Source organism: Paraconexibacter sp. (assembly GCF_059438195.1).
Genome location: NZ_JBLKKY010000006.1, coordinates 1 through 55,698, shown reverse-complemented (window position 1 = coordinate 55,698; position 55,698 = coordinate 1). Strand labels below are relative to the sequence as shown.

Here is a 55,698-nt window from a genome sequence, read left to right as displayed (position 1 = left end):
AGCTTGGACACCGAGAGGAGGGACACCCCCGACTTCTCCGCACTTGTCCAGCCCGCTCCAGACACCTCCCAGAACTGTCGGCGACTTCTACGCCCGAGTTGAGACCGCGAAGCTCGAGCTGGACGAGCGTCTGTCGATCTTCGCCGACGAGTACCGCCGCCACCGCGCCTCGCTCGGCCGCCCCGTCCGCGTGCTCGACGTCGGCTGCGGCCGCCGTGCGCTCCTCGCGAAGGAGCTCGAGCCCGGGGACACCTACTGCGGGTGCGACATCGTCGAGCCGGACGCGATGGAGATCGACGACTTCGTGTCGATCGACCTCACGACCGAGAGCCTCGCCGAGAAGCTCGCCGGGAGGACCTTCGACGTCGTCTACTGCGGCGAGCTCATCGAGCACGTCTTCAGCCCCGACGCCGTCATCGAGGACATCCGGAGCGTGCTCAGCCCCGACGGCGTCCTCATCCTCTCGACGCCGAATCTCGCCTACTGGGTCAACCGCCTGCTGCTCCTCGCCGGCATCTCGCCGATGTTCGTCGAGAACTCGTCGCGGAAGAAGCTCGGACGCCGCCTGCGGGCGCTCGGGCAGGGCAACAAGACCGAGGGCCACATCCGCCTCTTCACCTACGGGGCGGTCCTCGACCTCCTCGACCTCCACGGCTTCCGGTTCGAGCGCGCCCGCGCGACGCAGGTCTGGCCGTTCGTCCTCGACCGCTGGGTCGCCCGGTTCGCGCCGCGACTCGCCCCCGACGTCATCTACATCGCCACCCGGGGCGCCGCGCCCGAGCACGGGGAGGCGTGATGGCCGGCGAGCCCGACCTCTCGCTCATCTGCCCGGTCTACAACGGCGCGGACAGGATCGAGGCGAACGTCCGCGTCATCGTCTCGGAGCTCGCGGAGTGGTCGGACAGCTTCGAGCTCATCGTCGTCTGCGACGGGTCGACCGACGGCAGCGCCGACGCCGCGCGGCGGGTCGACGATCCGCGGGTGCGGGTGCTCGGCTACGAGGAGAACGCCGGCAAGGGGCATGCGCTCCTCCACGGCATGCGGGCCGCCCGCGGCCGGCTCGTCGGCTGGCTCGACTCGGACCTCGACATCGCCCCATCGGTGATCGTCGACGCGGTGAGGACGATCGACGCGGGCGGGATCGACGCGGCGATCGGCTCGAAGCGCCACCCGGACTCGCAGGTGAGCTACCCGTTCATCCGCCGCGCCTACTCGTGGGGCTTCCAGCTCCTCGTGCGACTCCTCTTCCGCGTCGACGTGCCGGACACCCAGGTCGGCGCGAAGGTCTTCCGCCGCGAGATGATCGACACCGTCCGGCCGCTCCTGCTCGTGAAGCGCTACGCGTTCGACCTCGAGCTCATCGCGGTCGCCGCGGACTTCGGGTTCAACCGCATCGCGCAGGTGCCGATCCGGCTCGACCACCGCTTCTCGCGCACGACGATCGCCTGGCACGCCGTCGCGCAGATGCTCACCGACACGCTCGCGATCGCCTATCGCGTGCACCTGCGCCACCACTACGTCCGGCGCTTCGCGGCGGTCGAGCGGGCGAGGGCGTCGGCGGCGGGCCTCAGGCTCGTGCCCGTGGCGGCCGATGACACCTGACGGTGCGACTCCTCATGCTCTCCTGGCGGTACGTCGGGCACCCGCAGAGCGGGGGCGCCGAGGTGCTCACGCACGAGGTCCTGCGCCGCTGCGTCGAGCGCGGGTGGGAGGTGACCGCGTTCTCCGCGGCCTTTCCGGGCTGCGCGCCGCAGGAGGAGATCGACGGGGTCACCGTCATCCGCCGCGGCGAGCAGCACACCGTCCACCTGCAGGCCTGGCGCTGGCTGCGCTCGCGACGGCGCGACTTCGACCGCGTCGTGGACCAGATCAACACGATCCCCTTCCTCACGCCGCTCTACGTCCGCCGCGCGCAGCGCCGCATGTTCATCTGCCAGTTCGCCCGCGGCTACTGGTTCCGCGAGACGCGCGGGCTCTTCCGGCTCGCCGCGCCGCTCGGCTACCTCCTCGAGCCCTGGCAGACGCGCCTCTATCGCAGGACGCCGACGCTCACGATCTCGGCCTCGACGGAGAGCGAGCTGCAGCGCCTCGGCGTCCCCGTCGCCGGCGTCGTGCCGATGGCGACCCACACGGCGCCGCTCGACGACCTCGGCGCGAGCGGCGACGGCTGTCGCGTCGTCATCGTCGGCCGGCTCACGCCCGCGAAGTTCGTCGAGGAGGGGATCGCCGCGTTCGCCCACCTGCGGGAGCACGTCCCGTGCGCGCGGCTCGACGTCGTCGGCGAGGGCGATCTCGCCTACCGCAGGCGCCTCGAGGACCTCGTCGCCGAGCGGGGCATCGAGGGCGTCGTCTTCCACGGCCGGGTGAGCGAGGAGAGGAAGACCGAGCTCCTGGGCGCCGCCGACCTCCATCTCTTCACGTCGCACCGGGAGGGCTGGGGCCTCACGGTCACCGAGGCGGCGGCCATGGGGACGCCGACGATCGCCTACGACGTCCCCGGCGTCCGCGACTCCGTCGGCGATCCGCGGCTCCTCGTCCCGCGCGGGGACGCCGCCGCGCTCGGCGCGCGCGCCGTGTCGCTGCTGCAGGACCGCGACACCTACGAGGACGTGCGGCGGCAGGCGTGGGAGAGGACGAAGGGCCTCTCCTGGGACCGCACCGCCGAGAGCTTCATGGAGCTCGTCGCATGAGCTGCCCGCTCGTCTCGGTCGTCATCCCGACGCTCAACGCCGAGCGCTACCTCGACGAGTGCCTCACCGCGCTCCTCGAGCAGGACTGGCCGCGCGAGAGGCTGGAGATCGTCGTCGCCGACGCGGGGTCGACCGACGCGACGCTCGACATCGCCCGCCGCAGCGGCGTCGACGTCGTCGTCGAGAACCCGCTGAGGACCGGCGAGGCCGGCAAGGCCGTGGGCATCGCCGCCTCCCGAGGCGAGCTCATCTGCTCGGTGGACTCGGACAACGTCGTCATCGGTCGCGACTGGCTGAGGCGGATGACCGCGCCGTTCGAGGACCCCGACGTCATCGCCGCCGAGGTCGCGCGCTTCCACCACGGGCGCTCCGACCGCCTCATCGACCGGTGGCACGCGCTCTCGGGCGTCGCGGATCCCCTCACGCTCTCCACCGGCAACTACGCGCGCGACTCGCTCATCACCGGCACGTGGACCGGCCTGCCGCACACGACGGCGGCGCGGCCCGGGTGGGAGAAGGTCACGCTCGACCCGGAGTGCGTCCCGGTGCTCGGGGCGAACGGCTTCGTCGTCCGTCGCGAGGCGTTCGACCTCGTCCCGCAGGGCGGGGAGTACCACTTCGATCTCGACTTCGTCGACCAGCTCGTCCGGGCGGGGCACCGCACGGTCGCCCGCGTCGACGCGGAGGTCCATCACCACTTCTGCGACGGCGTGCGCCAGTACGTGCGCAAGACCCGCCGGCGCGCCGACGACTACTTCTTCTTCCGCTCGACCGGTGAGCGGACCTACCCGTGGCTGCGCAGGCGGCAGATGCGCGGGATCGCGCGCTTCGCGCTCTCGACGGTCACGGTCGTGCCCCTGCTCGTCGACATGGCCCGCGGCGCGCGGCGCCGCCCGGACCCGGCGTGGCTCTTCCACCTGCCGGCGTGCTGGATCACGCTCGTCGTCTACGCCGTCGCGACGGTCCGCGGGGCGCTCGCTCCGCGGATGCTCGACCGGGACGCATGGAGGCAGTGAGCCGCATCGCGCGGCGGCTGCCCCCGGCCGGGCGCTGGCTGCCGGGAGCTCTCGCGGTCGTCCTCCTCGTCGGCGTGCTCCTGCCGATCACGGCGAGCGGCATGCGCGGGGACGACTCGCACATCACGATCGACTTCGCGGACGCGCGCGAGCTCTCGGGCGTGCCGATCGGGGAGTTCATCGCCGACGAGATCGCCGCGACGCTCGACGCGGGACGACCCCACGTCCTCGGCGTCGCCGGAGGGACGCTCTACGCGCTCACCGTCCCCGAGCGGCTCCCGTACAAGGTGGGGCTCGCGCTCGCCTCGCTCGCCGCCTTCCTCGCGCTCCTCGCGTTCCTGCGTGCCTTCGGCCCGCCGCGCGGCACCCTGCTCGTCGCGATCGCCGCGATCGCCGTGTCGCTCCAGTTCCGCCACACCCACGACCCGACGCTCGGCTACTACGGCACCCAGCAGGTGAGCATCCTGCTCCTCGTCGGCGGCCTCGGCGCCTACCTGCGGTTCCTGCGGGGAGGGGCGATGCGGTGGTACGCGGCGACGCTCGCGCTCGTCGTCCTGCTCCTCCTCAACTACGAGGCCAACCCGCCGCTCGTCCTCGCGTTCGCGTGCCTGCACCTCGGCCACGACCCGCTGCGGACGCGCTCCTGGCGTCCCGCCGTGCCGATCGTCGCCGCGGGCGCGGCGATGACGGTGCTCTCCTTCGCCCTGCGTCTCGGCGCTCCGGCCGTCGAGGGCTACGAGGCGTCGGCGCAGCCGATCGACGTCGTCCTCACCGCCGTGCGGCAGGCGCTCTCCGGCCTCCCGAGTATCTACGCGCTCGCCGGGACCGACGACCTCCTCGTCGACGCGACGCGCCCGGAGCTGCTCGGAGCCGGGTGGCGCGCCCTCCTCGCGGCGCTCGTCGCATGGCTCGCCGTGCGGGCGGGCGGCGACGCCGCCGGACGGCTCGCGGCGCGCCGGGCCCAGCGCGCCGGCGCCGGCCCCTCCGCCGCGCCGCCCGGGCCGGCGACCCCGCACCCGGGCGGTCCCGCCGCGCGCCCGTGGGGTCCGGTCCCGCTCGCGGCGATCGGCGGCGTCCTCATGGGGCTGTCAGGCCTCTACATCTCGCTCGGGGCGCAGCACCAGCAGATCATCTCCCTCGGCGGCGGGCACCTCGCGACGTTCTCCGGGACCGTCGGGTTCGCGATGATCGCGGCGGCGGCGTGGATGCGCTGGGGCCCCGCGGCGCCGATGAGCCCGGCGCTCACCGGAGTGACCGTCCTCGCCGTCTTCCTCATGGCGTTCGCGACCCAGTACGCGAACCTCCGCGTCGTCGCGGTGGAGCGTCCCGGGATCGAGCAGCGCGAGCTCCTCGTGGACGGGCTCGACCGCGGCGTCCTCGACGGGGTCGCCGACGGGTCGACCCTCTACGTGAGCAACCGCGACCTCGACTGGTCGCTCGGGCGGCTCTACTCGCGCGCCGACACGCTCGACCACCTCGTCCACCTCCGCACCGGACGTCGCGTCGACGTGAAGCCCCACCAGCCGTCCGCGGCCGGCTGCGGGTCGCCGCGCGGCTTCCCCGTCCCCGACTGCGCCGACCCGAGCGACGACGTCGGCTGGCTCGCGGTCCGCTCTTCCCCCGGCGGGGGAGCCGTCATCGCCGCGAGCGGCATCCCGCGCGACCACGTCGCCGACCGCGCGCCGCGCCGGCTCACCGTGACGGCGCGCGACGGGTCGCGTGACGGCGCCGCCCCGCTGCTCGTCGGCGCGCGACCGGACGGCCGCCCGTGGTCGGCGAGGGATGCGCGGTGGGCCCGTCGCGACCTCGGCGAGGGCTGGACCCGCTACACGGCGACGCTCGCCGGCGACGGCCCGCTCGCGACGACGCTCACCGACCCGCGGTCGCCGGTCGACTTCTCGATGCCGCGGCCGCCGGGTGAGCTCGTGCGGCTGTTCGGGACGCGGCACCTGCTGCCCTGAGAACCGGGAGACGCGTTGCAAACGCCCTTTCACCGGCGTCGAAGGGAGGCGTCCTGTGCAATCTTCCTCCGGCGATGGCCATCGTCGAACGTCACCATGCCCGTCTCCAGGAGACGGCCGCGCCCCGCGACCGCGCCCCTGCGGTCATCGACTTCCGCGGAGTCTCGAAGACCTACGCCTCCGGCGACGTCGGTCTCGAGGACGCGACGTTCAGCATCGGCCGCGGCGAGTTCGTCTTCCTCGTCGGGCACACGGGCTCGGGCAAGTCGACGATCATGCGGCTGCTCTTCAAGGAGCACGAGCCGTCGAGCGGGACGATCCGGGTGGCCGGGCGCGACCTCGCGGACGTCGGCCGCAAGCAGGTCCCGTTCTACCGCCGCAACCTCGGGATCGTCTTCCAGGACTTCAAGCTCCTCCCGAACCGGACCGTGTACGACAACGTCGCCTACGCGCTCCAGGTGACGGGCGGCACCCGCAAGGAGATCCGCGAGAAGGTGCCGGACATCCTCCGGCTCACGGGCCTCTCGCTCAAGCTCCACTCGTTCCCCGAGCACCTCTCCGGCGGCGAGCAGCAGCGCGTGAGCGTCGCCCGGGCGTTCGTCAACCACCCGCCGCTCCTCCTCGCCGACGAGCCGACGGGCAACCTCGACCCCGAGACGTCGATCGGGATCATGCAGCTCCTCTACCGGATCAACCGCACGGGGACGACCGTCGTCGTCGCGACCCACGACCACGCGATGGTCGACCGCATGCGGCGCCGCGTCATCGAGCTCGAGCGCGGCCGCATCATCCGTGACGAGGTCTCCGGCGGCTACCGCCAGCGCGAGGAGACGACCGCCGAGTTCGGCGCCCTCATGCGCGGCGAGCCGGCCCCTGCGCCCCAGCGGCTGACCGCCCGCCAGCGCGAGGCGCTGGAGAAGGCGGCCGAGGCCGGCGGCGACGAGTTCGACTCCGCGTTCCGCGACTGACCCCCACACGCATCGCATGAAGCTCCCCTTCTTCTTCCGCGAGGCCATGCGCTCCGTCTCGCGCAACCCCGTTCCGAGCGCGGCGGCGATCGCCTCCGTCCTCGTCACCGTGCTCGTCCTCGGCGTCTTCATCCCGATGATGCAGGCGACGACGGGGGCGGCGAACGAGGTCCGCGGCCGCGTCCTCGTCGATGTCTACCTCAAGAAGGACGTCAAGGACAAGGACGTCGAGCGCGTCCGCCAGGTCCTCACGCAGGACACCGACCACGTCGGCAAGGTCGAGTTCGTCTCGAAGGCGGAGGCGCTCGCCCGGGAGAAGAAGCGCAACCCGGAGGCCTACGAGCTGCTCGGCAGCAACCCGCTGCCGGACGCGTTCCGCGTGACGCCGGACGAGCCGGGGAACGCGCCGAAGCTCCGTGACGCGCTGGCGCCCGTCACCGCGGGCGGGACGCGGACCTCGATCGATCCCGCGATCGAGGAGGTCCGTGACCGCAAGGAGGACACGGACAAGATCCTCACGATCACGAGCGCCGTGAAGTGGGCGATGGCGCTGCTGGCGGGCCTGCTCGTCCTCGCGAGCATCCTCCTCATCTCCAACACGATCCGCCTGTCGCTCTTCAGCCGCCGGCGCGAGGTCGAGGTGATGAAGCTCGTGGGGGCGACCGACTCGTTCATCCGCTGGCCGTTCGTCATCGAGGGGATCGTCCTCGGCGGGCTCGGCGGCGGGATGGCCGTCCTCTTCCTGCTCGTCGGCAAGATCGCGGTCGTCGATCCGCTCGCGTCGGACTTCGCGCTCATCGGCACGCCGGAGACGCTCGGGTTCGGTGTGCTCGCCGCGCTCCTCATCGGCGCGAGCGTCGGCGTGAGCGCGCTCGGGTCCGGTCTCTCGCTGCGCCGCTTCCTCCGCGTCTAGGGCGCCGTCCTCGCGGGCCGGCGGGCGCCCTCGCGTACCCTGTGGGGGTGGTCACACCGTCGTTCCTGCGCCGCGTCGGCGCGCTCCTCGCCGCGTTCCTCGTCGTCCTCGCCCTCGGCATCTGGATGGGCGGCCACCCCGAGTGGCTGCCCGGCGGCGTGCGCGACGCGCTCGTCGACGACGAGGACACCCGCGTGGTGCGTGAGGCGCTCGACCGGATCGAGGACCGCTACTACCGGTCCGTGCCGGCCGAGGAGCTCGCGAACGCGGCGATCGAGGGAGCGGTCGAGTCGCTCGACGACCGCTTCAGCGCGTACTTCGACCCGGAGGAGTACACCGAGGTCCTCCAGGCGCAGAACAGCCAGTTCACGGGCATCGGCGTCACCGTCACCGAGCATCCCGTCGGGCTGCGGATCGTCGGCGTGTACGAAGGGACGCCGGCGCAGCGCGCCGGGCTCGACACCGGGGACGTCATCGTCGCGGTGAACGGCACGTCGCTCGAGGGCGTCGATCAGCAGCGGTCGACGGACCGCATCAAGGGCCCGGCGGGCACGGACGTGACGCTCACCATCAGCCGGGACGCGAAGCGCCGCGACGTCGTCATCGAGCGCGCGAACGTCCAGGTGCCCGTCGTCGAGTCGGAGATGCGGACGGTCGACGGCGAGAAGCTCGGCGTCGTGTCGCTCGCGCAGTTCTCGAGCGGCGCCCACGCCGAGGTCTACGCCGCGCTGCGCGAGCTCGAGGAGAAGGGGGCGAAGGGCTTCGTCTTCGATCTCCGCGGCAACGGCGGCGGCCTCGTGAGCGAGGCGCGCCTCGTCGCGAGCGCGTTCCTGCGCGACGGCGTCGTCGTGACGACGCGCGGCCGGTCGGTGCCGACCCGGCGGATCACCGCGACGGGCAACCCGGTCCTGCCGGAGGAGGAGGTCGTCGTCCTCGTCAACGAGGACACGGCGTCGGCGTCGGAGATCGTCGCGGGCGCGCTCCAGGACCGCGACCGCGCGATCGTCGTCGGCGAGAGCACGTTCGGGAAGGGCGTCTTCCAGGAGGTCCTCGAGCTCTCCAACGGCGGGGCGCTCGACATCACGGCGGGCCAGTACTTCACGCCCGCGGGCCGCAACCTCGGGGGCCGCGGCACGGAGCAGGGGAAGGGCATCGAGCCCGACGTGAAGGCGAGCGACGATCCCGAGACCGAGGACGAGGACGAGGCGCTCGACGCCGCGCTGCAGGAGCTGCGCGAGCGGACCTGATGGCGGGACGAGGTCGTCACGGCCGCCCGCGGCGGACCCCGGCGCCGCGCGGCCGCGACGGCGGCGCGGGCCGGGGACGGGCCGGCCGCGACGACGACGGTCCGGCGCCGCGCACCCACGTCGTCGGCGTCGTCGAGCGCGCCGGCAGGCTGCTCCAGGTCGGGCCGCTCTTCGAGCCCGGGCCGCGGATGACGGTCGGCAAGCACCGGGACGCCCGTCCCGGCCGGATCGTCCTCGTGCGCACGCGCGCCGCCGCGCGCGGCGGGCATGCGCGCATCGAGCGCGTCCTCGGCGACCCGGCGAACGCCCGGGACGTCATCGAGGCCCTCATGCTCCACCGGGGGCTCGCGCGCCGGTTCCCGGCGGGCGTCGCGCGCGCGGCGGAGGAGGCGCGCGACGAGGTCCTCCAGGCGGGAGCCGACCCGGCGGGCGGGCACCGCGTCGACCTCACCGGCCTTCCGACGTTCACGATCGACCCGGTCACCGCCAAGGACTTCGACGACGCGGTCAGCGCCGAGCAGCTCGACGGCGGGCGCATCCGCGTATGGGTCCACATCGCGGACGTCACGGCGTTCATCCGCCCGGCGACCGCGCTCGACCGCGTCGCCTTCGAGCGGGGGACGAGCGTCTACGTCCCGGGGGCGGTCGAGCCGATGATCCCCCCGGCGCTCTCGAACGAGGCCTGCTCGCTCGTCCCCGGCGCCGACAGGCTCGCGGTGAGCGTGGAGATGGACTTCGACGGCCACGACGTCGTGCGCGCCGCGTTCCACCGCTCGCGCGTGCGCTCCGATGCGCGCCTCGACTACGACCGCGTCGACCGCATCCTCGAGGGCGCCGAGCGGGCCGAGGAGCCGTGGGCGACGCCCCTCGACCTCGCCCGCCGGGTCGCGGCGGCGCTCGACGAGCGCCGGCTGCGACGCGGCCGCGCGCTGACGGTGGAGAGCGAGGAGCCGGAGTTCACCTTCGAGTCCTCGGGCCACGTCGCGTCGGTGCGCCCGACGGAGGCGACCGAGGCGCACCGCCTCATCGAGCACCTCATGATCGCGGCGAACGAGCAGGTGGCGACGCTGCTCGTCGAGCGGCGCGTCCCGACGCTCTACCGCGTCCACGAGCCGCCCGAGCCGCCGTCGGTGCAGCGCCTGCTCGAGCAGCTCGACTCGCTCGACGTCCCGACGCCCCCGATGCCCCCGCGCATGACGGCCACGCAGGCGGCCGACGTCGTCGCCGACGCCTCGCGGCTCGTCGACGCGCACGTCCGGCGGACGGGTCACGGGCGCCGCGGCCTCACCTCGCTCGTGCTGCGTGCGCTGCAGCAGGCGCACTACTCGCCGGAGCCGCTCGGCCACGCGGGGCTCGGGTCGGAGCACTACTGCCACTTCACCTCGCCGATCCGCCGCGCGCCCGACATCGTGTGCCATCGCGCGCTCCTCGGCTCGCTCGGCGCGGGCGAGGAGCCGCCACGGCGGCACGCGCTCGACGAGCTCGGGGCCTGGACGTCGGCACGGGAGCGCGACGCCGCCTCGATCGAGAGGGCCGCCGACGACGTCGCGCGCGCGTTCCTCCTCGAGCGCCGCATCTTCGAGGACCGCGGGACGAGGGAGTTCGAGGGCGAGATCGTCGGCCTCATCGAGGCGGGGGCGTTCGTCTCCTTCGGCGACGACTTCGAGGGGATGCTCGCCGTCCGCCGGCTCCGCGACGACTGGTACGAGCTCAGCGAGGAGGGGACGGTCCTGCGGGGCAGGGAGGGCGCGCTCCGGCTCGGCGACCCCGTCCGCGTCTTCGTGAAGCGGATCGACACGGCGCGAGGGCGCGTCGACCTCGACCTCGCGTAGTCTGGCTGCGATGGCGAAGGCCCGTCACAAGGCGATGAAGACGTCCGGGGACATCGCGACGAACCGCCAGGCGCGGTTCCGCTTCGAGCTGCTCGACAAGCTCGAGTGCGGGATCGAGCTGGAGGGAACCGAGGTGAAGTCCCTGCGCACGGGCAACGCGCAGCTCAAGGACGGCTTCGTGCGGCTCGACGACGGGCAGCTGTGGCTCCACAACGTCCACATCCCGCCCTACGGTCCCGCCGCGCGGGAGAACCACGACCCGGAGCGCCCGCGGCGCCTCCTCGCGCACCGCCGCGAGATCGACCGCCTCGTCGGCCAGATCAACCAGAAGGGCCTGACGGTCGTCCCGACCCGCATCTACTTCAAGGGCCCGCGCGTGAAGGTCGAGATCGCGCTCGCCCGCGGCAAGGACCGCTTCGACAAGCGCGAGACGATCAAGGCCCGCGACCAGAAGCGCGACACCGAGCGCGCGATGCGCGACGCCGGCTTCGGCTGACCCCGCACCCGCCGAACCGGATTCCTGGGGTGCCATGGCACCCCAGGAATCCGGTTCGGCGTCCCCCGGGCGTCCCCGGGGCGTCAGACGTCGTCGAAGTCGCGCTCGAGGAACGTCGCGTCCATGCCGACCGCGAGGCCCACGAGCAGGACGAGGTAGACCGCGGCGACCCTCGCGCGGACCGCGCGCGGGACGCGGTAGTACTCGCGGCCGCCCTCGGCGTCGCGGGCCTTCCAGCGGCGATAGACGTCGAAGCCGCCGATGAGCGCGATGAGGATGAGCACCGGGCTCGGGAAGGCGAAGACCATGAGGACGACGAGCCCGAGGCCTGCGAACCACATCCACGGCGCGAGCGCCGCCATCGCCCGACCGCCGTCGAGCGGCGTCACCGGAGCGAGGTTGAAGAGGTTGAGGAAGAAGCCGACGAAGGCGAGCGCCTGCCAGTACTCGTCGCCCGTGAGCGCGAAGGGGACGAGGCAGGCGGCCGCGCCGACCGACCCGAGCACCGGGCCGGCGAGGCCGACGCGGGCCTCGACCGCGGCGTCGCGCGGCATGTCCTTCATCGCGATGACCGCCCCGAGGAACGGCAGGAAGACGATCGGCGAGGTGCGCAGCCCCTCGCGCCGGAGCTGGAGGGCGTGTCCCGTCTCGTGCACGAGGAGGAGCGCGACGAGCCCGACGGCGAACGTCCAGCCCCAGATGAGCGAGTAGGCGCCGATCGAGACGAGCATCGACGCCGACGTCGTGAGGAACTTCGCGCCCTTGAGCAGGACGACGAGGCCCTTCCCGAACTTGAGGAGGAACGCGGCGGCGACGAAGAGCGGGCCGAGGAGCCGGCGGGCGCGCTCGCGCCCCGACTCCTCGGAGCCGCCGAGCGGGGTCGGCGGGACGGCCGGCTCCGGCGTCTCGGTCGGGCTCGCGGAGCCGGCGACCGGCGGCAGCCAGCCGCCGGGCGGGGTGGGGGAGGGCGTCGTGCTCATCCGCGGGTGGCGAGGACCTCCTCGGCCGCCGCCTCCGCCTCCCCGAGACGCGCCTTCACGAGATCGAGGCCGGCGCCCCAGAAGCCGGGATCCTCGAGGTCGAGGCCGGCGATGCGGCCGAGGTCCTCGGGCGCGCGGGACCCGCCGGCCGCGAGCATGTCGATGTAGGACGGGACGAAGGACTCGCCCTCGTCGAGGTAGCGCTGGTAGACGGAGAGCGCGAGGAGCTGGCCGTAGGCGTAGGCGTAGACGTAGCCGGGGCTCCCGATGAAGTGCGGGATGTAGGACCACCACAGCGCGTAGTCGTCGGTGAGCTCGACGGCATCGCCGAGCAGCTCGTGCTGCGTGGCGATCCACAGCTCGCCGAAGCGGTCCGCCGACAGCTCGCCCTCCTCGCGCCGGGCGCTGTGCACCGCGTGCTCGAACTGGTTCATCGCGACCTGCCGGAAGACCGTCGCGATCGCGTCCTCGAGGTTGGAGGCGAGGAGCGAGAGGCGCGACTCCGCGGTGTCCGCCTCGCCGAGGAGGCGCCGGAAGACGAGCGTCTCGCCGAACACCGACGCCGTCTCGCAGACCGTGAGCGGGGTGTGCTGCTCGAAGATGCCGCGGTCGACGGCGAGCGCGGCGTGGAGCCCGTGGCCGAGCTCGTGTGCGAGCGTGAGGACGTCGCGACGCTGCGACGTGTAGTTGAGGAGGAGGTAGGGGTGCACCGACGGCGTCGTGTAGGCGCAGAACGCCCCGCCGCGCTTGCCCGGCCGGACCGGCGCGTCGATCCAGCTCTCGTCGAAGAACCGCCGCGCGGTGTCCCCGAGGACGGGCGAGAAGTCGTCGAAGGAGCCGAGGACGAGGTCGCGCGCGTCGGCCCAGCCGACCTCGGGCTCGTCGCCCGTCACCGCGGCGGCCCGGTCGTAGTCGGCGATGCGGTCGAGGCCCAGGAGGCGCGCCTTGAGGCGGTACCAGCGCCGCGGGATCTCGTAGGCGTCCTTCACCGCCGAGACGAGGGCCTCGACGCTCTCGTCGCTCGCCTCGTTGGCGAGGTTGCGCGAGCTGATCCACGTCGGGTAGCTGCGCAGACGGTCGTCGACCGCCTTGTCGTGCAGGAGCGTGTTGAAGAGGTAGGCGCGCGTCCGCAGCCCGGGGCGCAGCGACGAGGTGACCGCCTCGGCCGCCGTCCGCCGGACGTCGCGGTCCCCGGACTGCAGGCGGCTGAGGGCGACGTCGAGGGCGACGGGCTCGTCGACGTCCGGCAGATCGACCTCGATCGCGCTCGTGAGCTCGCTGAAGAGACGCACCCACGCGTCGCGGCCCGTGACCGCCTTCTCGGCGAGGAGCTTCTCCTCCGGCTCGCTGAGCAGGTGCGGGCGGTACCGGCGGGCGGTGCGGAGGTGGTGGCGGCAGGTGTCGAGCCCGTCGGCCTGCAGGAGCTCCTCGGCGCGCGCGTCGTCGAGAGCCGCCCACTCGAGGTCGAAGAAGAGGAGCGTCGTCTCGATGTGCGTCGCGCGCTCCTGGACCCGCTGCATGAGCGCGCCGTTCTCGGGCGACTGGGTGTCGGCGCTGAAGCGCAGGGAGGCGTAGGACCCGGCCCGGGACACCTTGTCGTGGATGTCGGCGAGCTCGGTCATCGCCGCGGCGAGTCCGGGGCCGTCGATCTCGGCCACCTTGCCGGCGTGGGCCGCGGCGAAGGCCGTCGCCTTCTCCGCGGCCTCGTCGAGGAGGCGGTCGACCCCGGCGGGGCCGTTCCCGTCCACGAGGTGCTCGAGGTCCCAGGCGACGTCGTCGGGTGAGGTCGTGCTCATGGCGTCAAGGCTACGTGACCCGCCTGGCGCACCGGTCGCGCGGCGGTGTCGCCGAACGACGGAGGGGCGGGCCTCTCGGCCCGCCCCTCGTGCGTCGGTGCTGCTGTGCTCCCTGTGCCTAGGAGGCGGGGAACATGTCGGGGAACTGCGCCGCGATGCCGCCCGCGAGGGTGTTGGCGAGCATCGGCATGTGGCCCGCGGCCTCCTGGAGGAGGTCGAAGGCGTTCTCCTCGCCGGCGACCACCGCGTCGATCGCGGCGAACGTGCCGTCGACGTGCGGCTTGAGCGCCTCGGCGACCGCGTCGGCCGGGAGGTTCGGGTTCGCGCCCTCGAGGAACGCGCCGAAGTCCGTCCGGTAGCCGTCGAGCTTCGTACGAGCCTCCTCGGCGGCCGCGTCGTCACCGGAGGCCTTCGCCTTCGTGTAGTCGACGAAGAAGCCGATGTGGTTGCGCCACAGCGGGAGGAACGCCTCGGCGGCCTCGTCGCCGTAGACCGAGCCGATCGACTCGCTCAGCGCGACCGAGTTCTCGTCGAGGGCAGCAGCGGCGCCCTCGAAGGCCTTCGAGTCGAGGCCGGCGTCGACGCCGGTCGCGACCGCGATGCCCGCGAGGTACTCGTGGTCCATGAGCTGCTTCGTGAGGAGCGCGCGGAGCTCGGAGGCGCCGGCGTCCGCCGAGCCGCTGAAGCGGTCCGGGAACTGCTGGACGATGCCGCCCGCGAGGACCGCGGCCGTCATCGGCATGTGACCCGCGGCCTCGAGGATGCGGGTGTACGTGTCGGGCGAGCCGACGGCGGCGGCGCGGATGACCGCGGCGACCGAATCGACGTGCGGCTTGAGCTCCTCGGCGACGGTCTCGGCCGGGAGGTTCGGGTTCGCGCCCTCGAGGAACGCGCCGAAGTCCGTGCGGTAGCCGTCGAGCTTCTCGAGGGCCTCCTTGGCGGCGGCGTCGTCCTCGCCGGCCTTGGCGGCGGCGTAGTCGACGAAGAAGCCGATGTGGTTGCGCCACAGCGGCAGGAAGGCCTCGCCCGCCTCGTCACCGTAGACGGAGCCGATCGCCTCGGAGAGAGCGACGGAGTTCTTGTCGAGGGTGCCGGCGGCGGCCTCGAACTGCGGCGAGTCGAGCCCGTTGCCGAGGCCCTGGCCGATCGCGATCGAGGCGAGGTAGACGTGCTCGGTGAGTCCGGCCGTCAGGGTCGCCCGGAGCTCGGCGGCGCCGGTCTCCGTGGGGCTGCCCTCGGCAGCGCCCGAGTCGTCTGCGGCGGGCGTGGCCTCGGCGGTGTCCGGCGAGTCGTCGTCGTCATCGCCGCAACCGGCGACGACGAGGCCCGTCGCGATGAAAAGACTCGCGAAGAGCATCAGGAACAGCTTGCGCATAACGCGTGCGTCCTCCATTGGTGTCAGTAGGTGGTCTCCCGCGTCCACCCGGTGGGCGACGCTTGTGGGGGCATTCGGGGCGGGGCTCGGGCGCGGATCATTCGCGGGACCGGGAAACCCCCTCAGAGCCGTGTTTCGGCGCCACCTTGGCGCGGTCCCGCTCCAAGCCGACCGCTTGGAGAGACCCGTGCCGAGCGCTACAATGTCGGAGCACGACATCCACGGGGACGACAGGCTTCGACGTGGTCGACTCCGTTCGGATGGTTGCGAGCCGAGGTTCCGGATGGCCTCGTAAAACCCCGGAACAACCAATACGTGCGGACTCTCACGAGTACGCCCTCGCCGCTTAGTCAATAGCTAAGCCGTGAGGTTCTGGCCCCCGCCAGCCGGCCGCGGGGATCGCCGGAATCAGATGCCGGCTCACCTGGGGAGGTTCGCTCCCGCCGAACCAGGGACATCTTCAGGGAGCTGGTCCCGGGAGACCCTGCCAGCGAGGCGACCCCGGGACGAGATCAGAACGCTGGCTACGCTCGTAGACGCCATCTGCACGCGATCGCGGACGTGGGTTCGATTCCCACCGTCTCCACTCCCGAGGGCCCCGCGCAAGCGGGGCTCTCGCCGTTCCGGGGCCGGAGCGGCGTCCCGCCCGGCGGCGCCGGCGCGAGCGCTGCCGCGCCGCATTGTCTGCGCACGCCAACGCACTTGTGTCCCGGCGATGGAACGGCGGAGGGGCGACGTTGGGACGCTCGCCCGAGTCGTGTCACCGCACGGAGAGAGCGAGAGAGGCCCCCAGGCCCCGCCGGCGCCGGACCCCGAGGTCGGCGAGATGCTCGACGCGCTCGCCGACGCGCTCCGCGCGGCCGCCGAGGACCGGTCCATGTCGCACCGGCTCGCGCGCGCGGGGACGGTGGCGACGCTCGAGGTGACCGACCTCGAGCGGACGATCACCGCCGTCTTCGACCGCGAGCCCGTCGAGGTGCTCGACGAGGACGTCGCCGACGCGGAGTCGCGCATCAGCGGCCCGTCCGCCGCCTGGCGGGAGGTCTTCGAGGGACGCGACCTCTACTCGGCCCTCGCGGCCGGGGACCTCCAGTTCGAGGGGCGGGTCCGCAAGTTCCTGCGCGTCGTCCCGGTCATCACGACGATCTACGACGACGCGACGTCTCCCGGCGACGGCGACCGGGCGGTGCCTCCGGAAGCCATGCCCGTCGAGCCGGAGCGGACGGCGCACGCGGGCGACGCCGAGCAGCGCGAGCTCCTCGAGCAGGCGTCGGAGTACGAGCACTTCTCCGGAGCCGTCGCCGTCGAGGAGCCCGAGCCCGGGGACTTCTGGTCCGTCGAGTGCATCGACGTCCACAAGGCCTTCGGCCGCAACCGCGTCCTCAACGGCCTCGACCTCGGCGTCCCCGAGGGGCTCATCACGGTCATCCTCGGTCCGTCCGGCACCGGCAAGAGCGTGCTCCTCAAGCACGTCACCGGGCTGATGTTCCCGGACGCCGGCGACGTCATCGTGCACGGCCGCTCGGTCCCGGGCCGCCGGCGGTCCGAGCTCTTCGAGATGCGGCGCGGCTTCGGCGTCCTCTTCCAGGACGGCGCCCTCTTCGGCTCCATGAACCTCTACGACAACGTCGCCTTCCCGCTGCGCGAGCAGACGAACCAGAGCGAGGAGGAGATCCGCGAGACGGTCATGCAGCGGCTCGAGGAGGTCGGCCTCGCGGCGGCCGTCGAGCGCATGCCGAGCGAGCTGTCGGGCGGGATGCGCAAGCGCGCCGGGTTCGCCCGCGCCCTCGTCCTCGATCCGGACATCGTCATGTTCGACGAGCCGGACTCCGGCCTCGACCCGGTGCGGACCGCCCTTCTCTGCGACGTCATCCGCAAGGTCCACAGCGAGCACGGCGGCACGTACATCGTCATCACGCACGACATCGCCTCCGCGCGGCGCCTCGGCGACTACATCGCCGTCCTGTGGAAGGGACGCATCGTCGAGTCGGGCGACGCGCGCAGCATGTTCGAGTCCGAGAACCCGTTCGTCCGCCAGTTCCTCGGCGGTGAGTCCGCAGGCCCGCTGGGGATGGAGTGACGTGGCCGGCGCACCAGTCACCGCCCGACCCCGCGAAGGGCGCGCGGACGCCGTCGCCCTTCCCGAGGAGGAGTCCGGCGCCATCACCGGGGCCTACGGGGTGTGGGCGATCCTCGTCCTCACCGGTCGCACCCTCGTCTCGATCGTCACGCCGCCGTTCAGCTGGCGCGGCGAGTTCGTCGACCAGGCGTGGACGCTCTTCAAGCGCGCGTCGATCCCGGCGGCCGCCTCGGCCTTCGCCTTCGGATACGGCGCCCCCGGCATCCAGGGGACGAGCATCGTCGAGCGGCTCGGCGACATCTCGCGCGTCGGCGGCATCGTCGGCTCGGCGACGATCCGGGAGCAGGCAGTGTGGATCACGGCGATGGTCGTCGCGGGCGTCGTCGGGACGGCGATCACCGCCGATCTCGGCGCGCGCAAGGTGCGCGACGAGATCGCCGCGCTCGACGTCATGGGCGTCGACGTCGTCCGCCGCCTCGTCGTGCCGCGCGTCCTCGCGATCACGGTGCTCATGCCCGCGATGGGCATCGTCGTGATCGTCACCGAGTTCTACGGGATCATGCTCGCCTACCTGCAGTTCGGGGGTGAGGCGGGGGCGTACGTCGAGGCGGGGGCCTACAGCTTCACGCCCGTCGACATCTTCATGTTCCTCGCGAAGACGACGATCGTGGGGCTCATCGTCGGCGTCGTCTGCTGCTACAAGGGCATGCACGCCTCCGGCGGGCCGATGGGCGTCGGCCGGGCGGTCAACCAGGCCGTCGTCATCTCGTTCGTCCTCGCGTGGGTCCTCAACTACGCGTTCAACTCGACGTACCTCGCCCTGTTCCCCGACGCCCAGACGCTGAGGTGACGGGATGGCGACGCCGCAGGAGAGCGTGACGGCACGGGCGACGCGAGCCGTCCGCTCGGCCGTCTCCGAGGCAGGCGAGATGGCGCTCTTCTCGGTCCGGGCGATCGGCTACGCCCCCGGGTCGCTGCGCTACTTCGCCGAGATCCTGCGGCAGTGCTCGCTGCTCATCCTCGGCTCGACGCTCGTCATCCTCTTCCTCGACCTCATCATCGGGGCGGAGTGCGCGCTCTACTTCGTCTACCTCACGCGCCCGCTCGGAGGCACCGACTACACCGGCTTCTTCGAGGTGCCGTGCGGCATCAACGAGCTCTTCCCGGCCGTCTTCGGCTACGCGTTCGCGGCGAAGGTCGGCTGCGGCCTCGTCGCGGAGATCGGCTCGATGCGGATCAGCGACGAGATCGACGCGCTCGAGTCCGTCGGCATCGACCCGATGCGTCACGTCGTCGGCACGCGGCTCATCGCCGTCATCATCTTCGTCCCGCTCGTCTACGTCGTCGCGATCCTCGCGGGACTCCTCGGCGGCTACCTCACCGCGGTCGTGCAGATCGGGGAGCTCACGCCCGCGAGGTACTTCGAGGGCTACTGGGCGAGTCAGGACCTCGTCGACAACCTCAACTCCCTCATCAAGGCGATGTCGATGGCGGTCGGCATCGCGCTCGTGGGGATGTTCTACGGCTACAGAGCCGCCGGCGGTCCGGTCGGGGTCGGCAACGCCGTCGCCCGGTCGATGATCGTCAACCTCATCTGGATCCACTTCATCGGGGCGCTGTGGTCCGCCGTGTTCTTCGGCCAGGGGGCGCGATTCCCCATCGGGGGCTGAGACATGGCGGGACGATTCGCAGCGGTCGTCGGCATCGTCGGTCTCCTCGTCGTCGTCGCGGTGCTCATCGGGAACGCGACGTCGAGCGGCGGCCACACCCTCCGCGCGACGTTCGACAACGTCATCCAGCTCACCGGCGGCCAGGAGGTGCGGATGGCCGGGCGCAAGGTGGGGGAGGTCGGCGACATCGATCTCGTCGCCGGGCGGCCGGTCGTCGAGCTGCGCATCACCGACGACGAGGTGTGGCCGCTCCCGCGCGGGACGACGCCGCGCATCCGCTGGGGCAGCACGACGAGCTACCTCATCCGCTACGTCGAGCTCGAGCCCGGCCCCGCGGACGCTCCGCCGCTTCCCGACGAGGGGCTCCTCTCGCGCGTCGAGACGCAGACGCCCTTCGAGCTCGATCAGGCCTACCGCATCTTCCGCGGCCGCACCGACCGCGACCTGCGGCGGGTCGTGAGCCGGACCGCGGACACCGTCGACGACAAGGGCGAGGACATCGACCGCGGCCTGCGGTCGGTGCCCGGTGGCCTCGACGAGACGGGTGACCTCCTCGGCCGCTTCGCGAGCGACGAGGCCTCGCTGCGCACGCTCGCGGTCGCCGGCGACGCGACGCTCAGCGCCCTCGCCGCCCGCGAGGGGGACATCCGCGGGATGGTGACCGGCGCCGCGGGGACCTTCGACGAGCTGGCGGCGACCGCCGACGCGCAGCAGCGCGCGCTCGACCGGCTGCCGCGGACCCTCGCGACGAGCAGGGGCACCCTCGACCGCCTCGACCGCTCGATCGACGGCCTCGAGGGGCTCGTCGACGACATGCGAGAGGGCGCTCCCGCCCTCCGCCGCCTCGCCTCTCCCGCGCGCCGCGCCCTCGGCGAGCTGCGCCGGGTGGCGCCGGTCGCGACGAGCACGCTCGCCCGCGGCACGCGGGCGGCGGGCCCGCTGCGGGCGCTCCTCGACACGGGGACGGCGACGCTCCCCGACCTCGGTGACAGCCTCGCCGCGTCCGTCCCGAGCCTGCGGTGCGTCCGGCCGTATGCCCCGGAGATCGTCGGCTTCCTGCAGACCTGGAACGGCCAGACGGCGAACTACGACGCGCTCGGCCACTACGCCCGCTCGCACCCGCTCACCGCGATCCCGCAGATCCTCCCGGGCTCGACGCTCACCCCGCACCAGGTCGTCTCGACGACCCACCTCGACTACGCGATGCCACGGCCTCCGGGCCTCAACGCGGGGCAGCCCTGGTTCCTCCCGGAGTGCGGCGCCGGACCGGGCGCCCTCGACGCGCGCACCGATCCCGAGACGACCGGAGAGGGGCGGTGATGCTGAGGCTCGCCGTCATCGTCGCGCTCGTCGCCGGCGCCGGTCTCGTGCTCGGCATCAGCGGGATCGGGAGCGGCTCCGACGACTACGAGATCGCCGTCGAGCTCGAGGACGCCGCCGGCCTCATCGAGGGCTCCAACGTCCGCGTCGACGGCGTCCCCATCGGGCGGGTCGTCGAGCTCGACGTCGACGACCGCGACGTCGTCCGCGCGGAGCTCCGCCTCGACGACGAGGTCGCGCCCGTCGGTCGGGACGCGCGGGCGACGGTCGAGATCGACGGCCTCTTCGGCGAGCGCTACGTCGCGATCGACCGCGGCGACGTCACGCGGCCCGAGCCGTCGGGCGTCGTCATCCCGGCGAGCCGCACCGCGGTCTCGCCGCGCCTCGACGACCTCGTCGACGCCCTCGACCTGCCGACGCGACGCGCGCTCCAGGTCTTCCTCGCCGAGCAGGGGACGGCCCTCGTCGGCCGCGGCGAGGACCTCGCCGAGACCCTCTCCGCGCTGCCGCCGGCGCTCTCGAGCACCCGGCGCCTCGTCGGCGAGTTCGCGGCCGACAACCGTCGCCTCGGTCTCCTCATCGAGCAGAGCGACCGCGTCCTCGCCTCGGTCGCACGCGAGCGCGACGACCTCGGACGGCTCGTCGGCGAGGCGGGGCGCGCCCTCGGGACGCTCGCCGACCGCCGCGACGAGCTCGGCGACACGATCGTGCGGGCACCCGCGACCCTGCGGTCCGCGCAGCGGACGCTCGCGGCGCTGGAGGACGCCGCCGAGCCGCTCGGTCCCGCCGCGCGAGGACTGCGGGAGACGGCGCCGCGGCTCACGCAGACGCTCGACGCCGTCCCGGGCTTCGCGCGGGCGGCGATCCCGACGCTCGAGACGGTGCGCGACGTGTCACCCGCGCTGGAGCGGCTCGGTCGGCAGGGCGCCCCCGTCGTCGCGCGGCTCGAGGGGCTCGCCGCCCAGCTCACGTCGTACTCGGACGCCGCCGACCCGTTCACCGACACCCTCGACCGGGCGAGCAACGACGTCTTCGGCGTGATGGAGGGCTGGGCGCGCGCGACCCAGGGGCGCGACCGCGCGAGCCACGTCTTCCGCTTCGGCCTCAGCCTCAGCCCCGTCGCCTTCGGCGGGATCATCCCGGCGCTCGCGCCGGAGCCGGAGCGCCGCGGTCGCGGTGACGCCGGCGAGTCGCCCGCCTGGCCGGCGCCACCCGCCAGCTCCCCGGAGCCGCCGCGACCGAGCCGGCCGCAGGCTCCGGAGGCGCCGGGGCCCGCCCCGGCGCTGCCGCTGCTCGACGAGCTGCCGTCGGCACTCGAGGACCTCGATGAGGAGCTGCCCCCTCTCCAGCAGCTCCCGAAGGTCATCAAGGGCCTCGGCGGTCTCGTCGGCGGCGGCGCAGGAACGCCGCCGCGGAACGACCGCAACGACCTCCTCGACTTCCTGCTCGGGCGATGAGACGGCTCTTCGACCCCCCGGCCAGCCATCGCGCGTCGCCCGCGACGGTCGTCCTCGCCGCGCTCGTCACGTTCGCCGTCCTCGCCGGCCTCGTGTACTTCGCGGCGGTCGCCCCGCGCGGGGTCCCCGGCGCCGACTACTACGAGGTCGACGCCGAGTTCGCCACGACGGCGGAGATCCGGGAGCTCTCCGCGGTCCACGTCGCCGGCCGTCGCGTCGGGCAGGTGAGCGAGGTCGCGCACGACGGGGAGAAGGCGATCGTCACGCTCCAGCTCGACCCCGCCGAGCGCTACCTCGCGGCCGACACCACCGCGCGGATCCGCCTCAAGAACCCGGTCGGGGCGAAGTACATCGAGGTGACGCCGGGCACGGGCGGCGGCGAGCTGCGCGACGGCGCGCGGATCCCCGTCGACCGCACCACCGCCTCGGTCGACTACAGCCGCCTCCTCGAGGCGTTCGATCCCGAGACGCGCGAGGCGCTGCAGGGCACGGTCGGGGGACTCGGCGGCGGCTTCCTCGGGCGGGGGCAGGATCTCAACGCCGCGCTCGGGCGCTCACCGGACCTCCTGCGCGACACGGACGCGCTCGCGGACGGCGTCCTCGCCCGGGACGGCGCGGCGCGGCGATTCGTCCCGTCAGCGCAGGTGCTCGCCGAGGCGTACGACCCGGTGCGCGAGGAGCTCGCCGAGGGCTTCGACCCGGAGGCGCGCGCGCTCGCGCCGTTCGCCGACGAGGGCGAGGCGACGCGCTCGACGCTCGAGCAGGCGCCGCCGGCGCTCACCTCGCTGCGACGCGGGCTCGACCGCGCCCACCCGCTCCTCGGCGAGACGGAGGCGTTCGCGCACGCCGCGCGGCGGCTCACCCGTCCCGCTCCGGCGGCTCTGCGCGAGGCGACGCTCCTCCTGCGCGAGGCGCGCCCGGCCCTGGACTCCTCGCGCCCGCTCCTCGTCGCGACGCGGTCGGCCGTCGACCCCGCGCTCGGCTTCCTCGATGACCTCGATCCGCTCATCGTCCCGACGATCCGCGGTCTGCGCGACCAGACCCCGCCGCTCCTCGAGTTCGGCACGCGGGCCTGCGACGTCCTCAACTGGGGCACGACCTGGCGCAGCGCCCTCGCCTACGGCGTCCCGACCGACACCGACCCGCTGAGCGACCTCGACCAGGGCCAGGGGATCGGCCTCCTCAACAGCTTCCGCGTGCTCGCCGTCCCGCCCGACGACGAGGAGGCCTTCCTCCCCGACGCGGAGGCGACCGGGACGGCGGCGATCGGGCGAAACCCCTATCCCGCGCCGTGCGAGGCGAAGGACGACAGGCTGCCGCGGCCATGAGCCCTCTCCCCGACAAGCTCCGCGACATCACGGACCCGTATCCCGCGGCGTCGCGTCCCAACCACTTCCGCAACGGGGCGATCCTCATCGCGCTCACGGTGCTCGTCACCTACAGCGCGATCCGGGCGGACCTCCCGCTCATCCGCGGGGTCCCCGGGGACCCGGTGCGGGCGGAGTTCAGCGCCGTCAACCAGGTCGACGACGGGACGGTCGTCCGCGTCGCCGGCGTCGAGGTCGGCACCGTCGAGAAGGTCGAGCCCGGCTCCGACCCGCGCCGGTCGTCCCTCGTCACCCTGCGCATCACCGACGACGACGTCACCGTGCGCCGCGACGCGCGGGCCAGGGTGCGCTGGAAGACGCTCCTCGGCGGCGACGTCTTCATCGACCTCGATCCCGGCTCGCCGTCGGAGGAGGAGCTCGGCGACGCGACGATCCCGATCGAGAGGACGGCGAGCCAGGTCGAGATCGACGAGGTGCTCCAGCCCTACGACGGCGGGACGGAGCAGGCCCAGCGCGACGTGCTCGAGGGCCTCGCGGCGACGACGCGCGACCCCGAGGGCGTGCGCGAGACGATCGACGCGCTCCCCGCTCTGCGCACCGTCGCGCGCGGGATGCACGCGGCGCAGGGCGAGGTGCCCGACGACGTGCGCGAGCTCGTCGAGAGCACTGCGCGCGTCGTGGAGTCGCTGGGCCGCGACACCCGGGGGCTGCAGGACCTCGTCGCGGGGGCGAACCGCACGCTCGCGGCGACGAACGCGCGGCGTGAGGAGCTCGGCGACGTCATGGAGCTCTCACCCGGCACGCTCGACGAGACGGAGGCCACCATGACCCGGCTGCGGACGACGCTCGACGCGCTCGACCCGCTCGTCGACGACCTGCGCCCCGGTGTCCGCCGGCTCCCGGCCACGGCCCAGGACGTCGTCCCCGCGCTCGCGGAGACCGATGCCCTGCTCGAGGAGGCCCGTCCGGTCCTGAGGCGCGCACGGCCGGCGCTCGCGGCGCTCGAATCGGCGAGCCGCACCGGCACCCCGCTGCTCCGCGGCCTCGAGCCCGTCGCCCGCCGGCTGGGCGACGAGGTGGTCCCGTTCCTCGAGCGCCGCGACGACGAGACGAAGCTCCGCAATCTCGAGGCGATCGGCCCGTTCTTCTCGGTCGTCAACATGGGCGCCGCCGAGTTCGATCCGCGCGGCTACCGGCTCCGGCTCTCCGTCCCGCCGGGCACGAACAGCGGCTTCGCGCTCCCGGAGGCGACGCGGGCCTACGCGCGCAGCTGCCGGGAGTCGGCGCCCGCTCGCGCCGACGCGCTCTGCCCCTCGCTCGCGCGCGTGGCGATGCGCAGCTGGTTCGCGCCGACGCGGAAGGGGGGACGATGAACGTCGATCGTGAGCGGCTCGCGCTCGAGGTGCGGCGCGCCCGCCGGCCGTTCCTCGTGCTGCTCGCCCTCGTCGTCGCCGCGATCGCGAGCCTGCTCGTCATCCTGCGTGGCAACGGCCTCAACCTGCCGTGGGAGGGGACGTACACCACGTCCGTCGCGCTGGAGGACGTCGCGGGACTCGTGCCTCAGGCGCACGAGGTGCGGCTCAAGGGCGTGAGCGTCGGCCGGGTCGACGACGTCTCCGTGCGCGGCGACGCGGCGGTCGTCACCCTCGCGATCGACGAGGAGCACGGCCCGCTCTACCGCGACGCGCGGGTGAGCCTGCGGCCGAAGACCCCGCTCGAGGACCAGTACGTGAACATCACCGATCGCGGCACCCCGGCCGCCGGCGAGCTCGGGGAGGACGACGTCCTCTCCGGCGAGCGCACCCGGCGGTACGTCGACATCGGTCGCGTCCTCGACGTCTTCAACGCGGACACGCGCGTGCGCGTCGAGCAGGCGATCGACGCCGCCGGCCGCGGGCTCGGCGACCACGGCGACGACTTCAGGTCCGCGCTCGTCGAGCTCGCCCCGTTCCTCGAGGAGGCGCAGCGTCTCACGCGCGAGATGGCGGTGCGCGAGAAGCGGACCGCGCGCCTCATGCGCAGCTTCCGCCTCATGAGCGAGGAGCTCGCCGGCCGCGACGACGATCTGCGCAGGCTCGTCCGTGGCGGCGCCGAGACCCTCACCGAGGTCGGCGCGGTGGACGCGCAGCTCCAGGCGACGCTCGCCGAGCTGCCGCCGATGATGCGTCGCACCCTCAGCAGCTTCCGCACGGTCCGCTCGGTCGCGGACGAGCTCGATCCCGCGTTCGTCGCCCTCCAGCCCGCCGCCCGGGCGATGCCCGAGGGGCTCGAGGCGCTCGAGGACTTCGGCGAGGCGGCGCGCCCCGGTCTCGCCGCGCTGCGCCGGCCGCTCGACGAGCTCGACGAGCTCGTCGGCGAGACGACGCCGACCGCTCGCGCGCTCGCGACCTCCTTCCGGCGGCTCGCGCCGATCCCCGACCGGCTCGAGCGGGTCCTCGCCCAGGTCGCGCCGTGCGAGGACGCGCTCGGCAAGTTCTTCCACAACACGATCTCGCTCGGGAAGTTCAGCGACAGGCGCTCGCTCGTCATCCGCGGGCAGACGGTGCTCGCCGGGGGGCCGCTCCCGCAGCCGAACCAGCGGCCGGCCCCGAGCTGCGTCCCAGGAGGGCCGGAGCGATGACGTCACAGCAGCGACTTCGCGTCCTCTGGCTCTCGCTCTTCGTCGCGACGACCGCCGGCGCCGGTCTCTACCTCCTCCACATCGTCGGCTTCAACGTCGTGCCCTTCCGCGACCACTACGAGGTCCGGGCGGCCGTCCCGAGCTCGGTCGCGATCGCGCAGTACGCCGACGTGCGCCAGGCCGGCGTGACGATCGGGAAGGTGTCGGAGATCGACGAGGGCCCGGACGGGACGACCGTCCTCGGCCTCCGGCTCGACCCGGACCACGGGCCGATCCATCGCGACGCGACGGTCCTCATCCGGGCGAAGAGCATCGCCGAGGAGAACTACGTCGAGCTCGACCCGGGAAGCGCGCGCGCCGAGGAGGTGCCCGAAGGCGGCATCCTGCCGGTCGAGCGGGCGCTCGAGGCGACGCAGAACGACGACGTCTTCTCGATCTTCGACCGCGTCCGCCGGCGCGACCTGCGCCGGTCGCTCGCCGGGCTCGACGAGGGCCTCGACACGGGGCGCGCCCTCAACGGGACGCTGCGCGCGACGTCCGACCTCACGGAGGACGCGGCGCCGTTCGCCGACGTGCTCGCCAGGGAGCGCGAGCACGTGGGCGCCGTCGTCGATGCGTTCGGGCGGGTGAGCCGGGCCCTCGGGGAGCGCTCCGGCGCGATCCGCACGTTCACCGCGCGGGCGAAGACGGCAGCCGAGGCCGTCGCGGCGCGCGACGCGCAGCTCCGCTCGACGCTCGAGCAGCTCCCGAGCTTCCTCGCCCAAGCGCGCTCGACCGCCCGTCGGCTCGACGGGTTCTCGCTCGAGGCGACCCCCGTCATGCGCGACCTGCGGCTCGCGACGGAGGATCTCGTGCCGGCGGTGGAGGACCTGCTCCCCGGCGCCCGCGCCGGCCGGGACGCGGTGCGCGAGCTCGACCGCTTCGCACGGGCGGCGGAGCCGACGATGCGGAGCCTCACGCCGTTCTCGCGCGCCGGCAGCGGCTTCACGGGTCCGTTCGAAGCGGTGCTGCGGGAGATCAACCCCGTCGCCGCGTACGCGAGGCCCTACCACCGCGAGATCACGAACTACTTCGCGACCTCCGGGGCGGCCGTCCAGGTGAAGGACGAGATCGGCCATGTCGCGCGGGTGATCCTCCCGATCACGAAGACGAACTTCGCCGGGATGCTCCATCCGGCCGTCGACGAGTGGCTGCAGGAGATCTCGGGGCCCCTCGACGAGCGGGCGACGAACGCGTTCCCGCGTCCCGGCGAGTCCGGCGGTGCCGACGGTCCCTTCCGCGGCACCTACCCGCGGCTGACGGCCGAGCCGTCCTACGGCCGCTGATCGCTGCTCACCAGCGACGCGAGACGAAGGGCGGTGCGCAGCTCGAGCGGGCGCACGCGGAGGTCGCGCCCGAGGAGCTGCTCGAACCGTCGGATGCGGTAGGCGACGGTGTTCTCGTGGACGCCGAGGCGGACCGCGGCATGACGGTAGCTGCAACGCTCGTCGAGGAAGACGGCGGCGGTCTGGCGCAGTCGCGCGACCGCGGCCGTCCGCTCGGCGAGCGCGCCGAGCTCGTCCGCGACGAAGCGCGCCGCCTCGTCGCGGTTCTCCGTGAGGAGCGCGTCGAGCGCGACAGCGGCGTACGGGTGGTGCCGGCCGGCGGGGGCATGCGCGAGCCGGGCCACGCGGCGCGCGATCATCGCCTCCTCGTGGCTGCGGCGGAACCCCTCGAGCCCGGCGCCCGGTCGGCCGGTCGCGACGTGGAGGCCGCAGCGCCCGGCGACGGCGAGGTCGTCCGGGATGTTGTCGAGTGCGGGCGCGTCCCGGAAGCCGGCCCAGCACGCGAGGTGCCGGCCGAGGGGGACCGCGAGGTGGTCGCTCGCGCCCATGAGCGTCGCGATGCTCCCCGCGAGGTTCTCCATCGCCGTGAAGATGCCCTCGCCGCCGTCCTGCTCGCCGTCGTCGCTCCAGACGACCCAGGCGACGTGGCCTCGCTCGAGCTCGTAGCGCAGGCGGGCGCTCGAGCGCCCCACCTCCACGGGGCCGCCCTCGAGGATGGCGCGGACCTCGCCGACGCGCACGGCCGACGTGCCGCGCATCCACCGGTCACGCTCCTGGGCGTAGAAGGCGAGGAGCCGTCCTTCGAGCGCCTCGACCCACGCGAACAGCCAGTCGTTGAGGTACTGGAAGCTCCCGGCCAGCTCGCCGGCGTCGGACGTCCGCTCACCGACGTCCTCGAGCCACACGTGGGTGAGCCGCGCCTGGGCGACGCGGTAGGCGTGCTGGAGGACGTCGAGGCCCGTCCCGCGGCGGACGAACTCGCTCGCGTACGCGAGCGCCTCCGGCGGCGGCGTCGCGACGGAGGCGCGCGTCCCGTCCTGCAGCATCGCCCGGATCATCGCGAGGTTCGCCCGCGTGCTCGCGAACGTGCCCTCGTAGAGCTCGTCGTCGATCTCCGGGATGTGCTCGTGGATCTCGTCGGTGAGGTCGTGCGCGATCGCGTCGATGCGCCGGCCCATGCTCGCGACGACGTCGTCCACCACCGTTCGGCTCATCACCGCCGGCGCCGTGGTGCGCGATCGCATCCAGCCTCCTCCCGTGAGACTCCTGACGTGCCAAGAGTACGTCAGCCGGCGGGGTGGATCAAGGCGAAACGCGACAGTCGTGGCAGAGAATCGCGGCACGCGTCGCCCCGCCCCCGGTGAGTGTGGATCTACCCGTCTGACCGCCCGGTCTATCCACGCTCACCGCTGTCGGGCGGGGCGAGACCGTCGGGCGCCTCACCCCGCGCCCGGGTCGCTGCCGCCGCGACGCCCGCCGCCCACCCGGGCGCCCGGCCGCCGGGCGGCGGGGCGACCGCCGAGGCGTCGAGCCCGGCGACGGAGAGGAGCCACGCGACGACGGAGTTCGAGTTCCACATGTCGCCCGCGCCGGCGGCGTCGCGGCCCCAGACGTGCGCCGGGACCTCGCGCGTGAGCGCGATGACCGTGCGCGCGCAGGCGGGGTCCTCCGTGACCCGGACCGGGTCGCCCACGGCCTCGTCCGCGTCGGGGATCACCCCGTCGCGCCAGCAGCGGATCTCGTAGCGGAAGAGGACGAGCCGGCCGGCGACGCGAAGCCCGACGGGCCCCTCGACGACCGCGCCCCGCTCGTCGGAGATCCGGTCCCAGGCCGGCGCCATCTCGACGACGTGGCGCGCCCCGTCGACCGTGATCTCGAGCGCCGCGTGGTAGAGGTCGCACGCGGGCCGGTGCGCGAGCCGCGCGGCGACGGCCTCGAAGACGCGTCCGTTGACGCGCACGCAGCGACCTCCGGCCCCGAGCGGGAGCCAGAGGAGATCGACCGCGGCGAGGGCGTCGGTCACGGCTGGTCCGTCGGCGCCCGGGCGCTGTCGGGCCGGCGCTCCACGGGCAGGCCGGCGGCGAGCCACGCTCGCATCCCGCCATCGACCGCCCAGGCGTTCATGCCGGCGGCGTGGAGCGCGTCGGCCGCCTCGACGGCCTTCGCTCCGGCCCCCGACAGGAGGACGACGGGACGCTCGCGGTCGAGCGTGACCATCTCCGAGGCGAGCTCGTCGAGCGGGATCCTCCGCGCATCGCCCACGCGGAGGAGATCGGCCTCCTCGCCATCACGCAGATCGACGAGCTGGGCACGGTGGTGCTGGATGCGCTCCCAGGCAGTGCGGGGGTGCAGCGTTCGAGCCTCCATGCGCTGCACGCTAGGCCGGTCGCCGCGGCCGACCATCGGCAATTCCCCGCACCGCGGCACCGCGAAGGCCCGCAGCCGTCGATGCGGTGCCGTCGGGGGCGCACGGACCGCGATCAGGTGCCAGGCGCGCCCGGGCGGGGAAGACCGGCTCCATGGGAGAGCCGCCCGGCGAGGAGGACGTCGACCACGGCGCGGTCCGCACGGCGATCGCGACGACGACGGTCGGCAACGCCCCCGCCTTCGGGTTCTCGATCACGATCACCGGCGCCTTCGGGATGCTGAACGCGCTCGTCGGCGACGCCGACGTCCTCGACGTCCTGCTCTTCGGCGTCGCGGCGGCCCTCACGATCGGCCTGGTCCAGGGCGCCGCGACGCGCGGCTTCCGCGCTCGTCTCGGACAGGCGCCCCCCGAGGTGCGGATGCTCGGCACGGCGCAGAGCTTCATCTCGGTCGGCGCCGGCCTGGGCGCCGCCGCGGGCGTCGGGGAGCTGATGAGCGGGACAGCGGCCTGGCCGCTCGGAGCGGCGGCCGCGACCTTCGTCTACCTCGCCGCCGAGACGGCGGAGACCCTCGTCGCCGAGCTCGTCCAGCGGCGCCGGGGCGACCCCGAGGCGGAGGCGGAGAAGGACCCGGACGAGGGCGAGGAGCTGTGACGGGCGCCCCCTCGTCGGCCTGCCCGCCCGGCGCGCCGCCCGAGAGCGGTGAGTGTGGATCCACCCGGCTCACAGCCAGGTGGATCCACACTCACCGCGGCGGTGCGCGTCAGGCCCGCGGGCGCAGGACGACGCGGCCGCCCTTCTCGGGGACGATCGTGATGCCCTGGAGCCGCGGCGCCTCCTCGGGGCCGGCGGGGAGGACCGTCATCCGCGTCACGACCTCGCGGATCGCGACCTCGAGCTCGAGGTTCGCGAGCGACGCTCCGATGCAGCGGCGGATCCCGCCGCCGAAGGGCACGAGGCTGTAGGGCGGGCGCTCGCCCTCGAGGTGCCGCTCGGGGCGGAAGCGCTCGGGGTCGCCCCAGATCCTCGGGTCGTGGTGGGTCGGCGTGAACATCGCGGACACGATCGCCGCCGCCGGGACCGGCTGCCCGGCGATCGTCGTGTCCTCGCGCGCGACGCGCACCGCGTCCCACACCGGCGGGCGGTGGCGCATCGTCTCCGACACGACCGCCCGGAGGTAGCCGTCATCGCCGTCCGCGAGCGTCTCGATGAGCCGGTCCTGCGCGAGCGGGTGGTGCGCGAGGAGGTGCAGGGCCCAGGCGAGCGCGGTCGCCGTCGTCTCGTGGCCGGCGACGACGAGCCCGCGCAGCTCGTCGTGGAGCTCGTCGTCGGTGAAGCCGGGACGACCGTCCTCGTCCGTCGCGGCGAGGAGGCGCGAGAGGACGTCGTCGCCGGCCCCGGCCTCGCCGCGCCGCCGCGCGAGCTCGTCGCCGATGAGCGCGTCGACGCGGCTGCGTCGCCGTCGCAGCTGGCCGCCGGGCGACAGGGGGCCGAGGTCGCGGTGCAGAGGCGGGAAGAAGAGCAGGAGCGTCATGGCCGGGCTGAGGAGCCGGCCGAGCGCGTCACGGAACTCGGCGACGCGGCGGTCGTCCTCGAGCCCGAAGACGAGCCGCAGGATGACGTCGAGCGCGAGCCGCTGGCTCATCGGCCGCACCGCGACCGGCTCCCCGCTCGGAAGCCGGTCAATCTCCTCGCCCACGATCTCGCGCATCCGATCGCCCCAGCGCCGGACCTCGTCGCCGTGGAACGGCGGCAGCAGCAGCTTGCGGTTGCGCAGGTGGCGCTCGCCGTGGGCCACGATGAGCGAGCCCCGGCCGATCCACGGCACCAGGAGCGACGCCGCGGGGCCGCCCTCGAAGCGCTCGCGATCGGTGAGGACCGCCTGGATGTCCGCCGGCTCGGTGACGCAGATGAACGGCCGTCGGGACTCGAAGCGCAGCGTGAAGACGGGGCCGATCTCGGTCGCGAAGCGGCGCGTCGCGCCGATCGGGTCACGGGACAGCCGTCGCAGCGTCCGCAGCCGGCCGCGCGGCCCCGGTGGGCAGTCCCCGCCCGTCCATCGCGGCAGCTCGGTCGGGGGGTCCTGCGCGATCGTCGCCATGGAGGGATCCTATGGACGGCGCACCGGCCGGCCGCATAGCATCCGCGCAGGCGACGACGTGTCGCAGCCGCCCGAGAGGGGAGTCCAGCATGACCGCCGTCGTCCGCAGCCTCGTCATCGTCGCGATCGGCGCGCTCGTGCTCGCGGTCGCCGCGCCGACCGGCGGCTCGGGGGCCGCCGACGCGAAGCCGCGCAAGAAGACGGCCTGCGAGCGCCTGCGCGGCAAGGACCTCGCCCCTGCGAAGAAGCTCAAGGTCGTGAAGCGCACGCGTGACGACGGCTCGATCCGCGTCTACGCGTGCACGCTGCGCGGCGGCCGCGTCCGGGCGGTCGTGCGCTACGTCCCCGAGACGGACTTCGAGGCCGCCGAGGTCGACGTCGACGCGACCGGCGACCGCCACGTCCTGCTGCGCACGACGTTCAGCGATCGCGGCTCCGCGCGCGCGACGACGCTCGTCGACACGCGCACGCTGCGTCGGGTCCGCGTCGCCCGGCAGACGTGCGACCCGCTCGGGGCGTGCACCGGCACGGGCGCCGGCGCGGCCGTCCTGCACCGCTCGGGCGTCCTCGCCGCCGTCGTCGCCGATGCGTCCGTCCCGCCGGTCCCGGGTGCCGTCACGCAGCTCGTGCGCCGTCGGGTCGGCGGCGCCCGCGTCGTGCTCGACGAGGGGCCGGGCATCGCCGACCTCGAGGTGCGAGGCGACGAGTTCGCGTGGACGAAGGACGGGGTCGCGCGGACGGCCCCCGTGCGCTGACGACGTCGCTCGGCGAGCTCGCGAGCCGCAGCATCCGGTCGCTGTGCGACGCGATCCTGCGGCTCGCGGTACGCCCCCGTCGGGGGCTCAGCTCGGGAGCGGGCCTCGCCGCGAGCGGAGGACCGCCGGGTCGTGCCACGGTCGGCCCCGGGTTCGCCGCTCACCGCGCGTGACGGGGAGCGGCTGCCCTGGGTCGGGGTCGGACGCGGTGGCGTCGCTCTTCGTCGCCCGGCGCTGCTGCGTGTCTCGCGCCGCCGGGCCGTCTGCCTTCCTGCGGATGCGTCGCATGCACCTCCCATTGTGGCGCACCGGCGCGACGGGCTCCGTCCGGAGGCCGAGGCGGAGCCGTGAGCGGGCCGGTGCCCTAGCCTGCGCGGCCATGCGCCAGACCCTCCTCGCCGCGGCCGCGGCCCTCGTCGTGACGCTGCTCGCACCGACGGCCGCGGAGGCCGTGCGCGGCGCGACGGGGCCCGGGCTGCGGGCCGGCGTGGGGACGGCCGACATCACCCCGCCGACCGGGTACGTCTTCGGCGGCTGGACGCGGGCCGACCGCACCGGCGAGGGCGTCCACACGCGCCTGCGGGCATCGGCGATCGCCCTGCAGCGCGGCGACCGGAAGGTCGCGCTCGTCGCGATCGACCTGTTCGCGGCACCCGGCGGGCTCGTGAAGGAGGTGGCAGACCGACTCAACGACCTCGGCTACTCCGAGCGCAACGTCCTCGTCTCGGCCTCCCACACCCACGCGGGCCCCGGCGGCTACGCGAACTTCTCGACGCTCAACACCGTCGCGCCGAGCGTCGAGACGATCGATCGCCCCGAGACCTTCGCCGAGCTCCTCGACCCCAAGCCGACCGACCGGCAGCTCTACACGTTCCTCGCCGAGCGGATCGCGCTCGCGATCCGCCGCGCCGACCGCACGCTGCGCCCCGCGGCCGTGGGGTGGGGGGAGGCGCGCCTCACCGACGTCACGAGGAACCGCAGCCTCGAGGCGCACCTCGCCAACCACGGCGTCATCCGCGACCGGGGCGACGGCACGCCGGCCGAGGACACCGAGGGGCCGATCCACACGATCGACCCGGAGGTGAACGTCCTGCGCGTGGACCGCGTCGTGCGCGGCCGGCGCATCCCCATGGGCGGCTGGCTCATGTTCCCCAACCACGGGACGGTCGTCCCCGCGGAGTACCCGTACTTCAACCAGGACCACCACGGCGCGGCCGTGCGCGTCTTCGAGCGCGAGGTGCGGCGCATCGGGAAGGTCCCCGAGGGCCGCGCGGTCGTCGGCGTCTACGGCAACGGCAACGAGGGCGACATGTCCGCCGGCCTGGGGAGCAACGGAGCGCCCTCCATCCGCACGGCCGAGCGCGTCGGCCGGCGCGAGGCGAGGGCGATGGTCGCCGCGTGGCGGACCGCCGGCAAGCGCCTCACGTCGCGCCCGGCGCTCGACCTCCGCTGGACGCGCGTCTGCTTCTGCGGGCAGGAGACGTCCACGGGACGGGTCGCGAGCGAGCCGGTGCCGGGCCTCCCGTTCCTCACCGGCAGCGAGGAGGGCCGCGGGCCGCTCTTCGACCTCACGGGCATCCCGTTCGAGGACCGCCGGGCGGCCTCCGAGGGCTTCACGAGCCAAGGGCACAAGATCGGCGTCCCGGTGGCGGGGACCGACAGCGTCCCGCAGGCCGTGCCGCTGCTCACCGTGCGCGTCCGCGACCGGCTCATCGCCTCGCTGCCGGGAGAGCCGACGGTCGAGGTCGGCCGCCGGCTGCGGGCCCGGGTCCTCGCCGCGATGCGCGAGACGGGCGCGAACGTGAAGCGCGTCATCGTCGCCGGGCTCGCCAACGAGTTCATCCTCTACCTCACGACGCCCGAGGAGTACGAGCGCCAGCACTACGAGGGCGGCTCGACGCTGTACGGGATCAACGCGGCGTCGCTCCTCGCTGACGCCCACGTCGATCTCGCGTCGCGCCTCGTCCGCGGCGATGCGGCCCCCGAGCCGCATCCGTTCGACCCGCGCAACGGCGTCATGGCCGACGCGGCGCCGTTCCCCGCCGGCGCCGCGGAGGGGCGCGTCGTCGGCCAGCCCGCCGACGGGCAGCGCGAGCGGCAGACCGTCACGGTCACCTGGGACGGCGGCCCGCGGGGCCTCGATCGTCCGCTCGACACGCCGTTCCTCCGCGTCGAGCGGCGCGAGGACGGCGAGTGGACGGAGCACACCGACGACCTCTGGCTCGACGTCCGCTGGCGCGTCGACGCCCGCGGCCGGTACACCGGCGACTGGCTCGTCCCCGCGGGGACGAGGGGCGGGACCTACCGGTTCGTCGTCACCGCGCGCCGCTACCGGCTCGAGTCGAGGGCGTTCACGCTTCGCGACTGACCGGCCGCACGACGAGGAGGAGCCCGGGCCGCAGGTCGAGCCAGCGGTCGGCGATCCGGTCGTCCTCGGGGGTCGGCAGGCCGTGGGAGAAGACGGCGGTCGGCGACGGGAGGGGCCCGTCGCCGGCGGGGTCCGGCAGCGACTCGTGCGGGTCGGGCGGTGGGAGCTCGTGGCTCATCGCGCTGCGGCGGATCAGAGACCGAGCGGATGCCCGGTCTCGGGGAGCCGTGACAGCTCGCTGCGCAGGCGCGCGAGGTCCTTGCGGCGCAGACCTCCGCGCCGGGCGCGGAGCGCGGTGATCGCCCGGCCGGCATCGGCGGCGACGAGCATCGGGAGGCCGACCGCGGTGAGGACGACGACTGGCAGGGCGGCGGCGGGCGCCCGGGCGAGCACGGCGCCGGCGACGAGGCCCGCCGAGAGGATCACGGCGAGGCCGGCGACGGCGACGGTGAGCCAGGCACGCGTGCGCGACGGCGGCGGAGCGGGGGACACGCCCAGGAGGTCGGCGGCCGCGGCTCGCCATCCACCGTCGCTGGCCGAACGTCCGAAGGCACGGAGGTCGGGGCGACGGGGCGGGGAGGCCGCCGGCGTCCCCGCCCCGTGCCCCGGAGCCTCGGACCGAGCCCGGCGCGGCCAGGTCGTGTGAGCGCGCCGATGCGCCGCCCCGGGACGGTCCGCCCCCGGCGCAGCGGCTCTCAGGCCACGGCGCGGCGGCCGCCGTAGGCCACGAGTCCGTAGATGACGAGGATGTCGAGCGTGAACAGCGCGAGCGAGAGGAAGGGGTACGCGGGCAGGAACATCAGCTGGATCATCGCGTTGACGCTCGCCGAGCCGATCCCCACCCAGCGTCCCCACCCGGTCCGGTTCCAGATGCTGAAGGCGGCGACGAACTGCACGGCGCCGACGACCGTGAGGAACCAGCCCCACGTGTTGAGGTCGCTGAAGACGTACCGGGCGTCGCCGACGAAGACGTTCGCCGAGTCGATCGCCGCGATGCCGTGGACGATGTTCATCAGGCCGACGATCGCGAGGAGGGTGCCCGCAAAGAGCGTCCAGCCGGCGCCCCTCTCCTCGTCGGCGCCGCGGGGCGCATCGGTCGCCGCCGACCGTGCCGGCGCGCTGGGTGTGGACATGCTCTTCTCCTGAGTGCTGGCGATCGGGCCCGCGCGGGCCCCGTGTCGACGCGGAGCCTCCGCCCGTGCAGGCCGCGCAGCATCATCCGAAGCGGGTGATGCCACCGCCCGGGGACGGACGTAGCGTGCGACTCGTGCCCGCCCCCGTGATGCGAAGGAGAGCGTCGTGAGCACGACCCACGCCCGCGAAGAGGCCGTCGAGGAGATGGGCCCGATCGACTACATCGTCATCGAGTGGCCCGGCCGCCAGCCTCATGGCGAGGCGATGCCGCACCTCGTCGACCTCGTCGATCGCGGCATCGTCCGGATCCTCGACCTCGCCTTCGTCACGAAGGACGACGACGGGAGCACGACCACCCTCGGCGTCTCGGACGTCGACCGGGAGTCGGGGTTCGGCGAGATCTTCAGCGCCGCGACCGGGATCCTCGGGGACGACGACCTCGACGAGGCGGCCCAGGTCCTCGAGCCGGGGACCTCCGCCGCGGTGCTCGTCTTCGAGAACCGCTGGGCAGCGCCGTTCGCGACCGCCATCCGCCGCAACGGCGGGCAGCTCGTCGCCTCGGGGCGGATCCCCGTCCAGTCGCTCGTGGATGCGCTCGACGCCCTCGACTCCGACAGCTGAGAGAGGAACCACCATGCCAGGACTCATCCGCGGGGCCGCCCGCACCGCCGTCGTCGCGGGCACCGCGACCGCCGTCTCGAACCGGGTCACCCGGCGCCAGGCGCAGCGCTGGGCCGGCGAGCCGCAGGACGCGGCGCCGCCGCCGGCGCCCGCGGCTGCTCCGTCGTCGGAGGATCCCGTGATCGCGAGGCTCAAGGAGCTCGCCGCGCTTCGCGACCAGGGCGTGCTCACCGACGCCGAGTTCACCGCGGCGAAGGCGAAGCTCCTCACCTGAGCGGCGGGTCGCCGCTCGCGTCGCCGGCGATCGCACGCCGTCGGTGCGAGCGGCCGAGGTTGCTCACGATGAGCGACACGACCGTCACGAGGTAGATCTGCCCGATGAGGGCCTCGAACACCGCGAGCGTGTGGCCGAGCTCGGAGCGGGCGGTGAAGTCCCCGTACCCCACCGTCGTGAGCGTCACGAAGCTGAAGTACAGGGTGTTCGAGGCCGTCGCCTCCTGCCCGCCGGCGAAGAACGGGTCCCCGCCGAGGCGGTCGATCGCCCCGTAGACGAAGCCGAACAGCATGCCGATCAGCATGTAGAGCGAGAGCACGCCGCCGACCGCCTCGATCCGCACCGTGCCGCTGATGCGCAGATCTCTCAGCACGCCGATCGCCACGGCGGGCGGTCCGAACGCGACGAGCGCCGCGTTCATGAGCCGCGTCGTGCCGTCGCCCACCCCTCCCGCGGTGAGGCGGACGACCGCGACGACGAGGACGCCGCCCGCGAGGACGGCGGCGGCCGCGACGACCCGCGGCCCGAGGTCGGCCGCGCGGACCGCGAGCAAGAGGCTCGCCGCGGCGAGGAGCGTGACGACGAGCGTCGTGAGACGCCCGGGCGGCGCGATGCCCTGCACGGCGACGAGTGCGACGGCCGCCCCCAGCAGGAGGCCGTACCGCGGGCGTCGGTCCGGAGGCGGTGCGTCCGGGCGGTGCTCGCGTCTCTCGTCGATGACGGCCATGACCACGACGAGCGTCGCTCCTCGTCGGCGCGGTCGCCATCCGGTGCGCCGGTGTCCGAAGAGGTGCGCCCACGTCAGCCGGTGTCGTGGGCGCCCCCTCGCGGGACCGTCACGCCTCTGCTCTCCTCGGCGCCGTGAGCACGGCGACGGGGACCACCACCGCCGAGACGGGCGCGTCGACGTCGCTCGGAGCCCCCATCGTGGTGCTCTGCGCGGCGCAGTTCGTGATGGTCCTCGACTCGAGCGTGATGAACGTCTCGATCTCGCAGATCGTCGTGGACCTCGACACGTCGATCCAAGGCGTCCAGCTCGCGATCACCGCCTACGCGCTCGTCATGGCGTCGTTCATGCTCGCGGGCGCGAAGCTCGGCGACATCATCGGTCGCGAGAGGACGTTCGCGATCGGCCTCGCGATCTACGGCCTCGGGTCGCTCACGACCGCGGTCAGCCCGAGCCTCGGGGTGCTCCTCGTCGGCTGGTCGCTCGTCGAGGGCCTCGGCGCCGCGCTCGTCATGCCCGCGATCGTCTCCCTCATCGCCGCGCTCTACACGGGTCGTCAGCGCGCCGCCGCGTTCGCTCTCCTCGGCGGCATCGCCGGCGCGGCGATCGCGACCGGTCCCCTCATCGGCGGGTGGGTGACGACGGAGCTGAGCTGGCGCTACGTCTTCGCGGGCGAGACGGTGATCGTCCTCGGCATCCTGCTCGTCCGCGGCCGCCTGCACGTCGGTGGCGGGAGCGGGACGAGCGGGCGGCGGCCCGGACTCGACGTCGTGGGGATCGCCCTCTCGTCGACGGGCCTCGCCCTCGCGGTGTTCGGGATCCTCAAGAGCTCGCAGTGGGGGCTCGTCGCGCCGCGCGGCGCGCTCGAGATCGGCGGTGAGGAGATCACGCCGTTCGGCTTCTCGGTCGTGCCCTTCTTCCTCCTCGCGGGCGGCGCGTGCCTCGCGGCGTTCGCCCTCTGGGAGGAGCGCCGCGAGCGGCGGGGCGAGGACACGCTGCTCGACCGGTCGCTCCTGCGGGTGCGCCAGCTCCAGGCCGGGCTGACGACCCTCCTCATGCAGCAGCTCGTCCTCCTCGGGCTGTTCTTCGTCCTGCCGGTCTACCTGCAGGTCGTGCTCGGCCTCGACGCGTTCGAGACGGGCAAGCGCCTGCTGCCGCTCTCGATCGCGCTCTTCGTCGCGGCGCTCGCGGGGGCGCGCGTCGCCTCCGGATCCGCGCCGCGCCGGGTGTGCCAAGCCGGGCTCGTCACGCTCGCCCTCGCGTCCGCCGCGCTGCTCGCGACGATCGACGTCGATCTCCGCGGCGGCGCGTTCGCGATCTCCGTCGCCCTCTTCGGGGTCGGGGCGGGCCTGCTCATGTCGCAGCTCGGCAACATCATCATGTCCGCGGTGCCCGCCGCCAGGACGAACGAGGCGGGGGGCCTGCAGGGGACGGCGCAGAACCTCGGGGCGGCTCTCGGGACCGCGCTCGTCGGCGCCGTCCTCATCGTCGCGCTCTCGAACGGGGTCGCCGAGCGCGTCGAGGCGAACGCCGCGATCCCGCCCGCCGCGCAGCAGGAGATCGCCGACCTGGCCGAGACCGGGATCCCCATCGTCCCGGTCGACGACGTCGAGCAGGCCGCCGCGGACGCGGGTCTCGACGCGACGGCCGCGGAGGCGATCGCCCGCGACTACGGCGACGCGCAGCTGCAGGGGCTCAAGCGCGGTCGGGGCGGTCGGGATCTTCTCGCTCCTCGCGCTCTGGTTCACCCGCGGGCTGCCGGGCCGGCCCCTCCACCCGCGGTCCGCGACGCCGGGGGAGAGGTGATGCCAGCCTCCCCGCGAGAGGCTGGCCTGCGCCGTTGCCGATGCCTCGTGAGAGGCGCACAGTCGGGAGAACGCTCTTCGATCCGGAGGTCCCCCGATGGCGCAGCAGATGCATCCCCCCACGCCGATGGCCGGCTACGGCGCCGACCGCCCAGGCGCCGAGATCGCACGCGAGATGACGGAGCTCTGGTGGCTCTCCCTCGTGACCGGGGTCGCGTGGATCATCGGCGCGCTCGTCATCCTCCAGTTCGACACCGCCTCGGTGACGACGGTCGGCGTGATCGTGGGGATCATGTTCACGTTCGCCGGTATCCAGACGCTCGTGCTCTCCGCGCTCGCCGAGTCGGGGCGCTGGCTGCTCGCGATCGTCGGCGTCCTCTTCCTCGTCGCCGGCGGCGTCGCCTTCGTCAACCCCAAGGAGACGTTCGCCGGCATCGCCGACATCCTCGGGTTCCTCTTCCTCCTCGTCGGCGTGTGGTGGACGATCCAGGCGTTCGTCGAGCGGGCGGACAACCCGGTGTGGTGGCTCGGGCTCATCGGCGGCGCGCTCATGATCGTCATGGCGTTCTGGACGAGCGGGCAGTTCTTCATCGAGAAGGCCTACACGCTGCTCGTCTTCGCGGGCATCTGGGCGCTCATGCAGGGCTTCCAGGACATCGTGCGCGCCTTCGCCGTGCGCAGTCTGCGGGAGCGCCTGTAGAGCCGGACCGAGCGGCGCCGACCGCGGAGACCGCCGTGCCTGGTCTCGTCACGATCGTCGATCCGCTCGGCGTCTGGCGGCGCGCCGCGCGGGCCGGCGGCCGGCTGGCGGACCGGGGCATGCGCGCGGCCGTCGAGGGTGGCGCGGTCGACGCGGTGGTCGACGCCGCGATCCGGGCGGGCCTGTTCGAGCGCATCGCCGACGAGGTCCTCGCGCGCGGCGTCGTCGACCGCGTCGCCGAGCGCGTCCTCGCCGGGCCGGAGATCGACCGCGTCCTCGAGGGAGACGCGACCGAGCGTCTCGTCGTCCGCGTCCTCGAGAGCCGTCTCCTCGACGTCGCGGTCGAGCGCATCCTGGTGACCGACGAGCTGTGGAGGCTCGTCGACGAGATCGCGCGCAGCCCGTCCGTCACCGAGGCGATCACCCACCAGGGGGTCGGCTTCGCCGACCAGGTCGCCGAGGAGCTCGGCGCGCGGTCGCGACGGGTCGACGATCGCCTCGAGGGCGCCGCGCGGCGGCTCCTGCGTCGCCCGGTGCCGCCGACCGGGCCATGACGACGCTCGCCCCGACGTCCGCGGCGCCTCTCGCGTCGCGACGCTACGTCGGCCTCGTCACGCGCGCCCTCGCGTTCGGCATCGACGCCGCGGTCGTCAACGCCGTCGCCATGGTCGCGGCCTCGGTCGTCTCGCTCACGTTCTCGGTCGTCACCGTGCCCGAGAAGACGCAGACCGCCGCGATCGCCGCCGGCGGGGCGCTCTACCTCCTATGGGCGGCCGGGTACTTCGTCACCTTCTGGGCGACGACGGGGCAGACGCCGGGGAGCCGCGTCATGCGGATCCGCGTCGCGGCCGCCGATGGCGGTCGGCTGCCGCCACGTCGCGCGACCGTGCGGTTCGCCGGCCTCACGCTCGCCGCGCTGCCGCTGCTCCTCGGCTTCGCCCTCATCCTCGTCACGGCGCGGCGCCAGGGCCTGCACGATCTCCTCGCCCGGACGGTCGTCGTCGATGCCGAGGGCGCGCAGCCCGGCGCCGGCTGACGCGGGGCGCAGCGGGACGCATCCGCGGACCACCGTCCCGCCGGCGGGGGACGACCGCACGGCCAGGATGCCGCCGACCGCCTCGACGCGGTCGCGCATGTTGCGCAGCCCCGCCCCCGACGCCGCCCTCGCGACGTCGAAGCCGCCCCCGTCGTCGACGACCTCGAAGCGCAGAGCGTCGTCGACGCGCAGCCGGATCGTGATGCCGGTGGCGCCGCTCGCGTGCTTCGCGGCGTTCTGCACGGCTTCGAGGCAGGCGAAGTAGACGGCCGACTCGATCTCGGCGGGGAGCCGGACGGTGCGGTCCGACGTGACGCGGACGGGCACCGGGCCGTCACGCGTGGCGCCGCGGAGGGCGTCGGGAAGGCCGCGGCCGGCGAGGAGCGGCGGGTAGACGCCCTGGGCGATGCTCCTCACCTCGTCGAGCGCGCGGTCGACGTCCTCGCCGAGTCGACGGATCGCGCCGGTGGCTTCGGCCTCGCCCTGGCTCAGGAGGTCCTCGGCGAGCGACAGCCGCATGCGCAAGGCGATGAGCCGCTGCTGCGCGCCGTCGTGGAGGTCTCGCTCGATGCGCTGGCGCTCCGTGTCCGCCGCGGTCGCGATCCGGCGTCGCGAGTCCGCGAGATCGGCGAGCGACTCCTCGAGCCGGCGACGCAGCGTCGCTTCGCGCAGGGCGGCCTGGGTGAGCGAGGCGACCGCGTCGACGAGCTCGTCGTCGGCGTCGACGTCCGCGTCGAGGACGAGCGCCGCGGCCGGCCCCTCGCCGTCGTCGATCTCGCGCACGATGAACCCGACGGCGCGAAGCTCGGCGGTCGCGACGGTCGTGCCGTCCTGGCGCGTCCATCCGCCTCGTCCCTGCTCCTGGACGAGCACCTCGATGCCCTGGTCGCCGATGGAGGTCTGCAGCGCGATGCGCAGCTGCCTGGGCGTCATCGCGCTCTCGAGTCCCAGGCTGAGACCGGCGAGCGCCTGGCCGATGAGGAGCCGCCGGGCGAGCAGGCCGATCGAGAACGCCGCCGCGAGGGCCGGGAGCGAGAGCGCCCACCCGAGCCCGAGCGCCTCGGAGAGCGCCGCGTCGTCGGAGAAGCGCCGGACGAGGAGGAACGCGACGACGAACCCCGCGGCGACGAGGCTGACGATCGCGACCGGAGCGTGCGTCGCACGGCGGAGGAGTCCGCCGGGTCGGATGCGCCCGGCGAGCGACGCCGCGACGAACGCCAGGAGCACGATCGCGAGGAGCTCGCGCGCGGGCTCGAGGACCGCGCCCACGAACGCGGGCTCGGCCGCGAGGACCATGAACGCGTTCGGCGGGCAGTCGGCGTCGCAGCTCGCCCACGGGCTGGACGGCGGGTAGTGATCGGAGAAGATCGCGGAGGCGAGGAAGAGAAGGGCGAGGAGGGCGACGAGACCTCCGAAGAGCGTGCGCTCGCGGCCCGCGAGGCGGCCGGTCGGGAAGGCGAGGACCGTGTAGACGAAGAGCGGGAAGATCGACCACGCGATGACCCTGCCCGTGCTGTAGACGAGGCTGTCGCGGGATTCGGCGAGGACGGCGAGGGACCAGACGATCCCCACGACGACGATGAGGCGGCCGAAGCTCTCGTGGCGGCGGTGTCGCACGGCGAAGATCCCGGTGGCGATCGGCGCCGCGACGACGGCGACGTGGAGCGCGATCCGTCCCCCGGGATGCCCCGCGGCGCCGGACGTCGCGAGGACGAGCCCGGTGGCGAAGGCGGCGATCGCGAGCGCTGAGACGGCGAGCGTCGTCGTCGGCATCTCCTTCGTCCCGGAGCGCGCGACGCGTGGAGGCCGTGTCGTGCTGTCCCCGGCCGGCAGGGCGGGACGCGACATCGGCGTCATGCACACAGTGAACGGGTCGAGAGCGTCGGAGCGGGGGCGTTTCGTCCCCGGCGGAGGGGGGACGTTCGTCGCGCCTCCGACCGGGCGCCCCGGCTCAGCGCGAGGATCGCGCCGGCCGGCCGCCGTGCTCGCGCCAGAGATCGAGGAGGAGGTCGGGGCGCAGCCGCTCCTTCGCGACGACGTCCGCGGCACCGGCCTCGAGGCCGAGCTCGCGGAGGCCGCACACCTCGTGGCCGGAGACGAGCACGACGACGAGCCCGGGACGCTGCGCGGCGAGGCGGCGGGTCGCCTCGAGTCCGTCGATCCCGGGCATGCGGACGTCCATGAGGACGAGGTCGGGTGCGAGCCGCCCGGCGATCGTGAGCGCCTCGCCGCCGGACGCGGCCTCCCCGGCGAGACCGAAGCCGGGTGTCGAGGCGATGACCGCCGCCACCGTGTCCCGGAAGAGAGGCTGGTCGTCGACGACGAGGACCCGGATGTCGCTCACGGGGGTCCTCCGATGCGCCCGTCCGCGGGGGTCCGGGTGACTATCCTGTGCCGATGACGATCCGGGTCGTCGTCGCGGAGGACAGCCTCCTCGTCCGCGAGGGCATCTGCGAGCTGCTGCGCGACGCCGCGGACGTCGAGGTCGTCGCGGCGGTCGGCGACCTCCCCGGCCTCGAGCAGGCCGTCCGCGACGAGTCGCCGGACGTCGTCCTCACCGACATCCGGATGCCGCCCGACAAGACCGACGAGGGCATCCGCATCGCCGCCGAGCTGCGCGCGACCGCGCCCGAGGTCGGCGTCGTCGTCCTCAGCCAGCACGCCGACCCCGCGTTCGCGCTCGCGCTCCTCGAGCACGGGTCCGACCGGCGCGCCTACCTCCTCAAGGATCGCTTGGCGAACCGCGCCGAGCTGCTCGCCGCGATCAGGGCCGTCGCCGGCGGCGGCTCGATGATCGACCCGAAGATCGTCGAGGGGCTCGTCGCCTCGCGGCGACGCGCGGCCGCCTCGCCGCTCGACGACCTCACGCCGCGCGAGCGCGAGGTGCTCGCGGAGATCGCGCAGGGGAAGAGCAACGCCGCGATCGGCGCGTCGCTCTACCTCACGAAGCGCGCGGTCGAGAAGCACATCAACTCGATCTTCATGAAGCTCGGGCTCCACGACTCCGAGGACGTGAGCAAGCGCGTGAAGGCGGCGCTCATGATCCTCGCGGAGGATCGCGACGCGCCGGCCGGCCTGCATCGCGACCGCGGTCACGGCGCACCCTCCTAGGCCCGCTGCGCGACGCGGGGGGCGGTCCTCGCGCGCATCGGCGCCGCAGCCGCGCGGCGCGTCGTCCTGGAGGAGCGAGCGCCAGCCGCGCAGGAGGGAGTGGACAGCGGCGGCCCCGACGAGGGGCTCCGTCGGATCGGGGAGCGCCGGCGGCGCGAGGACGAAGGGGCGGGTCTGGAGGCCGCCGAGGCCGCCGTGGAACGAGATGAGCTCCTCGAAGGCGCACGCCTCGTCGAGCATCGGGTCGTAGAAGCTGCCCACGAGGATGTCGGGGCAGTTCGCGAAGCCGTCCGTCCGCTGCAGGTGGCGCTCGGCGCCCGGGGCGAACGGCGCGAGCGGATCCTCGCCGGTCACGAGGTCCTCGCCGAGGACGCGCGTCCCACGCGGGCCGAGGACGACCGCGCGGCCGTCGGCCCGGCGCACGAGCAGCCAGCCGATGTGCGGGTGGCTGCGCAGCGCGGGCACGAGATCGGGGTGGCGCTGCTCGATCTCCTCGAGCGTGAGCCGGTGCGGCGAGGCCATGAGGGAGATGAGCCCGAGGTTCCCGGACGCGAGGACGACGACCTCGTGGTCGCTGAGGTCGTCGGCCTCCGCTTCGCGCGCCCGACGCCCGCTCGCCTCGTGTGCCGCCGTGTCGAGCATCGCGTGCTGCTCGTCCCCGCCCGAGGAGGCGAGGACGTCCCCGCGGCGGAGCGAGCGGACGACGAGATCGTCGAGCCCGTAGCCGTGGCGCTGCCGGAACGTCGCTCCCTGCGTCTGCCCGTGATCGGAGAGGACGACGATCTCGTACGGACGCGGGGCGTGACGCCGCGCGCGCTCGATCCGCGCGAGCTGACGGTCGAGCTTGCGCAGCGCCTCCATCGTGTCCGCACGCTGGAGCCCCGAGTGGTGGGCGACCTCGTCGTAGCTCGCGAAGGTCGCGTACACGGCGGGTCGTCCGTGCATCATGTCGGTGAGCACGCCGAAGACGACGAGATCGCGCACGAAGACGCAGAGCGCCCCGCGCATGAGCGGGTAGACGCCGCCGCGGTGCCCGCGCGGGCGCACGTCGCGCCTGCGGGCCCGCTCCGCGGCGACGACCTCGAGCACGATCTCGAACGCGAAGAGCACGAGGATGCGCGTGACGTTGAACCCGTTCGCGAGGAAGGCGCGGTAGCCGGGGTTCGCTCCGCGCTCGGCGTCCGTCCGGCTCGCGGTGAGGATCGTCTCGTCGGCCTCACCGGAGAGGAGGTTCCCGCGGCTCGTGCCGCCGTCGGCCAGCAGCCCCTCGCCGCGCGAGTGACGGCGCTCGAGCTCCGCGCAGTCCGAGGGCGACGAGCACGCCATCAGCCGCCCCGTCTCCTTCTCCACCCAGCGGAACGCCGGGATGTCGTCGTTGGAGCCCAGCAGGATGCCGGCCTGGCTCGCGCCGGTCTGCGAGGAGAGGTCGGTCTCCCACTCGAGGAGGCGGTACCCCTCGTCGGCGACCCACCGCGCCATCGTGGGTGCGCTGCCGTCGCGCATCGCGTCGCGGAGGACCGGGAGGGCGAGGCCGTCGATCTCGAGATAGAGGATGCCGGGGACGTCGCTGCGGGCTCCGCCGCCCTGCCGGCGTGCGACGCGGCGCGTGACGCGCAGGGCGTAGGTGTCGTCGTCGTCGGTGCCGAGCACCGCGTGCAGCGCGAGGCTCGCGGCGGCCATGATGAGCGCGGCGTTCAGCGCGGCGACGAGCCCGTCGACCCGGAGGTCCCGCGGCACGATCTCGGCGACGGCGAGGAGCATGAGCGCGTCCGCGAGGAGCACGAGGAGGAAGCCGAGGAGCAGCGTGAACGGGAGTCGCAGGGCGGCGACGACGGGGGGGAGGACCGCGTTGAGAACGGCGACGGCGGCGGCAGCGGCGAAGGCGGCACCGGTCTGCTCGAGCTCCACGCCCGCGAGCAGGCCGGCGGCGACCGCGAGGGAGGCGGCCGCGACGACCCAAGCGACGAGCGCGCGGCCGGGCCGGAGCCGCGGCGTCGTCGGCTCCCACGTGACGGGCTCGCCGTACGGGCGGGTGGACATGGCGGCACGTTCTCGCCGCACCCGTCGCCGCGCATCACCCTGTTCGGGCGATGCGGCGGGCACGACGGGACGGGAGCGTGCCCGCCATGAGCGCAACTCCGTCACTCCCGCGTGGTCGGCGCTGGGTCGTCCGCGCGGTCCTCGTCCTCGCGACCCTCGCCGCCATCGCGTCGATCGTCGCGGTCTGGGCGAACCGGCAGGTGCTGGACGCCGACAACTGGGCCGACACGAGCAGCGAGCTGCTCGAGGACCCCGCGGTCCGCGGCCAGATCTCGGTGTTCCTCGTCGACCAGCTCTACGCGAACGTCGACGTGACGGGCGAGCTCGCCGACGCGCTTCCGGAACGTCTCGACCCGCTCGCCGGACCCGCGGCGAACGCTCTGCGCAACGTCGCGGAGGACCGGACGAGCGCGCTCCTCGGGCGCCCGCGCGTGCAAGAGCTGTGGGAGGCGGCGAACCGGGTCAGCGCGCAGCAGTTCATCGACATCGCCGAGGGGGACTCCCGGGCCGTCGCGCTGAGCGGCGACGCCGTCGTGCTCGACCTCCGCGTCACCCTGACGGACCTCGTCCGCCGCCTCGGCGGCTCCGGGCGGCTCGTCGAGCGGGTGCCCGAGGACGCCGGGCGGATCACGGTCATGCAGTCCGACGAGGTCGAGACGGTGCAGAACGGCGTCGTCGCCCTGCGTGGTCTGTCGGTCGTCCTCCCGCTCGGCGCGATCGCGCTCTTCGCCCTCGCCGTCGTCCTCGCCCCCGGGCGGCGCCGCGAGACGCTCATGCGCGCGGGCGGCGGGCTCGTCCTCGCCGGGGTCGCCGTCCTCGTCGCCCGGTCGCTCGCGGGCGACGGCGTCGTCGACGCGCTCGCCGCGAGCGCGAGCGTCGTCCCGGCCGCCGAGGCCGTCTGGGGGATCGGGACGGGGATGCTCCGAGACATCGCCGGCGCGTCGATCGTCATGGGCCTCCCCGTCATCGCCGCCGCCTGGGTGGCGGGCCCGTCGCGACCCGCGACCGCGGTGCGCCGCGCCTCGGCGCCGTGGCTGCGCGACCGGCCGGACGTCGCGTACGGCGGCCTCGCGGCCGTGCTCGCGCTCGTCGTGCTCTGGGAGCCGATCCCGGCGACGCGCATGGTCCTGCCCGTCCTCCTCATGACCGCCCTCGCGGTCGCCGGCCTGGCGGTGCTCCGGCGTCAGGTGGCGCAGGAGCACCCCGCGCGCACGGCGGACGACGTCACGTCGTCCCTTCGCGTCGCCCTCGGCCGTGCGGCGCGCGCCGTGCGACCGGCGGCGACGGCTGCGCCCACGGCGACGGCCGCTCCGCCGCCCGTCGTCCCCGCCATGCCCACCGACGCCGCGGCATCACGGCCGACGCGCGTCGAGCAGCTCGAGCGGCTCGCCGCGCTCCACGACCACGGCGTCCTCACCGACGAGGAGTTCCTCATGGAGAAGCGGCGCATCACCGGGCCGGCGGTCGCACGATGAGGACGGGGCGAGGATCCTGGTCGCCGGCGCAGCTCGGCGATGCCGACGAGACGGCGCTCGCGCCGGTCGAGTGCGGCTGACCGCGACCGCGGTGGCCGGGGAACACGCCCCTGCCGGGTCGTGCCTGCTTCCCCGTGGTGACGGGTGGGCGCCCTTGCCGCTCGGCGGCGGGCCGAGCACGCTCGCAGGGCGATGCCCTCCGCACAGCGCGCACCCGGTCCCGCCACCTCCCGGAGCCGCCGGACCGGAGCCGCGGCCACCGTCGCCGTGGCGCCGGACGCCCCCCGCGCCGCGCCGGCGCCGGGGCTCGTGCCGCGGCCCCGGCTCGTCGGCCCGCTCGTCGCGCAGGCGCGGCCCGTCGCCGTCATCGTCGCGCCCGCCGGCTACGGGAAGACGACCCTCCTCGCCGAGTGGGAGGCGGCCGACCGGCGGCCCTTCGCCCTCGTGTCCGCTGCGACGCTCGACGACGACCCGCACCGCCTCGCCCAGGCGATCTCGGCCGCCCTGACGGCGGACGGCCCCCGTCCCCTCCGCCGGGCGCGTGCGGCGACGATCGAGGATCTCCTCCCGGTGCTCGCTCACCTGCCGCCGACCGTCATCGCGCTCGACGACGTCGAGTCGCTGCGAGGCGCCGGAGCCCACGAGGCTCTCTCCCGGCTCGCGGCCGTCCTCGCTCCCGGGTGCACGCTCGCCCTCGCAGGCCGCTGCGACCCGCGCCTCCCGCTCGGCCGGCTGCGCGCCCACGGCGATCTCGAGGAGGTGCGCGCCGACCGTCTCGCGATGACCCCCGCGGAGACGGAGGAGATGTGGCGTCGTGCCGGGGCGGGAGGTGGCCGCGACGCCGCGGCGCGCGCCTTCGAGGACACGCGGGGGTGGCCCGCGATGCTCCTTCTCGCAGTGCGCGCCGTCGCGGAGGACGGCGCCGCGGGCCTCGCCGCGTTCGGCGCCGGCGACGCCGCGGTGCGGGAGTACCTCGACGAGGAGGTCCTCGGCTCGCTCGCCACGCGCGACCGCGAGCTGCTGCGACGCGCGGCCGTCCTCGACCGCGTGAGCGGTCGCGCCTGCGACGTGGCGCTCGGCACGCAGGGGTCGGCGCTCGCGCTCCGCCGCATCACGCGGGCGAGCATCCCGCTCACGCCCGTGGACCGCGGCGGCCTGGAGCACGTCCTGCACCCGCTCCTGCGCACGCACCTGCGGGCCGAGCTCGGCCTTCTCGAGCCGGCGGTCGAGCGCGGCGCTCACGCCCGTCTGAGCGCGTGGCACGAGGAGCAGGGCGAGCTCCCTCGCGCGGTCGATCACGCCGTCGCTGCCCGCGACGCCGCTCGCGTCGGCGATCTGCTGGACGACCTCGCCGTCGCGCTCGTCAGCGCCGGTCGCGTCGAGCGGCTCGACGCGTGGCTGCGGGCGGTCGGGGACGAGGGCGTCGCGGCTCATCCGCCGCTCGCCGCGGCCATGGCGCTCGCGCGCCTGCTCGGCGGCGAGCGCGAGGCGTCCGAGCAGTGGGCCGCGGTCGCGGCGACTCCTCGCGGCGCCGCGGTCTCCACGGACCTCGTCCCGCTGCTCGTCCGCGCGATGAGCGCGCGCGGGGGCGCGGCGCAGATGGTCGCGGACGCTCGCCGCGCCGCAGATCTCGTGCCCCCGCACGGTCCCTGGCACGCCCTCGCCTGCTTCGTCGAAGGCGCCGGCCACGCGCTCGCCGGCCGCCGCGACGACGCGGCCGCTCGGCTCGACGCCGGTGCCCGCAGCGCGGTCGTGGACGCGCCGCTCGTGCGCGCGCTGTGCCTCGCCTTCCTCGCCTTCCTCGAGCTGGACGGCAACGACGTCGCGCACGCCGCGGACCTCGCCGCGCGCGCCCGCTCGGCCGCTGGGAGCGGGAGCGTCTCCGCCCTGCCGGTCGCGGCGCTCGTCCACGCCGTGACGGCGCTCGTCGCGGCTCGCGACGGCCGGCACGACACGGCGCGCATCGAGCTCGGCACGGCGAGCGCGCGGCTCGCGGCGCTGCCCGACGCCCCGCCCTGGTACGGCGCGGTCGTCCGCATCGTCCTCGCGCGGACGCACCTGCGGCTCAGTGACGGCCGCGAGGCCCGCCGGCTGCTCAGCGACGCCGCGCGGCTGCGTCGGCAGGTCGGCGGCGCCGCGGCCCTTCAGGGATGGCTCGACGACGGGTGGGGCCTCGCCGACGCCTACGCGGCGGGCCCGGTGGCATGCCCGACGACGCTCACGCTCGCCGAGCTGAGGGTGCTGCGCCTCCTTCCGAGCCACCTCACGCTCCGCGAGATCGCCGAGCGCCTCCACGTGTCCGCGAACACGGTGAAGACCCAGGCGCACGCGGTCTACCGCAAGCTCGACGCGACCTCGCGCTCCGAGGCGGTCGAGCACGCGGCCGCGATCGGGCTCATCGGCGCGTGACATCACCCGACCCGGGTGATGACCCGACGGCCCCCGGCGAGGACCCTCAGGTCATGAGCAATCTCATCGCAGTCTCCTACCCCGACGAGAGCACCGCGCGGGACGTCGCCACCACCCTCCAGCAGCTCCAGACGGAGCGCGTCATCCAGATGGAGGACATGGTCATCGCCATCCGCGACGACAAGGGCCGGATCAAGCTCCGCCAGACGACGAGCCCGGCTGGAGCCGGGGCCGCCGGCGGCGCGCTCTGGGGTGGCCTCATCGGTCTCCTCTTCCTCGTCCCGCTCCTCGGCATGGCCGTCGGCGCCGCCGCCGGCGCGGCGGGCGGGGCGCTCGCCGACTACGGCATCGACGATCGGTTCATGAAGGACCTCGGCGAGCAGCTCGAGCCTGGCGGAGCGGTGCTGTTCGTGCTCGTCCGCCAGTCGACGCCCGACAAGGTGATCCCGCGCATCTCCGAGTTCGGCGGCAAGGTCATCCACACCTCGCTCGACGACGAGAGCGAGTCGGCCCTCCAGGAGGCGCTCGAGACGGGCGCCGCGACCCCGTCGGCCTAGGCCTCCGCGATGCGGCGGATGATGCCCTCCGCCGGGTGGCGGATCGTCGCCGCCGCGCTGACGGCGGTCGTCGCGCTCGGCGCGGCGACCGCGGTCGGCCTCCCCGTCCTGCGGTTCGCGGTGGCCGTCGCCGCGCCGGCGATCGCGATCGTCTTCCTGCTGTGGGCGATCGCGGATGTGGACGAGGACCCGGTCGAGACGTCGGACGAGATCGACTGGGATCTCTTCATGGAGCAGCTGGAGCAGTGGTCAGCGGTCCGGAGATGGCGCGCCTGACGTGGCTCGGCCACTCGACGGCGCTCATCGAGATGGGGGACGCGCGCGTGCTCACCGACCCTCTCTTGCGGGCGCGCATCGGTCACATCCGACGGAGCGACCCGTGCCCCGTCGCTCCGGACCGCGTCGACCTCGTGCTCCTCTCGCACGCCCATCACGATCATCTCGACGCCCCGAGCCTGCGGATGCTGCCGTCCGGCGCCACGCTCGTCGTCCCCCGAGGAGCGGGGCGACTGCGGGCTCTGCGATCCCTCCCGCACGAGGTGCGCGAGGTCGACGTCGGGGAGCGCGTCGAAGTCGGCGGCGTGGGGGTGCGAGCCGTCCCCGCGGTCCACGACGGCCGGCGGCTGCCGCTCATGCGGTCCTCCGGTGCGCTCGGCTTCGTCGTCGAGGGCGAGCGGCGCGTCTACTTCGCCGGCGACACCGAGGTCTTCGACGGCATGCGCGCCATCGGGGAGGGACTCGACCTCGCGCTGCTGCCCGTGTCGGGCTGGGGGCCGACGCTGGGGCCCGGTCACATGGATCCCGCGGCCGCCGCGCGCGCCGCCGCGCTCCTGACCCCGCGGCTCGCCGTCCCGATCCACTGGGGGACGTTCGCGCGCATCGCGATGTCGCGGCGTCACGGCGAGCGTCTGCGCTCCGCGGGCGAGGAGTTCGCGCGTGAGGTCGCGCAGCGGGCACCGGACGTCCGCGTCCGCGTCCTGGCGGCGGGGGAGACGACGGAGATCGACTGATGCCGACGCTCTCCGATCAGCGCGAGCGGCTCGCGCGACTCGAGGCGCAGCTGCGCAGCACCCCCGCGTCGCGACCCGCGCTCGCGGCGTTCGACCGCGACCGGCGGCTCGGCGGCAACCTGCTCGCCGCCGCCCTCGCGTTCCGGCTGTTCGCGGTCATGCTGCCCGCGGCGCTGCTCGTCGCCGCGCTCCTCGGCTACGCGGCCACCGTCGACCCGGACGCGCCCGAGCAGGCCGGCGACGCCGTCGGGATCAGCGAGGCGACGCTGAGCTCGATCGCCCAGTCGTCGAAGCTCGAGGCCGACACGCGCTGGCTCGTCATCGGAACCGCCGCGGTGATGGTGCTCTACACGGCGATGAAGGCGGCGCGCGCCGTCCACGCCGCGCACAGCCTCGCCTGGACCGGCGGGGTCGAGCGGATGCGCCAGCCGCTCCAGTCGGGGTTGCTGCTGGTCGCGGCGCTCATCGGCCTCGCGGCCACGTGGGCGCTCGTCGGCCGGACCCGGGTCGAGCTCGGCGGCGGAGGCACGATCACCGCGGTGCTCGCCGCCGTCCCGTTCTTCGCGATCTGGCTCGGCGTGTCCCTGCGGCTCCCGCACGGCGACGCCCCGTGGACGGCGCTGCTGCCCGGAGCCGCGCTCGTCGCCGGCGGCCTCGAGCTCGTCCACCTCGGCACGGTCTTCTTCGTGAGCCACCAGGTCGAGCGCGCGTCGTCGACGTACGGCCCGCTCGGCGTCGCCTTCACGATCCTCATCTGGCTCTTCGTCATCAGCCGCGTGATGGTCGGCTCGGCCATGTTCAACGCGGCGCTGTGGCAGCGGCGCGGCCCCGGCAGATGAGCGCGGCGTCAGTCGTCGCCGCTCTCGTCCTCGCGCTCCTCCGACTCGCTGTCGTCCTCCTCGCCGCCGCGTCCTCGTCCCCGGCCGCGCCCGCTGTCGTCGTCGCTCGTCGTGGGAGTGGATGTCGTGGTCGGAGCGGATGTCGCCGTCGTCGCGGGCGGCGTGGTCGGCGCGCGAGACGTCGTCGACGGGGTCGTGTCGGCCGGTGCGAGGTCCTCGAGCGTCGCGACGCCGCGAAGGCCGATCTCGGGACTCGCGATCCTCGTCGTCAGGACCGTCACCGCGGCCGCGAACGCGATGGCGGCGACGACGAGCCCCACGACGACGAGGACCTGGCGCAGACGGGGATCTCGGGGCGGCGCGTTCATCGGGGGAAGGTGAGGGTCGCACGGGCGCCGCCGTCCGGACGCCGCCTCGCCAGCGCGGCGGTCCCGCCCCAGCGGCCCGCGAGCTCGCGGACGATGGACAGCCCGAGCCCGGTGCCCCGGGGCCGGCCTGCGGCCGCCGAGCCCCGGCGGAACCGCTCGAAGACCGCCTCCTCCTCCCCGGGAGCGGGCCCGGGGCCGTCGTCGAGGACGTCGACGGCGTGCGGACGGACCACGATCGTCAGGGCGGCCTCCTCGCCCCCGTAGGCGAGGGCGTTCTCGACGAGCGCATCGATGGCCCGCGCGACGTCCGGGGCCGGAGCGACGACGGGAAGCGGCTCCTCGCCGGCGGGTTCCTCGGCGAGGAGCGTCCCGCCGGCCTCCTCGACGACCGCCGTCCAGCGGTCGACGGTCTCGGCGAGGACGACGCGGAGGTCGAGCTGCTCGGCGGGCGCGTCGTGCTCTCCCGCCTGCGAGAGCACGAGCAGCTCGTCGACGATCCTCGAGAGCCGGTCGAGCTCGGCGGTCGCAGCCGCGGCCTCCTCCGCGGCGGCGTCCGGATCACGTGTGCGCCCGATCTCCTCCAGCCGCAGGCGCATCCCCGTGAGGGGCGTGCGCAGCTGATGGGACGCGTCCGCGACGAACGCCCGCTGGGCGTCGACGATCCGGCCGAGCCGCACCGCCATGTCGTTGAACGTCTCGGCGACGCGCCGCTGCTCCGACGCGCCCTCGACCGGCGCTCGCGCGGCGAGGTCTCCGGTCGCGAGCCGCTCCGCGGCGGCCTGGAGCCGGCGGGTCGGGCGCGCGAGCTGCGCCGCGAGCACTCCGGCGAGGAGCAGGCCCGCCAGGAGGACGACGCTGCTCACGGCCGCGATGCCCGTCGTCGCACGTCGCGTCGCGTCGGCCACGGCGTCCTGGGCCTGCGTGATGCGCACGGCGCCGGAGGGTCGCCCGTCGTCCACGACGGGAACAGCGGTCGTGAGGAGCTCCTCGTCGAGCGTCGCGCTGTAGCGCTCCTCCTGCACGCGCTCGCCCGTGATCGCTCGGGCGACCTCCGGCCGCCCGAGGAACGGCGTCCCGATCTCGGCGGCCCCGGCGCTGTCGGCGACGACGCGCCCGTCGGCGTCGACGACGACCACGCGGCCTTGGGCACGCTCGGCGCCGGTGCGGACGAGCTCGTCGAGGGCGGCTGGCTCGAGGGCGGGGACGCTCGCCGCCAGGAGCGAGGCCTGCGCGCTCGCCTGCTCCCGGACCTCGGCCTCGACGCGGTCGTGGAGGTTCGTCGTGAGGGGGACGGCGAGGGCGATGATCGCGACGACGAGCGGGTAGGAGATCGCGAGGAGGACGCGGGCGCGGAAGCTCATGTCGGCGGCGGGTCGAGCCGGTAGCCGACGCCTCGCAGCGTCGTGATCGCCGGAGCGCCCTCCGGGAGCTTGCGTCGCAGTGCGGCGACGTGGACGTCGAGCGTCTTCCCGGTCCCGAACCAGCCGCTGCCCCAGACCTCGTCGAAGAGCGCCTCGCGCTCGCACACGGTCCCGGCCCGTCGGGCGAGGGCGTGGAGGAGATCGAACTCCCGCCGGGTGAGCTCGACCGGCGCGCCGTCGACCGTCGCGGTCCGGGCGCCCGGGTCGAGGAGGAGGGAGCCGACGCTCACCGGCTCCGCGGTCGGCCGCGCACCGCCCGAGGTCCGGCGCAGCACCGCCCGGATCCTCGCGACGAGCTCGTCGCTCGAGAAGGGCTTCACGACGTAGTCGTCCGCGCCGATCTCGAGCCCGACGATGCGGTCGACCTCGGCGCCGCGCGCCGTGAGCATGATCACGGGGGTCTCGGCGGTCCGGCGGAGATGCCGGCAGACGTCGCGACCGTCGCCGTCGGGGAGGCCGAGGTCGAGGAGGACGAGATCGAAGGCGTCGCGGTCGAGCAGCGCGGTCGCCTCGCGGACGCTGCACGCGCTCGCCGTCTCGTAGCCCGCGCGCTCGAGCGCCCGCAGGAGCGGTTGGAGGATCGAGGCCTCGTCCTCGACGACGAGGAGGCGCGGGGCACCGGGCACGACGTCAGTCATACCGGGTCGGCGAGGGCCTTACCCGCAGCTCACCTTCGGCTCTCCCGGCCCTCACCGGCATGGGGCGACCATCCGGTCCATGCTCACCCGACCGAAGATCATCGCGACGGCGACGACCGTCGCCGCACTCGGCGGCCTCGGCGCCGTCGCGCTCAGCTCCCAGCCCGCTCCGTCGCCGACTCCGGTGGAGCCGGCCGCTGCGATCACGACGGCCGCCCCCGAGCCGGAGGTCGAGGTCCGCACCGAGACGATCGAGAGGACCGAGCACGTGACGGCGCCCGCGCCGACGACGGCCGCCTCCGCGCCGGCCGGCTCCTCGCCCCGGCCCGCCGCCGCAGCGGCCGCCGTGCCCGTGACGCGCAGCGCCGCCCCCGCCGCCCCCGCGTCGGCTCCTGCACCGGTCGCGGTCCGCTCGGACGACCACGGCGAGGACGACCACGAGGACGACGACGATCGCTGGGAGGCCGACGACGACCACGACGACGACCACGACGAGGACGAGTACGAGGACGAGGACGGCGATGACTGAGCCGCGCCCACCGATCCGGTGGCGGCCGAACGGCCGCGGCACGGTCGCGGGCACGCTCGCACTCACCGCCGCGTTCGGCGGCCTCCTCGCCGCCCAGGCGGCGACGGGACGCGATCCCGCGCTCGCCCAGATTGCGGCGAAGGAGGCCGAGGCCCGCCAGCAGGCGGCGACGGCGGCCTCGGTGGTGGCGCCCGCGCCGAAGCAGGTCGTCGTCCGCAGGGTCATCGTCCGAAAGGTCGTCACCCGGCCCGCGGCCGCCGGGTCGCCTGCGCCCGCCGCGGCGACCCCGGCCGCGGCCGCGGCGGCGGCCCCCGTGCGCGCGTCGACGCCCGCCCCGGCG

General features: G+C 74.3%; 50 protein-coding genes, 1 other RNA gene and 5 pseudogenes (1 of these 56 only partly in view). 37 read left to right on the top strand and 19 right to left on the bottom strand.

What is annotated here, in order from left to right:
- Positions 1 to 26, bottom strand: the start of a protein-coding gene (locus ACME2J_RS03600; protein ID WP_495543501.1) for an FkbM family methyltransferase. It extends 814 nt beyond the left edge of the window; only the first 26 of its 840 coding nucleotides appear in the window; it begins with the start codon at positions 24 to 26; its stop codon lies beyond the left edge, outside the window.
- Between the two features lie 17 nt (positions 27 to 43).
- Between ACME2J_RS03600 and ACME2J_RS03595 the strand changes: the two genes are divergently transcribed.
- The 10 genes and pseudogenes from ACME2J_RS03595 (at position 44) to smpB (ending at position 11,123) form a co-directional block, all read left to right on the top strand.
- Positions 44 to 796 (top strand): class I SAM-dependent methyltransferase, encoded by a 753-nt coding sequence (locus ACME2J_RS03595; protein WP_495543500.1) that lies wholly within the window; start codon positions 44 to 46, stop codon positions 794 to 796.
- Positions 796 to 1,602 (top strand): glycosyltransferase family 2 protein, encoded by an 807-nt coding sequence (locus ACME2J_RS03590; RefSeq protein WP_495543499.1) that lies wholly within the window; start codon positions 796 to 798, stop codon positions 1,600 to 1,602. The genes ACME2J_RS03595 and ACME2J_RS03590 overlap by 1 nt, the downstream gene beginning before the upstream one ends.
- A gap of 14 nt (positions 1,603 to 1,616) precedes the next feature.
- Positions 1,617 to 2,690, top strand: a complete 1,074-nt coding sequence (locus ACME2J_RS03585; RefSeq protein ID WP_495543498.1) for a glycosyltransferase family 4 protein — start codon at positions 1,617 to 1,619, stop codon at positions 2,688 to 2,690.
- Positions 2,687 to 3,706 carry a glycosyltransferase family 2 protein gene (locus ACME2J_RS03580; RefSeq protein WP_495543497.1) on the top strand — a complete coding sequence of 340 codons (1,020 nt, stop codon included), beginning with the start codon at positions 2,687 to 2,689 and terminating at the stop codon, positions 3,704 to 3,706. Before ACME2J_RS03585 ends, ACME2J_RS03580 begins: the two co-directional genes overlap by 4 nt.
- The gene (locus tag ACME2J_RS03575; protein WP_495543496.1) at positions 3,694 to 5,667 is read left to right on the top strand and encodes a hypothetical protein; all 1,974 of its coding nucleotides are present in this window, start codon (positions 3,694 to 3,696) and stop codon (positions 5,665 to 5,667) included. The genes ACME2J_RS03580 and ACME2J_RS03575 overlap by 13 nt, the downstream gene beginning before the upstream one ends.
- Positions 5,668 to 5,741: 74 nt before the next feature.
- Positions 5,742 to 6,488 (top strand): annotated as a pseudogene (gene ftsE / locus ACME2J_RS03570) (cell division ATP-binding protein FtsE); the annotation flags it as partial.
- A 163-nt stretch (positions 6,489 to 6,651) separates the two neighbouring features.
- On the top strand, positions 6,652 to 7,548 hold the full coding sequence (locus tag ACME2J_RS03565; protein WP_495543495.1) for a cell division protein FtsX: 897 nt from the start codon (positions 6,652 to 6,654) through the stop codon (positions 7,546 to 7,548).
- A gap of 47 nt (positions 7,549 to 7,595) precedes the next feature.
- Positions 7,596 to 8,795, top strand: a complete 1,200-nt coding sequence (locus ACME2J_RS03560) for a S41 family peptidase (protein ID WP_495543494.1) — start codon at positions 7,596 to 7,598, stop codon at positions 8,793 to 8,795.
- Positions 8,795 to 10,627, top strand: coding sequence for a ribonuclease R family protein (locus ACME2J_RS03555; protein ID WP_495543493.1), 1,833 nt, complete (start codon positions 8,795 to 8,797; stop codon positions 10,625 to 10,627). Before ACME2J_RS03560 ends, ACME2J_RS03555 begins: the two co-directional genes overlap by 1 nt.
- A 10-nt stretch (positions 10,628 to 10,637) precedes the next feature.
- Positions 10,638 to 11,123, top strand: a complete 486-nt coding sequence (gene smpB / locus ACME2J_RS03550; RefSeq protein ID WP_495543492.1) for an SsrA-binding protein SmpB — start codon at positions 10,638 to 10,640, stop codon at positions 11,121 to 11,123.
- A gap of 83 nt (positions 11,124 to 11,206) precedes the next feature.
- Here smpB and ACME2J_RS03545 read toward each other — a convergent pair whose 3' ends face one another.
- The 3 genes from ACME2J_RS03545 to ACME2J_RS03535 form a co-directional block, all read right to left on the bottom strand.
- On the bottom strand, positions 11,207 to 12,103 hold the full coding sequence (locus tag ACME2J_RS03545) for a site-2 protease family protein (protein ID WP_495543491.1): 897 nt from the start codon (positions 12,101 to 12,103) through the stop codon (positions 11,207 to 11,209).
- The gene (locus ACME2J_RS03540; protein WP_495543490.1) at positions 12,100 to 13,899 is read right to left on the bottom strand and encodes a M3 family oligoendopeptidase; all 1,800 of its coding nucleotides are present in this window, start codon (positions 13,897 to 13,899) and stop codon (positions 12,100 to 12,102) included. The genes ACME2J_RS03545 and ACME2J_RS03540 overlap by 4 nt, the downstream gene beginning before the upstream one ends.
- 118 nt (positions 13,900 to 14,017) lie before the next feature.
- A complete protein-coding gene (locus ACME2J_RS03535) occupies positions 14,018 to 15,274 on the bottom strand; it encodes a copper amine oxidase (RefSeq protein WP_495543489.1) in 1,257 nt (418 codons plus the stop codon).
- A gap of 223 nt (positions 15,275 to 15,497) precedes the next feature.
- Here ACME2J_RS03535 and ssrA point away from each other — a divergent pair.
- From ssrA to ACME2J_RS03485, 10 genes are all read left to right on the top strand, one after another.
- Positions 15,498 to 15,863: a transfer-messenger RNA gene (ssrA, locus tag ACME2J_RS03530) on the top strand.
- Positions 15,864 to 16,031: 168 nt separating this feature from the next.
- Entirely contained in the window at positions 16,032 to 17,354 is a 1,323-nt protein-coding gene (locus ACME2J_RS03525; RefSeq protein ID WP_495543488.1) for an ABC transporter ATP-binding protein, read from the top strand.
- Position 17,355: 1 nt separating this feature from the next.
- Complete coding sequence (locus ACME2J_RS03520; protein WP_495543487.1) at positions 17,356 to 18,204, top strand: MlaE family ABC transporter permease; 849 nt, start codon at positions 17,356 to 17,358, stop codon at positions 18,202 to 18,204.
- Between the two features lie 4 nt (positions 18,205 to 18,208).
- On the top strand, positions 18,209 to 19,024 hold the full coding sequence (locus ACME2J_RS03515; protein ID WP_495543486.1) for an MlaE family ABC transporter permease: 816 nt from the start codon (positions 18,209 to 18,211) through the stop codon (positions 19,022 to 19,024).
- A 3-nt stretch (positions 19,025 to 19,027) separates the two neighbouring features.
- Positions 19,028 to 20,344: an MlaD family protein gene (locus ACME2J_RS03510; protein ID WP_495543485.1), complete on the top strand. Its 1,317-nt coding sequence runs from the start codon at positions 19,028 to 19,030 to the stop codon at positions 20,342 to 20,344.
- Positions 20,344 to 21,801 (top strand): MlaD family protein, encoded by a 1,458-nt coding sequence (locus ACME2J_RS03505; RefSeq protein ID WP_495543484.1) that lies wholly within the window; start codon positions 20,344 to 20,346, stop codon positions 21,799 to 21,801. The genes ACME2J_RS03510 and ACME2J_RS03505 overlap by 1 nt, the downstream gene beginning before the upstream one ends.
- Positions 21,798 to 23,129, top strand: a complete 1,332-nt coding sequence (locus ACME2J_RS03500; RefSeq protein WP_495543483.1) for an MlaD family protein — start codon at positions 21,798 to 21,800, stop codon at positions 23,127 to 23,129. The genes ACME2J_RS03505 and ACME2J_RS03500 overlap by 4 nt, the downstream gene beginning before the upstream one ends.
- On the top strand, positions 23,126 to 24,502 hold the full coding sequence (locus ACME2J_RS03495; protein WP_495543482.1) for an MlaD family protein: 1,377 nt from the start codon (positions 23,126 to 23,128) through the stop codon (positions 24,500 to 24,502). Before ACME2J_RS03500 ends, ACME2J_RS03495 begins: the two co-directional genes overlap by 4 nt.
- Entirely contained in the window at positions 24,499 to 25,749 is a 1,251-nt protein-coding gene (locus ACME2J_RS03490; RefSeq protein ID WP_495543481.1) for an MlaD family protein, read from the top strand. Before ACME2J_RS03495 ends, ACME2J_RS03490 begins: the two co-directional genes overlap by 4 nt.
- Positions 25,746 to 27,074 (top strand): MlaD family protein, encoded by a 1,329-nt coding sequence (locus ACME2J_RS03485; RefSeq protein ID WP_495543480.1) that lies wholly within the window; start codon positions 25,746 to 25,748, stop codon positions 27,072 to 27,074. The genes ACME2J_RS03490 and ACME2J_RS03485 overlap by 4 nt, the downstream gene beginning before the upstream one ends.
- Here the strand turns inward: ACME2J_RS03485 and ACME2J_RS03480 are convergent.
- The 3 genes from ACME2J_RS03480 to ACME2J_RS03470 form a co-directional block, all read right to left on the bottom strand.
- Positions 27,062 to 28,318, bottom strand: coding sequence for a PucR family transcriptional regulator (locus ACME2J_RS03480; protein ID WP_495543479.1), 1,257 nt, complete (start codon positions 28,316 to 28,318; stop codon positions 27,062 to 27,064). The genes ACME2J_RS03485 and ACME2J_RS03480 overlap by 13 nt on opposite strands.
- A gap of 149 nt (positions 28,319 to 28,467) precedes the next feature.
- On the bottom strand, positions 28,468 to 29,097 hold the full coding sequence (locus ACME2J_RS03475; protein WP_495543478.1) for a hypothetical protein: 630 nt from the start codon (positions 29,095 to 29,097) through the stop codon (positions 28,468 to 28,470).
- Positions 29,094 to 29,441, bottom strand: coding sequence for a rhodanese-like domain-containing protein (locus ACME2J_RS03470; RefSeq protein WP_495543477.1), 348 nt, complete (start codon positions 29,439 to 29,441; stop codon positions 29,094 to 29,096). Before ACME2J_RS03470 ends, ACME2J_RS03475 begins: the two co-directional genes overlap by 4 nt.
- 152 nt (positions 29,442 to 29,593) lie before the next feature.
- On the opposite strand from ACME2J_RS03470, the gene ACME2J_RS03465 reads away from it, so the two are divergent.
- On the top strand, positions 29,594 to 30,094 hold the full coding sequence (locus ACME2J_RS03465) for a hypothetical protein (RefSeq protein WP_495543476.1): 501 nt from the start codon (positions 29,594 to 29,596) through the stop codon (positions 30,092 to 30,094).
- A gap of 109 nt (positions 30,095 to 30,203) precedes the next feature.
- On the opposite strand, the gene ACME2J_RS03460 is transcribed toward ACME2J_RS03465, so the two are convergent.
- Entirely contained in the window at positions 30,204 to 31,541 is a 1,338-nt protein-coding gene (locus tag ACME2J_RS03460) for a cytochrome P450 (RefSeq protein WP_495543475.1), read from the bottom strand.
- Between the two features lie 89 nt (positions 31,542 to 31,630).
- Between ACME2J_RS03460 and ACME2J_RS03455 the strand changes: the two genes are divergently transcribed.
- Positions 31,631 to 32,296, top strand: a complete 666-nt coding sequence (locus tag ACME2J_RS03455; RefSeq protein WP_495543474.1) for a hypothetical protein — start codon at positions 31,631 to 31,633, stop codon at positions 32,294 to 32,296.
- 379 nt (positions 32,297 to 32,675) lie between these two features.
- Positions 32,676 to 34,664: a neutral/alkaline non-lysosomal ceramidase N-terminal domain-containing protein gene (locus ACME2J_RS03450; RefSeq protein WP_495543473.1), complete on the top strand. Its 1,989-nt coding sequence runs from the start codon at positions 32,676 to 32,678 to the stop codon at positions 34,662 to 34,664.
- On the opposite strand, the gene ACME2J_RS03445 is transcribed toward ACME2J_RS03450, so the two are convergent.
- From ACME2J_RS03445 to ACME2J_RS03435, 3 genes are all read right to left on the bottom strand, one after another.
- A complete protein-coding gene (locus ACME2J_RS03445; RefSeq protein WP_495543472.1) occupies positions 34,648 to 34,842 on the bottom strand; it encodes a hypothetical protein in 195 nt (64 codons plus the stop codon). The genes ACME2J_RS03450 and ACME2J_RS03445 overlap by 17 nt on opposite strands.
- Positions 34,843 to 34,856: 14 nt before the next feature.
- Positions 34,857 to 35,156 carry a hypothetical protein gene (locus tag ACME2J_RS03440; protein WP_495543471.1) on the bottom strand — a complete coding sequence of 100 codons (300 nt, stop codon included), beginning with the start codon at positions 35,154 to 35,156 and terminating at the stop codon, positions 34,857 to 34,859.
- Between the two features lie 203 nt (positions 35,157 to 35,359).
- Positions 35,360 to 35,797 carry a DUF7144 family membrane protein gene (locus tag ACME2J_RS03435; RefSeq protein WP_495543470.1) on the bottom strand — a complete coding sequence of 146 codons (438 nt, stop codon included), beginning with the start codon at positions 35,795 to 35,797 and terminating at the stop codon, positions 35,360 to 35,362.
- 205 nt (positions 35,798 to 36,002) lie between these two features.
- Here ACME2J_RS03435 and ACME2J_RS03430 point away from each other — a divergent pair, with 205 nt between their 5' ends.
- Both ACME2J_RS03430 and ACME2J_RS03425 read left to right on the top strand, forming a co-directional pair.
- Complete coding sequence (locus ACME2J_RS03430) at positions 36,003 to 36,419, top strand: DUF6325 family protein (protein WP_495543557.1); 417 nt, start codon at positions 36,003 to 36,005, stop codon at positions 36,417 to 36,419.
- Between the two features lie 13 nt (positions 36,420 to 36,432).
- A complete protein-coding gene (locus ACME2J_RS03425) occupies positions 36,433 to 36,693 on the top strand; it encodes an SHOCT domain-containing protein (RefSeq protein ID WP_495543469.1) in 261 nt (86 codons plus the stop codon).
- Here ACME2J_RS03425 and ACME2J_RS03420 read toward each other — a convergent pair.
- Entirely contained in the window at positions 36,686 to 37,420 is a 735-nt protein-coding gene (locus tag ACME2J_RS03420) for a potassium channel family protein (RefSeq protein WP_495543468.1), read from the bottom strand. The genes ACME2J_RS03425 and ACME2J_RS03420 overlap by 8 nt on opposite strands.
- Before the next feature lie 227 nt (positions 37,421 to 37,647).
- On the opposite strand from ACME2J_RS03420, the pseudogene ACME2J_RS03415 reads away from it, so the two are divergent.
- Positions 37,648 to 38,823, top strand: a pseudogene (locus tag ACME2J_RS03415) (MFS transporter); the annotation flags it as partial.
- Between the two features lie 499 nt (positions 38,824 to 39,322).
- Positions 39,323 to 39,925 (top strand): HdeD family acid-resistance protein, encoded by a 603-nt coding sequence (locus tag ACME2J_RS03410; protein WP_495543467.1) that lies wholly within the window; start codon positions 39,323 to 39,325, stop codon positions 39,923 to 39,925.
- Here the strand turns inward: ACME2J_RS03410 and ACME2J_RS03405 are convergent.
- The gene (locus tag ACME2J_RS03405; RefSeq protein ID WP_495543466.1) at positions 39,826 to 40,353 is read right to left on the bottom strand and encodes a hypothetical protein; all 528 of its coding nucleotides are present in this window, start codon (positions 40,351 to 40,353) and stop codon (positions 39,826 to 39,828) included. The genes ACME2J_RS03410 and ACME2J_RS03405 overlap by 100 nt on opposite strands.
- A gap of 122 nt (positions 40,354 to 40,475) precedes the next feature.
- On the opposite strand from ACME2J_RS03405, the gene ACME2J_RS03400 reads away from it, so the two are divergent.
- Positions 40,476 to 40,961 (top strand): RDD family protein, encoded by a 486-nt coding sequence (locus ACME2J_RS03400; protein ID WP_495543465.1) that lies wholly within the window; start codon positions 40,476 to 40,478, stop codon positions 40,959 to 40,961.
- Between the two features lie 18 nt (positions 40,962 to 40,979).
- Here the strand turns inward: ACME2J_RS03400 and ACME2J_RS03395 are convergent.
- A pseudogene (locus tag ACME2J_RS03395) lies at positions 40,980 to 41,894 on the bottom strand (sensor histidine kinase); the annotation flags it as partial.
- Positions 41,895 to 42,912: 1,018 nt separating this feature from the next.
- On the bottom strand, positions 42,913 to 43,305 hold the full coding sequence (locus ACME2J_RS03390) for a response regulator (protein WP_495543464.1): 393 nt from the start codon (positions 43,303 to 43,305) through the stop codon (positions 42,913 to 42,915).
- 53 nt (positions 43,306 to 43,358) lie between these two features.
- Between ACME2J_RS03390 and ACME2J_RS03385 the strand changes: the two genes are divergently transcribed.
- A complete protein-coding gene (locus ACME2J_RS03385; protein WP_495543556.1) occupies positions 43,359 to 44,072 on the top strand; it encodes a response regulator transcription factor in 714 nt (237 codons plus the stop codon).
- A gap of 579 nt (positions 44,073 to 44,651) precedes the next feature.
- Here ACME2J_RS03385 and ACME2J_RS03380 read toward each other — a convergent pair.
- A pseudogene (locus ACME2J_RS03380) lies at positions 44,652 to 46,112 on the bottom strand (phage holin family protein); the annotation flags it as partial.
- An 86-nt stretch (positions 46,113 to 46,198) separates the two neighbouring features.
- Here ACME2J_RS03380 and ACME2J_RS03375 point away from each other — a divergent pair.
- The 6 genes from ACME2J_RS03375 (at position 46,199) to ACME2J_RS03350 (ending at position 52,402) form a co-directional block, all read left to right on the top strand.
- Positions 46,199 to 47,587, top strand: coding sequence for an SHOCT domain-containing protein (locus ACME2J_RS03375; RefSeq protein ID WP_495543463.1), 1,389 nt, complete (start codon positions 46,199 to 46,201; stop codon positions 47,585 to 47,587).
- 267 nt (positions 47,588 to 47,854) lie between these two features.
- Positions 47,855 to 49,996, top strand: a complete 2,142-nt coding sequence (locus tag ACME2J_RS03370; RefSeq protein ID WP_495543462.1) for a winged helix-turn-helix domain-containing protein — start codon at positions 47,855 to 47,857, stop codon at positions 49,994 to 49,996.
- 53 nt (positions 49,997 to 50,049) lie between these two features.
- The gene (locus ACME2J_RS03365) at positions 50,050 to 50,553 is read left to right on the top strand and encodes a DUF1269 domain-containing protein (protein WP_495543461.1); all 504 of its coding nucleotides are present in this window, start codon (positions 50,050 to 50,052) and stop codon (positions 50,551 to 50,553) included.
- 21 nt (positions 50,554 to 50,574) lie between these two features.
- On the top strand, positions 50,575 to 50,829 hold the full coding sequence (locus ACME2J_RS03360) for a hypothetical protein (RefSeq protein WP_495543460.1): 255 nt from the start codon (positions 50,575 to 50,577) through the stop codon (positions 50,827 to 50,829).
- The gene (locus ACME2J_RS03355; protein WP_495543459.1) at positions 50,817 to 51,563 is read left to right on the top strand and encodes an MBL fold metallo-hydrolase; all 747 of its coding nucleotides are present in this window, start codon (positions 50,817 to 50,819) and stop codon (positions 51,561 to 51,563) included. The genes ACME2J_RS03360 and ACME2J_RS03355 overlap by 13 nt, the downstream gene beginning before the upstream one ends.
- Entirely contained in the window at positions 51,563 to 52,402 is an 840-nt protein-coding gene (locus tag ACME2J_RS03350; protein WP_495543458.1) for a YhjD/YihY/BrkB family envelope integrity protein, read from the top strand. Before ACME2J_RS03355 ends, ACME2J_RS03350 begins: the two co-directional genes overlap by 1 nt.
- An 8-nt stretch (positions 52,403 to 52,410) precedes the next feature.
- On the opposite strand, the gene ACME2J_RS03345 is transcribed toward ACME2J_RS03350, so the two are convergent.
- From ACME2J_RS03345 to ACME2J_RS03335, 3 genes are read right to left on the bottom strand one after another with little or no spacing between them, the layout of a single operon-like run.
- The gene (locus tag ACME2J_RS03345) at positions 52,411 to 52,770 is read right to left on the bottom strand and encodes a hypothetical protein (RefSeq protein ID WP_495543457.1); all 360 of its coding nucleotides are present in this window, start codon (positions 52,768 to 52,770) and stop codon (positions 52,411 to 52,413) included.
- Positions 52,767 to 54,131, bottom strand: a complete 1,365-nt coding sequence (locus ACME2J_RS03340) for a sensor histidine kinase (protein ID WP_495543456.1) — start codon at positions 54,129 to 54,131, stop codon at positions 52,767 to 52,769. The genes ACME2J_RS03345 and ACME2J_RS03340 overlap by 4 nt, the downstream gene beginning before the upstream one ends.
- Positions 54,128 to 54,817 (bottom strand): response regulator transcription factor, encoded by a 690-nt coding sequence (locus tag ACME2J_RS03335; RefSeq protein WP_495543455.1) that lies wholly within the window; start codon positions 54,815 to 54,817, stop codon positions 54,128 to 54,130. Before ACME2J_RS03335 ends, ACME2J_RS03340 begins: the two co-directional genes overlap by 4 nt.
- Positions 54,818 to 54,908: 91 nt before the next feature.
- On the opposite strand from ACME2J_RS03335, the gene ACME2J_RS03330 reads away from it, so the two are divergent.
- Together ACME2J_RS03330 and ACME2J_RS03325 are read left to right on the top strand one after the other, a co-directional pair.
- Positions 54,909 to 55,358 (top strand): hypothetical protein, encoded by a 450-nt coding sequence (locus tag ACME2J_RS03330; protein ID WP_495543454.1) that lies wholly within the window; start codon positions 54,909 to 54,911, stop codon positions 55,356 to 55,358.
- A pseudogene (locus tag ACME2J_RS03325) lies at positions 55,351 to 55,698 on the top strand (hypothetical protein); the annotation flags it as partial. The gene ACME2J_RS03330 and the pseudogene ACME2J_RS03325, both read left to right, overlap by 8 nt.

Coding starts and splice junctions, on each gene's coding strand:
- ACME2J_RS03330 (WP_495543454.1), top strand. CDS start 54,909: ATGCTCACCCGACCGAAGATCATCGCGACGGCGACGACCGTCGCCGCA.
- ACME2J_RS03535 (WP_495543489.1), bottom strand. CDS start 15,274: ATGCGCAAGCTGTTCCTGATGCTCTTCGCGAGTCTTTTCATCGCGACG.
- ACME2J_RS03400 (WP_495543465.1), top strand. CDS start 40,476: ATGACGACGCTCGCCCCGACGTCCGCGGCGCCTCTCGCGTCGCGACGC.
- ACME2J_RS03545 (WP_495543491.1), bottom strand. CDS start 12,103: ATGAGCACGACGCCCTCCCCCACCCCGCCCGGCGGCTGGCTGCCGCCG.
- ACME2J_RS03585 (WP_495543498.1), top strand. CDS start 1,617: ATGCTCTCCTGGCGGTACGTCGGGCACCCGCAGAGCGGGGGCGCCGAG.
- ACME2J_RS03495 (WP_495543482.1), top strand. CDS start 23,126: ATGAGCCCTCTCCCCGACAAGCTCCGCGACATCACGGACCCGTATCCC.
- ACME2J_RS03430 (WP_495543557.1), top strand. CDS start 36,003: ATGGGCCCGATCGACTACATCGTCATCGAGTGGCCCGGCCGCCAGCCT.
- ACME2J_RS03590 (WP_495543499.1), top strand. CDS start 796: ATGGCCGGCGAGCCCGACCTCTCGCTCATCTGCCCGGTCTACAACGGC.
- ACME2J_RS03455 (WP_495543474.1), top strand. CDS start 31,631: ATGACCGCCGTCGTCCGCAGCCTCGTCATCGTCGCGATCGGCGCGCTC.
- ACME2J_RS03565 (WP_495543495.1), top strand. CDS start 6,652: ATGAAGCTCCCCTTCTTCTTCCGCGAGGCCATGCGCTCCGTCTCGCGC.
- ACME2J_RS03350 (WP_495543458.1), top strand. CDS start 51,563: ATGCCGACGCTCTCCGATCAGCGCGAGCGGCTCGCGCGACTCGAGGCG.
- ACME2J_RS03385 (WP_495543556.1), top strand. CDS start 43,359: ATGACGATCCGGGTCGTCGTCGCGGAGGACAGCCTCCTCGTCCGCGAG.
- ACME2J_RS03420 (WP_495543468.1), bottom strand. CDS start 37,420: ATGGCCGTCATCGACGAGAGACGCGAGCACCGCCCGGACGCACCGCCT.
- ACME2J_RS03450 (WP_495543473.1), top strand. CDS start 32,676: ATGCGCCAGACCCTCCTCGCCGCGGCCGCGGCCCTCGTCGTGACGCTG.
- ACME2J_RS03425 (WP_495543469.1), top strand. CDS start 36,433: ATGCCAGGACTCATCCGCGGGGCCGCCCGCACCGCCGTCGTCGCGGGC.
- ACME2J_RS03515 (WP_495543486.1), top strand. CDS start 18,209: ATGGCGACGCCGCAGGAGAGCGTGACGGCACGGGCGACGCGAGCCGTC.
- ACME2J_RS03490 (WP_495543481.1), top strand. CDS start 24,499: ATGAACGTCGATCGTGAGCGGCTCGCGCTCGAGGTGCGGCGCGCCCGC.
- ACME2J_RS03360 (WP_495543460.1), top strand. CDS start 50,575: ATGCCCTCCGCCGGGTGGCGGATCGTCGCCGCCGCGCTGACGGCGGTC.
- ACME2J_RS03340 (WP_495543456.1), bottom strand. CDS start 54,131: ATGAGCTTCCGCGCCCGCGTCCTCCTCGCGATCTCCTACCCGCTCGTC.
- ACME2J_RS03345 (WP_495543457.1), bottom strand. CDS start 52,770: ATGAACGCGCCGCCCCGAGATCCCCGTCTGCGCCAGGTCCTCGTCGTC.
- ACME2J_RS03465 (WP_495543476.1), top strand. CDS start 29,594: ATGGGAGAGCCGCCCGGCGAGGAGGACGTCGACCACGGCGCGGTCCGC.
- ACME2J_RS03410 (WP_495543467.1), top strand. CDS start 39,323: ATGGCGCAGCAGATGCATCCCCCCACGCCGATGGCCGGCTACGGCGCC.
- ACME2J_RS03460 (WP_495543475.1), bottom strand. CDS start 31,541: ATGGCGACGATCGCGCAGGACCCCCCGACCGAGCTGCCGCGATGGACG.
- ACME2J_RS03470 (WP_495543477.1), bottom strand. CDS start 29,441: ATGGAGGCTCGAACGCTGCACCCCCGCACTGCCTGGGAGCGCATCCAG.
- ACME2J_RS03480 (WP_495543479.1), bottom strand. CDS start 28,318: ATGCGATCGCGCACCACGGCGCCGGCGGTGATGAGCCGAACGGTGGTG.
- smpB (WP_495543492.1), top strand. CDS start 10,638: ATGGCGAAGGCCCGTCACAAGGCGATGAAGACGTCCGGGGACATCGCG.
- ACME2J_RS03435 (WP_495543470.1), bottom strand. CDS start 35,797: ATGTCCACACCCAGCGCGCCGGCACGGTCGGCGGCGACCGATGCGCCC.
- ACME2J_RS03505 (WP_495543484.1), top strand. CDS start 20,344: ATGCTGAGGCTCGCCGTCATCGTCGCGCTCGTCGCCGGCGCCGGTCTC.
- ACME2J_RS03365 (WP_495543461.1), top strand. CDS start 50,050: ATGAGCAATCTCATCGCAGTCTCCTACCCCGACGAGAGCACCGCGCGG.
- ACME2J_RS03580 (WP_495543497.1), top strand. CDS start 2,687: ATGAGCTGCCCGCTCGTCTCGGTCGTCATCCCGACGCTCAACGCCGAG.
- ACME2J_RS03575 (WP_495543496.1), top strand. CDS start 3,694: ATGGAGGCAGTGAGCCGCATCGCGCGGCGGCTGCCCCCGGCCGGGCGC.
- ACME2J_RS03485 (WP_495543480.1), top strand. CDS start 25,746: ATGACGTCACAGCAGCGACTTCGCGTCCTCTGGCTCTCGCTCTTCGTC.
- ACME2J_RS03500 (WP_495543483.1), top strand. CDS start 21,798: ATGAGACGGCTCTTCGACCCCCCGGCCAGCCATCGCGCGTCGCCCGCG.
- ACME2J_RS03355 (WP_495543459.1), top strand. CDS start 50,817: ATGGCGCGCCTGACGTGGCTCGGCCACTCGACGGCGCTCATCGAGATG.
- ACME2J_RS03445 (WP_495543472.1), bottom strand. CDS start 34,842: ATGAGCCACGAGCTCCCACCGCCCGACCCGCACGAGTCGCTGCCGGAC.
- ACME2J_RS03540 (WP_495543490.1), bottom strand. CDS start 13,899: ATGAGCACGACCTCACCCGACGACGTCGCCTGGGACCTCGAGCACCTC.
- ACME2J_RS03510 (WP_495543485.1), top strand. CDS start 19,028: ATGGCGGGACGATTCGCAGCGGTCGTCGGCATCGTCGGTCTCCTCGTC.
- ACME2J_RS03555 (WP_495543493.1), top strand. CDS start 8,795: ATGGCGGGACGAGGTCGTCACGGCCGCCCGCGGCGGACCCCGGCGCCG.
- ACME2J_RS03375 (WP_495543463.1), top strand. CDS start 46,199: ATGAGCGCAACTCCGTCACTCCCGCGTGGTCGGCGCTGGGTCGTCCGC.